Below are 42,026 nucleotides of genomic sequence, written 5' to 3'. Positions count from 1 at the left end.
ACGGCGAAGGGAGTTGCCGAGGGTGTAGCCGAAGCCCGGCTCCAGCGGCTCGATCACGAACCGGGAACGGAACTCGTCGACGACCTCTTCGGTCAGGGAAGGACGCTGAGCGATCAGCACGAGGTGTTGCCTCCAGAGGTTCGGCGCCCGCTATGTGACGCCGTAGACACCACGAAGAGTACGGGCGATACGGCCTGTCGGTTGGGAACCCCGTCCTGTGGGCGTTCCCACTCCGAAGGTTGCGGCTCGTGCGGGGCACTCGGCGGAGGTCCTGCTGAAGATCTACACCAAGGGAGCAGCCATCAGCGCATCCCTCTCAGGCACAGGCCAACGCCGTAGGCCATTACGTCGACATCGCGTGATCACTGTCATGGCGCTGCATCGAGCCGCATCCCCCGGCACAGACAACAAGACCCCGCACCCAGCAAACGCGCTGGCAGCGGGGTCTTTAGGCACCTTACTCAAGGTGCCCCCGGCAGGATTCGAACCTGCGCACACGGCTCCGGAGGCCGTTGCTCTATCCCCTGAGCTACGGGGGCGTCTGGCGTTGAGCTGTTGCTCGCGGCGACGGGTAGAACACTACCAGCTCGGTCGGGGTGATCAGGAACAGGTTTCCGGGGGTGCTCCCCCGCAGGGGGCGGAAGTCGGGAAAACCCGGACGCGGTTGCCGGTCCGGACCTACTCTCGAGTTGTGTCAGGGGCGTCGGGTCGGGTGCTTGTTGTGGACGACAACAAGGTCATCCGGCAGCTGATCAGGGTCAATCTCGAACTGGAGGGTATCGAGGTCGTGACCGCGGCCGATGGTGCCGAGTGTCTGGATGTCGTTCATCGGGTGCGCCCCGACGTGATCACTCTCGACGTCGTGATGCCCCGGCTCGACGGGCTGCGGACCGCCGCTCAGCTGCGCGCCGACCCCCGGACCCATGATCTGCCGCTCGCCATCGTCAGTGCCTGTACGCAGTACGAGGTCGAGACCGGCCTTGACGTCGGCGTCGACGCCTTCCTCGCCAAACCCTTCGAACCTGCCGAACTCGTCCAGCTGGTGCGGGAGTTGATCGAGCGGCGGCGAGGCGGCGCGGTGGGGGAGGAAGAGGGCGTGGGCGACGAGGTCCACTTCTCGGGGGAGCGGGCCGGGGGCAACCCCGCCTATCCGTGACTCCGGCGGATGCGTAGACCCGGCCGGCCGTACATCGCCGCGACCCCCGTAGGCCCGTGGGTCCGTGGGTCCCCGGGGCCGTAGGCCCGTACGCCGGTCCGTCCGCATCCCGGAACTCCGCCCGAACCGGCTCGCCTACCCACCCCCCTCCTCCCCTACGCTTGTCCCGTGACCCCCGTCGAGCTCTCCCGTACCGTGCTGCGCGCGGTGCGTCGTGCCGTGGACGAGGGAGAGCTCAGCGTGAGCGTGCCGGAGCGGGTCGTGGTGACGCCGCCGGGGCCCGGGGGTTGCGGGGACTACGCCACCAACATCGCGCTGCAGCTCGCCCGGCCCGCCGGACAGCCGCCGCTGCGGGTCGCCGAGATCCTGGTGCCCCGTCTCGCGGAGTGCGCCGGCGTCGAGGATGTCGTTGTCACCGGGCCGGGGTTTCTCAATATCTCCCTCAGCTCCGGCTCGTCGCCGACGGCCACCCTGGTCGGGGAAATCTGCGGCCTCGGGGTCGCCTACGGCCACGGCGACGCCCTCGCCGGGCAGGTCGTCGCGCTGCGGGTGCCGTACGACGTCCGGGCCGAGGTCGTCGCCGACGCGGTGGTGAGGATCGTTGCGACCCAGGGTGGGCGTGGTGAGGTCGGTCACGGTGAGCCGGTGAGTCTGCGGCCCGTTCCGGCGCCTGAGGACCCCGCCCCGCTCGGGGCCGACGCCGCCCAGTGGGCGTTGCTGCATCCGGCGGCGCACGACCGGCCGAGGATCACCGCCGACCATCTCGTGCAGCGGGAGAGCAATCCGCTGTTCCGGGTGCGGTACGCGCACGCCCGGGTGCGGGCCGTCGGGCGGGGGGCGGGGCGGCTCGGGTTCGACGCCGTGCCCGGCGACGTTCCCGACGCCCCGAGCGCCCTGGTCACCGCCCTCGCCGACTACCCCCGCATTCTGACCGGCGCGGCCACCCATCGTGCCCCCGACCGGCTCGCCCGGCATCTCGTCACCGTCGCGGATGCCGTCCTGCCGTTCCTGCCGACCGTGCTGCCCCGCGGTGAGGAGAAACCCTCGGCCGCCCACCGTGCCCGGCTCGCCCTCGCCGCAGCCGCCGGGACGGTGCTGGCCGGCGGCCTGTCCCTGCTCGGCATCGACGCACCCGATCACCTCTGAAGAGAGCGCCAGAAGAGCAATGAGCCGTTCCGCACATCCCGCCGGGCCCCGGCACGCCGATGTCCTTCCCGAGGGCCACTACGCCGCTCCGCCCACCGACCTCAACGCCCTCGACGCCAAGGTGTGGGCCCAGACCGTCACCCGGGACGCCGACGGGGTCGTCACCGTCGGCGGTGTCGACGTGAAGACCCTCGCCGAGGAGTTCGGCACGCCCGCCTACGTCCTCGACGAGGCCGACTTCCGGGCCCGGGCGCGCGCCTGGCGCACCGCCTTCGGCCCGGACGCCGACGTGTTCTACGCCGGGAAGGCGTTCCTGTCGCGGGCCGTGGTGCGCTGGCTGCACGAGGAGGGGCTCAATCTGGATGTGTGCTCCGGGGGCGAGCTGGCGACGGCCCTGTCCGCCGGCATGCCCGCCGACCGCATCGCCTTCCACGGCAACAACAAGTCCGAGGCGGAGATCCGCAGGGCCGTCGAGGCCGGCGTGGGGCGGATCGTGCTCGACTCCTTCCAGGAGATCGTGCGGGTCGCGCACATCGCGCAGGAGCTCGGCACGCGGCAGCGGGTGCAGATTCGTATCACCGTGGGTGTCGAGGCGCACACGCACGAGTTCATCGCCACCGCGCACGAGGACCAGAAGTTCGGGATTCCGCTCGCGGGCGGGCAGGCCGCGGAGGCCGTGCGGCGGGCCCTTCAGCTCGACGGTCTCGAACTGATCGGCATTCACTCGCACATCGGGTCGCAGATCTTCGACATGTCGGGCTTCGAGGTCGCCGCGCACCGGGTGGTGGGGCTGCTCAAGGACATCCGGGACGAGCACGGGGTCGAGCTCCCGGAGATCGACCTGGGGGGCGGGCTCGGGATCGCCTACACGAGCGACGACGACCCGCGCGAGCCGCACGAGATCGCCAAGGCGCTCACCGAGATCGTGACGCGGGAGTGCGAGGCCGCCAGGCTGCGGACGCCGCGGATCTCCGTGGAACCGGGCCGGGCCATCGTCGGGCCGACCGCCTTCACGCTCTACGAGGTCGGGACCATCAAGCCCCTCGACGGGTTGCGGACCTATGTGTCGGTCGACGGAGGCATGTCGGACAACATCCGCACCGCGCTGTACGACGCCGAGTACAGCGTCGCTCTCGTGTCACGGACGAGCGATGCCGAGCCGATCCTCGCCCGCGTCGTCGGCAAGCACTGCGAGAGCGGGGACATCGTGGTGAAGGACGCGTTCCTGCCGGGCGACCTGGCACCCGGTGACCTCATCGCCGTACCGGCCACCGGCGCCTACTGCCGCTCCATGGCCAGCAACTACAACCACGTGCTCCGGCCGCCCGTCGTGGCCGTGCGCGAGGGCGAGGCCCGGGTGATCGTCCGCCGGGAGACGGAGGAGGACCTGCTGCGTCTCGACGTCGGGTGACGCGGATGGAAGATCTCCTGTCTGCCATCCTCACAGAATGAAATAGATGTCTCACGATCCGGACGAAGGGTAGAAACTCCCGTCCGGTGAGTGAGACTGGTGCAACCGTAGACGGTATGAGGAAACGAGGTCGGATGATGCGTACGCGTCCGCTGAAGGTGGCGCTGCTGGGCTGTGGGGTTGTCGGCTCAGAGGTGGCGCGCATCATGACGACGCACGCCGACGACCTCGCCCAGCGGATCGGCGCTCCGATCGAGCTGGCCGGCGTCGCCGTACGACGGCCCTCCAAGGTCCGTGAGGGCATCGACCCGGGCCTGGTCACCACCGATGCCACCGCCCTCGTGAAACGCGGCGACATCGACGTGGTGGTGGAGGTCATCGGGGGGATCGAGCCCGCCCGCACCCTCATCACCACCGCCTTCGAGCACGGCGCGTCGGTCGTGTCGGCGAACAAGGCGCTGCTCGCCCAGGACGGCGCCGCCCTGCACGCCGTCGCCGAGCAGCACGGCAAGGACCTCTACTACGAGGCCGCCGTCGCCGGTGCCATCCCGCTGATCCGGCCGCTGCGCGAGTCCCTCGCCGGCGACAAGGTCAACCGGGTGCTCGGGATCGTCAACGGGACCACCAACTTCATCCTCGACAAGATGGACTCGACCGGGGCCGGCTACCAGGAGGCCCTCGACGAGGCCACCGCGCTCGGGTACGCGGAAGCCGACCCGACCGCCGACGTGGAGGGCTTCGACGCCGCCGCCAAGGCCGCCATCCTCGCCGGCATCGCCTTCCACTCGCGGGTCCGCCTCGACGACGTCTACCGCGAGGGCATGACCGAGGTCACCGCCGCCGACTTCGCCTCCGCCAAGAACATGGGCTGCACCATCAAGCTGCTCGCCATCTGCGAGCGCGCCGACGACGGCGGCTCGGTGACGGCACGCGTGCACCCCGCCATGATTCCGCTGACCCACCCGCTCGCCTCCGTGCGCGGTGCGTACAACGCCGTCTTCGTGGAGTCGGACGCCTCCGGTCAGCTGATGTTCTACGGGCCCGGCGCCGGCGGTGCGCCCACGGCCTCCGCGGTCCTCGGCGACCTGGTCGCCGTCTGCCGCAACCGGCTCAGCGGGGCAACGGGGCCCGGCGAGTCGGCGTACGCCGCCCTGCCCGTGTCGCCGATGGGCGACGTCGTCACGCGCTACCACATCAGCCTCGACGTCGCCGACAAACCGGGTGTTCTCGCCCAGGTCGCCACCGTGTTCGCCGAGCACGGGGTTTCCATCGATACGGTGCGGCAGACGGGCAAGGACGGCGAGGCCTCCCTCGTCGTCGTCACCCATCGGGCCTCCGACGCCTCCCTGTCCGGGACCGTCGAGGCGCTGCGCAAACTCGACACCGTGCGGGGTGTCGCCAGCATCATGCGGGTTGAAGGAGAGTAACCAGCAATGACCCACCAGTGGCGCGGAATCATCGAGGAGTACCGGGACCGACTCCCGGTGTCCGACACCACGCCGGTCGTGACGCTCCGCGAGGGCGGCACGCCCCTCGTGCCCGCGCAGGTGCTCTCCGAGCGCACGGGCTGCGAGGTCCACCTGAAGGTGGAGGGCGCCAACCCGACCGGGTCCTTCAAGGACCGCGGGATGACCATGGCCATCAGCAAGGCCAAGGAGGAGGGCGCGCAGGCGGTCATCTGCGCCTCCACCGGCAACACCTCGGCCTCCGCCGCCGCGTACGCCGTGCGCGCCGGGATGGTCTCCGCCGTGCTCGTGCCGCGGGGCAAGATCGCGCTCGGCAAGATGGGCCAGGCCCTCGTGCACGGCGCGAAGATCCTCCAGGTCGACGGCAACTTCGACGACTGCCTCACCCTCGCCCGCAAGCTGAGCGAGAACTACCCGGTGGCGCTGGTCAATTCGGTCAACCCGGTGCGCATCGAGGGCCAGAAGACGGCCTCCTTCGAGATCGTGGACATGCTCGGCGACGCGCCCGACATCCACGTCCTGCCGGTCGGCAACGCGGGCAACATCACCGCGTACTGGAAGGGGTACAAGGAGTACGCCGCGGACGGGATCGCCGCCAGGACCCCCCGGATGTGGGGATTCCAGGCCTCCGGTTCCGCGCCCATCGTGCGCGGCGAGATCGTCAAGGACCCGTCGACCATCGCCACCGCGATCCGCATCGGCAACCCCGCCTCCTGGCAGTTCGCGCTCGCGGCCCGGGACGAGTCCGGCGGCCTCATCGACGAGGTGACGGACCGTGAGATCCTGCGCGCCTACCGGCTGTTGGCCGCGCAGGAGGGTGTCTTCGTGGAGCCCGCCTCCGCCGCCTCCGTCGCCGGTCTGCTGAAGGCCGCCGAGCAGGGCAAGGTGGACCCGGGCCAGCGCATCGTCTGCACGGTCACCGGCAACGGTCTGAAGGACCCCGACTGGGCCGTGGCCGGCGCCCCGCAGCCGGTCACCGTGCCGGTCGACGCGGCCGCCGCGGCCGACCGTCTGGGCCTCGCCTAGAGAGTCACCGGAGGGCGTCCCGGACAGGGAACTCCCTAAGGAGGGGGCACAGGGGGCTTACGACACGCATCGTGCGCCTCCTGTGCGCCCTATGTCGCCACAGAACCTTCCTTCGATAGGCTGTACCGAACCCGCCCGCTGCATATGCCTCCGCATATGGTGCGGTGCCGCGCCGTCTCCACGGCCCGAGGGTCCCTCACGTACCTATCGAATGTCATTCGACCATCACGCAGCTCAAGGAGAGTCATCGAGCGATGGCCGGTCCAGCGTTCCGCGCCGCCGCCGTCCGGGTGCGCGTCCCCGCCACCAGCGCCAATCTCGGTCCGGGCTTCGACGCCCTGGGCCTCGCGCTGGGGCTCTACGACGACGTCGTCGTCCGGGTGGCCGACTCAGGGCTGCACATCGACATCGCGGGGGAGGGCAGCGAGACGCTGCCGCGTGACGAGAGCCATCTCCTCGTCCGCTCCCTGCGTACCGCCTTCGACCTGCTGGGCGGACAGCCCCGCGGTCTGGAGATCGTGTGCGCCAACCGCATCCCGCACGGCCGTGGCCTCGGCTCCTCCTCCGCCGCCATCTGCGCCGGCATCGTCGCCGCCCGTGCGGTGACGATAGGCGGCGAGGGCAGACTCGACGACGCGGCCCTGCTGGAGCTCGCCACCGAGATCGAGGGCCACCCCGACAACGTGGCGGCGTGTCTGCTCGGCGGCTTCACCCTCTCCTGGATGGAGGCCGGCGCCGCCCGGGCGATCAGGATGGAGCCCAAGGATTCCATCGTTCCGGTGGTTTTCGTGCCCGGGAAGCCGGTCCTCACCGAGACCGCGCGCGGACTGCTCCCGCGCACCGTGCCGCACGTCGACGCCGCCGCCAACGCGGGCCGTGCCGCCCTGCTCGTCGAGGCCCTCACCCGGCGCCCCGAGCTGCTGCTGCCCGCCACCGAGGACCGTCTGCACCAGGAGTACCGCGCCCCCGCCATGCCGGAGAGCGCCGCCCTGGTGGAGCGGCTGCGCGCCGACGGCATCCCGGCCGTGATCTCCGGTGCCGGCCCCACCGTGATGGCGCTCGCCGACGCCGGCAGCGCCGACAAGGTGCAGGCCCTGGCCGGTGCGGGCTGGGCCGCCAACCGGCTGAACCTCGATGTCCAGGGAGCGAGTGTGCTTCCGCTCGCGCCCGCCAATGACAATTCCAGCGACATGTGACGCGCACGATTGCCGGATTTGGAGAGGGGGAATGTTTGTTGGATCCGGTAGTGTTAACCTCAAGTCTGCACCCGACCCCACCATGGCGAGGTGCATCGTGTCCCCGTCCGGGACAGACATTCTTCCGGGAGTCTCCCAAGCCACTCAGCGTTCTGTATGACGTACCTGGGCAGTACGCCGTACCCGGGCACTGAGCCGGCCGCTGGGCCGCTCCGGAATTGGTGCTACCACGCCTCGTGACACCGGGTGCCACCGGCTGAGGAAGCGCCGTCATCAGAAATTCTCTCCGCCGCTTAGGCGGACCACCGCCCCGGCACGGTCCACACAGCAAGGACCGAAGCCGGACAGCACAACCGGTCGCCGAGCCAGACAGGCCGACGTCCGCTCCAGGGAAGGACCCTTCGTGAGCGACACCACCGATCTGATGGGCGCACGTGTCGAGGAGACCGCTGCCGCGCCCGCCACGGACGCCTCCGCGCCTGCCTCCGGTGCCGGCTCCCGGCGGCGCCGCGGTACCGGCCTCGAGGGCATGGTGCTGGCCGAGCTTCAGCAGGTCGCATCCGGCCTCGGCATCAGGGGCACCGCGCGCATGCGCAAGAGCCAGCTGATCGAGGTCATCAAGGAGGCGCAGGCCGGTGGGGGAGCCCCCGCCAAGGCCGAGACCGCCACCGAGACCAAGCCGAAGCGCCGGGCCACCTCCAAGGCCCGTACGGGCGAGGAGGCCGCCGAGAAGAAGGCGGAGCAGGCCGCCGAGGCCCCCGCCGAGAAGGCCGTGGCCCAGCAGCAGATCGAGATCCCCGGCCAGCCGGCCGGCGGTACCTCCCGCACGGGCGAGGCCGAGCGCGGCGGGGACGACGCCCCGGCCGAGCGCCGCCGTCGCAGGGCCACCGCCGAGGCCGGCAGCCCCACCGCCACGGGCGCCGAGACCATCGCCGCCGAGGCGAAGACCGAGCCGAAGGCGGAGACGCCCGCGCAGCCCCAGCAGCAGGGCGAGGCCAAGGCCGACGCCGGTGACGACGGCCGTGGCCGCCGTGACCGCCGTGACCGTGGCCGTGACCGGCGCAACAAGGGCGACGAGCAGCAGGGCGGCGGCCAGGGCGGTCAGGGCGGCCGTCAGGACCGCCAGGACCGGCAGGACCGTCAGCCGCAGCAGCCCCAGCAGCAGGGCGGCGGCCGTCAGGACCGCAACGCCGGCCCGCAGGACGACGACGAGTTCGGTGACCGTCGTGGCCGTCGTGGCCGTTACCGGGACCGTCGTGGCCGTCGTGGGCGTGACGAGATCGGCGGCGCCGAGCCGCAGGTCGCCGACGACGACGTCCTGATCCCCGTCGCGGGCATCCTCGACATCCTCGACAACTACGCGTTCATCCGGACCTCCGGCTACCTGCCCGGTCCGAACGACGTGTACGTCTCCCTCGCCCAGGTCCGCAAGAGCGGCCTGCGCAAGGGCGACCACGTCACCGGTGCGGTCCGCCAGCCCAAGGAGGGCGAGCGCCGCGAGAAGTTCAACGCGCTGGTCCGCCTCGACTCCGTCAACGGCATGGCGCCCGAACAGGGCCGTGGCCGCCCGGAGTTCAACAAGCTGACGCCGCTGTACCCGCAGGACCGGCTCCGTCTGGAGACCGACCCGGGCGTGCTGACCACCCGCATCATCGACCTCGTCGCGCCGATCGGTAAGGGCCAGCGCGGTCTGATCGTGGCCCCGCCGAAGACCGGCAAGACCATGATCATGCAGGCGATCGCCAACGCGATCACGCACAACAACCCCGAGTGCCACCTGATGGTCGTCCTTGTCGACGAGCGTCCGGAAGAGGTCACCGACATGCAGCGGTCGGTCAAGGGCGAGGTCATCTCCTCGACCTTCGACCGCCCGGCCGAGGACCACACCACGGTCGCCGAGCTGGCGATCGAGCGCGCCAAGCGCCTGGTGGAGCTGGGCCACGACGTCGTCGTGCTGCTCGACTCGATCACGCGTCTGGGCCGTGCGTACAACCTGGCGGCGCCGGCCTCCGGCCGCATCCTGTCCGGTGGTGTCGACTCGACCGCCCTGTACCCGCCGAAGCGCTTCTTCGGTGCGGCCCGCAACATCGAGGACGGCGGCTCGCTGACCATCCTCGCCACCGCCCTGGTGGACACCGGGTCCCGCATGGACGAGGTGATCTTCGAGGAGTTCAAGGGCACGGGCAACGCCGAGCTGAAGCTCGACCGGAAGCTCGCGGACAAGCGCATCTTCCCGGCGGTGGACGTCGACGCGTCCGGCACCCGTAAGGAAGAGATCCTGCTCGCCCCCGACGAGCTTGCCATCGTCTGGAAGCTGCGCCGGGTGCTGCACGCCCTCGACCAGCAGCAGGCGGTCGAACTGCTCCTCGACAAGATGAAGCAGACGAAGTCGAACGCCGAATTCCTGATGCAGATCCAGAAGACGACGCCGACGCCGGGCAACGGCGACTGAGCGCTGTCGTAGAACAAAGAAAAGGCCGCCCCCTGCAAGCCGCAGGGGGCGGCCTTTTGTGCTGTGATGCCCGGAACATCGCGGGCCCGCCCTGTGTATTTATTCCAGTCGCATCGATCCAGCCCCCTTTACCTCGACTTTGCCGAGGTAAAGGGGTCGGCAGCGGAAGCGGCGAACGTGGATGGGCTCATTTTGATCGGTGCCGGGGACCGCATCCGGCGTGGGCTCCACGCGCGCGAAGCGGTCTCCGGTCCACCAGTGCGGCCGAAAACCGGTCTCGGCGGAAGGCGGGCGATCACGTCCCGTCGGACAACAGCTTCTTGACTGCGAACGATCCGGTGGCGGGAGCCACGCACGGGGTGACATCCGTTTCCTCGCCCGCCGCCGTACCCGCCTCGCAGAGTCGGCCGCCCTTCTCGCGCAGGTCGAGGTAGAAGCGCGTGACCTTGCCGTCCTGCTTGAGGCCGTGGATGCGCTCGTCGATGTAGCCGAGGCTGTTCAGGCTCTTGCGAACCTTGGCGGGGGTGGGTTCCGAGACCGCCTGCAGCGCCTGGATGATGCGCTGTTCGTGCTGGACGCTCGCACACCGGTCTCGCTCGCTCAACTGCGCCTCCGTGGGGGCACCGGGCTCGATCGGTTCTGCCGGGGGAGTCTCGCCGGGTGCGAGGCTCTGCTTCCCTTCCGGGCCGGTCGGGTCCGCGCCGGCAGGTCCGGATGCGGACCCGACGCTCGAAGAGCACGGCTGCGCGACCTTGTCGAGCATCACCGCGAACGCGGCCTGCTCGGGGGTCGACCGGGTGGCGCTCCCACGGCCGTTCGACCCGTTGTTTCCACAGCCGGTGAGCGCCAGCGCGGCGAGGGCGACGGCCGCAAGGGCGCGCCGGGGGCGGGCGAACGCGCTGATGGGGGCAGCGATGGGTGTCATGCGCGCAGTCTCGGGCCACCACCCCGCGCCGCGCATGAGTACGCGTACTCATTTACCCGGGCTGTTCGCTTTCAATAGCCGGTGCTTTACCTGCCCATGGGAAGCGGGATTGTGTATTCCGTTTCTGGTGCTTGTGAAAGTGATCGGAGTTGATCTAGTGTCCGCAGCGGTCATTCAGATCATTCACGCTTTGCTACACGAGGGGGGAACTCGTGCGCAGAATTGTGCTGCCCGTATTCGCGGCGCTGTCCTTGTCCCTGCTGCTCCCACAGGAGATTGCGGGGGCGGCACCTGCGGGCGCATCGCTCGCCCCGGCGGCCACAGTCGTCGATCCGCCGCTGGCGGAGGGCGAGACCGAACAGGTCGGTCCCGGGGTCTACTCGACCGCGGACAAGTCCTTCGAGATCTACGAGACAGACGTGGCAGAAGGCCTCATGAGCCGCAGCCACACGGTCAACGCCCAGGCGGGTGGTGTCGCCAAGCCGGAGTCCGCACCCGCGTCCCGCCCGGAGATGGGCGTCTTCGGTCCGGGCTGGGAAGCCGAGTTCATGGGGGGCCAGCTCAACCGCAAGCTGGAGCAGAAGGCCGACTCCGTCGTCGTCACCGACCTCGACGCGAACGTCCCGATCACCTACGCACTGACGAGCAGTGTCGACTTCCCGAGCGGTGGCGGAGTCCAGAAGTACGCGACCGCCGCGGGCAGCAAGCTGACCGTGACCACCAAGTTCGACGAGGCGACCGGCACCCTGGTGTCCACCGCCGCCGAGGTCATCAGCGCGCCCGCGTCGGCTGTGGACGCGGATCAGTCCGCCGACACCGACGGCAGCGCTCCCGTCGGCATCGCCACGCTGACCCCCACCTACACCTGGAAGCAGGTCGCCGGGGGTACCGACACCTGGCGCGTCACCGGCGTCGGCAACGTTGCCGACGGCAGCCTCTCCACCGCCGCCTACGACGCTCAGGGCCGGATCTCCACCGTCAAGGAGGCCGCCGCCGGGGACACCCCGGAGCAGTCGCTGTCGGTCAAGTACTCGGCCGCCACCACGGCCACGGGCACGACTCCCGGTGAGTTCGCGGGGCGTGCCAAGGAGATCAACCTCACCGTCGGTACCACAACGCAGACGCTCGCGCGGTACTCCTACGACGCCTCGGGTCTGCTGCGCTCGGTGGTCAACCCGGTCGAGGCCGCCGAGCCGGTCGCCTCGTACGCCTACGACTCCACCGGCCGTGTCTCCGACGTCACTTCGACGTCCAACGGTGCCTGGGAGCTGACGTTCCCGGGCGATTCGGCCGCCCCGAACGTCGAGTCCGACGGCCCCGCGCGACCGACCGCCGAGTCGACCTTCCACGGCGCGGCCGACATCACCAACGCCGCCGCCACCGCCCCGCCGGCGACGGACTTCACCGGCGGGGAGATCTCCGACCCGGAGGCCTACCCCCGCCACTGCAACCGCGCGACGGACTGGCTGTGGTACCTCGAGGACGGCTGCGCCGCGTGGGCCGCGCACTACGGCTGGCACAAGCCGCTCTGGAAGCAGACGCCGACCGGCAACTGGGTCGTGGGCATCAACAACGACGGTTGCAGCACCCCGGGTCCCAACATCAGCAAGCCGGGCGGCTTCAACTTCCGGAGCGCGTGCGACATGCACGACTACGGCTACGGCCTGATCGGCAACACGTACAAGGGCTACAAGTACTACCTCGACCGCAGCAAGAAGTCGAACGTCGACAACGCCTTCTACACCACGATGAAGACATACAGCTGCAAGGCCTACTTCATCCTGGCCAGGCCTGATTGCTACGGCTACGCGTATGTCTACTACAAGGCCGTGGGCCTGAAGGGCAACCCGAAGAACGGCGCCAACGCCACCTGATCCGCGGCACCGCCTTCTGACCGATCTCGCCCACGAGCGGTCTGGCCGGACGGCGGAACCCTTCGCCGTCCGGCCATTTCGCGCTCGGCTCTTCCCCACATACGCGTCAGCGGGCTCAGCCATGCCCGCTTCCCACCGGAGTTTCAGTGAAAAGACCCCTATGGATCACGGTCGTCACCGTGGTGACGGCCGTGACGCTCGGCGCCGTGCCGGCCCAGGCCGCTGTGCCGCACAGTGCCGCCGCGGCGGCCGCGGCGACCGGTGATCCGATCGATCCGCCGTTGTACGACGCGACCTCGTCCGGCGGCATCGCCCGCGTCAACGTCGTCACCGGGAACCGCACGGACCTCTCCGCCGCGGCGTCGGCCGGTGAGACGGTGCAGTCGTTCAAGACCCTGCCGGTCGTCACCCTCAAGGTCGACCGCGGCGGGCTGGACCAGCTGGCCGCCCAGCCGGGCGTGGTCAGTGTCACTCAGGACGTCCCGGCGCGGCCGTCGCTGGACGAGAGCGTCCCGATCATCGGCGCCGACCAGGCCTACGCACAGGGCCTGACCGGTGCGGGCAGCGTGGTGGCCGTCCTGGACACCGGGATCGCCACCCATCACCCGTTCCTCAAGGACCGGGTCATCTCCGAGGCGTGCTTCTCGACGACCGACCCCGACCTCGGCGCCACCAGCCTGTGTCCTGACGGGACCGATCACCAGGAGGGGTCGGGCTCGGCCGACTCCGGGACCGGCCCCTGCGCGACCATCGCCGAGTGCGACCACGGGACGCACGTGGCGGGCATCATCGCCGGCAACGGCGAGGGCATCACCGGAGCTCCCCAGCGCGGTGTCGCCCCCGGTGCGAACATCATCGCCCTCCAGGTGTTCAGCAAGTTCGACTCCGAGGACTACTGCGGCCCCGGTGCCGCACCGTGCGTGGGCAGCTTCACCAGTTCCCAACTGGCCGCCCTGGAGAAGGTGCTGCAACTGCGGCAGTCCGGGACACCGCTGGTGGCGGCGAACCTGAGCCTGGGCGCCGGCCGGTACGCCTCCGCCTGCGAGAACGACGCGCGCAAGGCGGCCATCGACAGCCTGCTCGCCGCCGGGGTCGCCACCGTGGTCGCGGCCGGCAACAGCGGGTACACCGACGCGGTGAGCGCACCCGGCTGCGTTCCCTCCGCGATCACGGTCGGTGCCACCACCGACGACGACCAGCTGTCCGCGTTCACCGACCGCGGCCCGCTGCTGGACCTGCTCGCCCCCGGTACCAGCATCGTCTCCTCGGTTCCGGGTGACGGGTACGCCTCGAAGAGCGGCACCTCCATGGCCGCGCCGCATGTGGCCGGTGCCCTCGCGATCCTGCGGCAGGCGTTCCCGAACGACAGCGTCGCGAACCTGGAGTCGCGGCTCGAGAGCAGCGGAAAGACCGTTTCCTACACGGGCGCCGACACGCCCCGCATCGACGTCGCCCAGGCGCTCGGCGCCACCGTTCAGCCGGCGACCACCGGCAGCGACTTCAACTGCGACAAGAAGGAGGACATGGCCGTCGCCGACCCCGAGGCGACCGTCGGCGGTGACGCCAAGGCCGGCCTCGTACGGGTCGTGTACGGCGGTGGCAAGGGCATGTCCGAGCTGAACCAGGACCTCGCCTCGGTGCCCGGCGACGCCGAGCCGAACGACTACTTCGGCGACTCCCTCGCCACCGTCGACTACAACAAGGACGGCTGCACCGACCTGGTCGTCGGCACCTCCCGCGAGGACGTCGGCAGCGCGACGGACGCCGGCACCGTGGACGTGCTCTACGGAGCCTCCGGCGGCCTCGGTACCGGCAAGGCGGCACTCCACCTCGAACAGGGCACGGGCGCCGAGGGCATCCTCGCCGCGTCCTCGGAATCCGGGGACCGCATGGGTGCCGCCGTTGCCGCGGGCCTCACGCTCGACCAGGAGCCGTACCTGGTCATCGGAGTCCCCGGTGAGGACATCGACGGCAAGACGGACGCGGGTGCCGTCTTCTATCTGCGCGGCAGCGTCAACCGGACACTGGTCCAGGGCAGTTCGGGGGTGGCGGGAACGCTGGAGGCGGGCGACAAGTTCGGCTCTTCCGTGGCCGCGAGCCCTGAGTACGTGGTGGTCGGCATACCGGGCGAGGGTGTCGTGCCCGGCCCCGGCCCGAACGCAACCGAGGTGGTGGCGGGTCAAGTCGACGTGATGACCCATGAACTGAACGACAGCGGCGTCCCGGCCCATGTGGGATCCATCGACGAGGCCAGCCCGTCCGTGAGCGATCAGGCCGAGGCGGGGGACCAGTTCGGTGCGTCGGTCGCGGCCACCCAGGCTCTGGTCTACCGGGGCTTGCCGTGGCCCCTGCGGACCACGTACATCGCCATCGGTGTCCCGGGGGAGGACCTCACCTACGGCGGGGCGGCCAAGGCCGACGCCGGACGTGCCGTCGTCGTCAGGGTGACGAAGAGTTTCGGGATCTCGGAAGTCAACACGGGCTACGACCAGTCGCCGGACGACGTCACCGGAGCACCCGAGGCCGGTGACCGCATGGGCGCCCAGGTCGCCCTCGTCAACCGGGATCCGGGGACGGTCGCGACCGACGCGAGTCTGGTGATGGCCGTCGGCGTGCCGGGCGAGGACATCGGCACGGTCGCCGACGCGGGCGCCGTGATGGTCTTCGGTCTGTACAGCGCGCCGGGTGCCACCGACCGATGGATCGAGGCCGGCAACGCCTCCGGCATGCCGGGATCCCCGACCGCCGCGCAGGCGGCGGGCACCAGTCTGTACGGCACGCGGGCCAACCTCTACATCGGTATGCCCTTCGGGCCGGGCGCCTACGGCTCCCTCTACTCGATGCCGTGGGCGAACGTGACCGGAGGCACCGCACAGCCGGTCACCACCTACGCACCGGGCACAGGTGGCCTGCCGGCTGCCGGGCTGCGGTTCGGCACGTCGGCTCGGTGAGCGACGGCTCCGCGGACGCGTAGCCTCGACCGTCTCGGAACAGAGCAAAGCGCCGCCCCCGCGTCCTGCGGGGGCGGCCCTTTGCGTTTCCTTCTCCGATGTACGATCACGCCCTTCGGTCGGTTGACCGAATCACGAACTTCTGTTCCCAAGGGGGGGACTTAGGTGGGTACAGCCACGTCCGGGACCGGTCGCCACAGACGCCGGATACGTTTCGCCCTGCCGGTTGCCGCGGCCGGAATCGCCGCCGCGGTCACGGCCGCACTGATCTCGAACTCCGCCAGTGCGGCCACCCAGCCGGTGCCGACGGTCAAGCCGGCCGTCAGCACCACGTCGCAGGCCACGCTGAGACAGGGCGTCGCCGACGCCGCCGCCGCCGTCGAGAGCAAGGCCACCACGACGAAGGCGTCGAGCAGCGCTTCCGCCGTCTCGCCGAAGATCATCGGTGGCGGAACGACCACCATCTCCTCGGCGCCCTGGATGGCCCAGCTCTGGTACGACGGCACCGACATCAGCTTCTTCTGCGGCGGCACGGTCGTCTCGCCGACGAAGATCCTCACCGCCGCGCACTGCGTCAGGGACGAGAACGGCAAGGCCTACAACTGGGCGGCCAACGGTTACATCGTCACCGGCACCGCCAGCCTGCCCGACGGCACCGATCTGCACGGCGGTACCGTCACCCGCGTAGCGCGCCAGTGGAACCACCCGTCGTTCAGCCCGACGACCATCAACAACGACATCGCCGTGCTCACCCTGACCAAACCGGTCAAGGCCACGCCGATCAGGCTGACGACCAGCACCGACACGACCTCCTACAAGGCCGGCACCAGCGCCAAGGTCTACGGCTGGGGCCGCACCAGCTCCACCTCGGACGACATCTCCGAGACGCTGAAGACCGCCACCCTGCCGATGCAGTCCGACGGCACCTGCTCGGGCTACTTCGGCAGCCTGTACACCAAGACCCACATGGTCTGCGCCGGCAAGCCCGCCACCGGCTCCGACACCGGCTCCACCGCCACATGCAACGGTGACTCCGGCGGCCCGCTGGTCGTCGGCGGCCGGATCGTCGGCGTGGTCTCCTGGGGTGTCACGGATGGCACCACGGAGTGCGTCGTGACAGGCTCCTACAGCGTCTTCACGAAGGTCAGCACCTATGTCGGTGCCGCCTACGCACAGATCACCGACACCAACCTGAGCCAGTTCAACAACCTCAACGACGGCAAGGCCGACCTGTTCGCCCGCAAGTCGTCGACCAAGGTCGGTTACGAGCTGGACTCCAAGGGCACCTCGCTCGCCTCCCGCTTCTCCTGGGGCGACTTCAGCGGCGTCAACACGATCCTGCAGGCCGACCTCGACCGCGACGGCTACCAGGACCTCGTCTACCGGTTGGCCTCCAGCGGTGACGTCTACTGGGATCACGTCGTGCTGAACAGCGACCAGACCAGCGGCTCCTGGGTCAAGACGAAGATCTTCACCAACTGGAAGACCCGCAAGGCCATCGTCATCCCCGGTGACCTCACCGGCGACTACCTGCCCGACGTGCTCTCCGAGGACTCCAGCGGCGTGCTGTGGCTGTACCCGGGCAAGGGCGACGGCACCTTCGCCGCCCGCGTCCGCATCGGCGGCGGCTGGAGCCAGTACAACCAGCTGCGCGGCGTCGGCGACTTCAACGGCGACGGCAAGGCCGACCTGCTGGCCCGCAAGAGCAGCGGCGGCGACCTCTACCTGTACAAGGGCACCGGCAAGTCCGGTACCGGCCTCTTCTCGGCCCGCGTGAAGGTCCGCTCCGGCTGGACCGGCTTCAACACCCTCGCCGCGGTCGGCGACCTGACCGGCGACGGCAAGGCCGACCTCGTGGCCCGGACGACCGGCGGCACGCTGTACCTCTACCCGGGCACCGGCAAGGCGACCAGTGAGATCTTCGGCACAAGGAAGTCGCTCGGTACCGGTTTCCAGCAGTACGACATCTTCGGCTGACATACCTGGTGAGCGGGGGTTCGCCCGCACTTGCCCGATGACGTCCGATCACTCAGCGTGCCCATCGCTCCACGCGGTGGGCACGCTGCGTTGTGCAACCCTTTCCCGAGTTTCGCCGTCTGACCATGCGGAGCGACGATGGTCCGGATACGTGCCGATGATCCCGGTACGCCGGGCCTGACCCTGAAAGCTGGGGGTAACCGAGCAGTCGTACGAGAACAGAGGAGCGCATGTCCGCCGAGAGCACGCCGGAGCCTGGCATACCCGAGGCCGGCCCGAAGGGTCCGGGCCGCCGGAGCCGGGGCCGCCGCCGCAAGGCCCCCAGCCGGGGCCGCAGGGCGCTGCTCGTCACGGCCTGGACGGCGGCCGGCATCCTCGTGCTCGGCGGCACCGGTGTCGGCTACCTGTACTTCAAGCTCAACGGCAACCTCAAGACCGTCGACATCAACCAGGCGCTCGGCACCGACCGGCCCACCAAGGTCGACAACGGCTCCGAGAACATCCTGGTCCTCGGCTCCGACTCGCGCTCCGGCTCCAACAAGAAGCTGGGCGGCGGCACCGACGACGGCAGCGCCCGTTCCGACACGGCGATGATCATCCACGTCTACGAGGGACACAGGAAGGCCGCCGTGGTCTCCGTCCCCCGGGACACCCTGATCGACCGCCCCTCCTGCACCGACGCGCAGGGCACCACCCACTCCGCCGCGACCGGCGTGATGTTCAACTCCGCGTACTCCACGGGCGGCGCGGCCTGTGCGGTCAAGACCGTCGAATCGATCACCGGCATCCGCATGGACCACTACCTGGAGGTCGACTTCTCGGGCTTCCAGAAGCTCGTCGACGAGCTCGGCGGGGTCACGGTGACCACGACGAAGACCATCGACGACCGGGAGAGCCACCTCGACCTCAAGGCCGGCACCCACACGCTGGACGGCAAGCAGGCCCTCGGCCTGGTCCGCACCCGGCACGGCGTCGGCGACGGCTCCGACCTGGGCCGCATCCAGCTCCAGCAGGCGTTCGTCAAGGCCCTGATCGACCAAGTCAAGCAGGTGGGCGTGTTCACCAGCCCCAAGAAGCTGTACGACCTGGCCGACACCGCGACGAAGACGGTCACCACCGACTCCGACATCGGCTCGGTGAACTCCCTGATCGGCTTCGCGAACGGCCTGAAGTCCATCAGCTCCAAGAACATGCACATGGTGACGATGCCGGTCGAGTACGACCCGGCGAACCCGAACCGGGTGATAGTGGCCGAGGCGAAGGCGAAGCTGGTCTGGAAGGCCCTGAAGAACGACACGCCGATCCCGGCGAGCGCCACGAAGGGCACGGCGACGGGACAGGCCAAGGGGGTCGTGACGTCGTAGTCCGGCTGCGGGTGAGTGGGGGCTGATCGCGCAGTTCCCCGCGGCTGACGCCCCTGAAAGGGGCGCGGGGAACTGCGCGAACAACCCACGACGACCCGCACCCGCGTACGGCGAAAGCGTGGCACCCCCTTCGGCGCGACCATCCCCCCGCACCCTTGGGAATACCTCGCCGCTCCCCCCGGTTTTGGGCTATGCGGCCAGCCCTGGCAGACTGGTACGTCGGCCCCGGTTCACGCCCCGCAAGCCCGCGAAGGCGACCCGGTGCCCTCCCGATATCTAGGAGACACCTTGAAGCGCGAGATCCACCCCGAGTACGTCGAGACGCAGGTCAGCTGTACCTGTGGCGCGTCGTTCACCACCCGTAGCACGATCACCAGCGGCACCATCCGCGCCGAGGTCTGCTCCGAGTGCCACCCGTTCTACACGGGCAAGCAGAAGATCCTCGACACCGGTGGCCGTGTGGCCCGCTTCGAGGCCCGCTTCGGCAAGGCTGCCGCCGGCTCCAAGAAGTAGCGAGCCCCATTTCGCCGGTCCACGGCCACGCCCCGACGAGGGCGTGCCCGGGACCGGCGTTTTTGGTCGCCCGCCTTCCCTTCCGTACGCAGTATCAGGAGCCCAAAATGTTCGAGGCCGTCGAGGAACTCGTCGTCGAGCACGCAGACCTGGAGAAGAAGCTCGCCGACCCGTCGGTCCACGCCGACCAGGCCAACGCGCGCAAGCTGAACAAGCGCTACGCCGAACTCACCCCGATCGTCGCCACGTTCCGCTCCTGGAAGCAGACCGGCGACGACATCGAGACCGCGCGTGAACTGGCCGCCGACGACCCCGACTTCGCCGCCGAGGTCAAGGAGCTGGACAAGCAGCGCGACGAGCTCACCGAGAAGCTGCGCCTGCTGCTCGTACCCAGGGACCCGTCCGACGACAAGGACGTCATCCTGGAGATCAAGGCCGGCGCCGGCGGCGACGAGTCCGCCCTGTTCGCCGGTGATCTCCTGCGCATGTATCTCCGGTACGCGGAGCGCGTCGGCTGGAAGACCGAGATCATCGACTCCACCGAGTCCGAGCTCGGCGGCTACAAGGACGTCCAGGTCGCCGTGAAGACCAAGGGCGGCCAGGGCGCCACCGAGCCCGGGCAGGGCGTCTGGGCTCGGCTGAAGTACGAGGGCGGCGTGCACCGTGTGCAGCGCGTCCCGGCGACCGAGTCGCAGGGCCGTATCCACACCTCGGCGGCCGGTGTGCTCGTCACGCCCGAGGCCGAGGAGGTCGACGTCGAGATCAACCCGAACGACCTCCGGATCGACGTCTACCGGTCCTCCGGGCCCGGCGGGCAGTCCGTCAACACCACCGACTCCGCCGTGCGCATCACGCACCTCCCCACCGGAGTCGTCGCCTCCTGCCAGAACGAGAAGAGCCAGCTGCAGAACAAGGAGCAGGCCTTGCGTATCCTGCGCTCCAGGCTGCTCGCCGCGGCACAGGAGGAAGCGGAGAAGGAGGCCGCCGACGCCCGCCGCAGCCAGGTCCGCACCGTCGACCGCTCCGAGAAGATCCGCACGTACAACTTCCCGGAGAATCGTCTCTCGGACCACCGCGTCGGCTTCAAGGCGTACAACCTGGACCAGGTCCTGGACGGCGACCTCGACGCGGTGATCCAGGCCTGCGTCGACGCGGACTCGGCCGCGAAGCTGGCGGCCGCCTAGGGGGTGTCTCATGGGTCGGGCCGGAGGAAAGATGCGGAACCTGCTTAGCTGAGCGGAGCGTCGGAGACCGACGACAACGCGGCAGATGTGCGTGCCAGGGCCCGCGACCCCGGCACGACCCATGAGACACCCCTGAGGCACGTACGCACGACGACCCAGTACGACACGGAGGACCAGCGTGAACCTGCTGCTCGCCGAGGTGGCCCAGGCCACCCAGCGGCTGGCCGACGCCGGCGTGCCCTCGCCGCGCAACGACGCGGAGGAGCTCGCCGCGTTCGTGCACGGCGTGAAGCGGGGCGCGCTGCACTCCGTCAAGGACTCGGACTTCGACGCCCGCTACTGGGAGGTCATCGCCCGCCGGGAGCAGCGCGAGCCGCTCCAGCACATCACCGGGCGGGCGTATTTCCGGTATCTCGAACTCCAGGTGGGTCCTGGCGTGTTCGTGCCGCGCCCCGAGACGGAGTCCGTGGTCGGCTGGGCCATAGACGCGGTGCGCGCCATGGACGTGGTCGAGCCCCGCATCGTCGACCTGTGCACCGGTTCCGGCGCCATCGCGCTCGCCCTCGCCCAGGAGGTCCCGCGCTCGCGTGTGCACGCCGTGGAGCTGTCCGAGGAGGCGCTCCAGTGGACCCGCAAGAACATGGCGGGCTCCAGGGTCGACCTGCGCCAGGGAAACGCCCTGGACGCCTTCCACGACCTCGACGGCCATGTCGACCTGGTCATCTCCAACCCTCCGTACATCCCGCTCACCGAGTGGGAGTACGTCGCCCCCGAGGCCCGCGACTACGACCCGGAGCTGGCCCTGTTCTCCGGCGAGGACGGCCTGGACCTGATCCGGGGCATCGAACGCACCGCGCACCGGCTGCTGCGCCCGGGCGGAGTCGTCGTCATCGAGCACGCCGACACCCAGGGCGGCCAGGTGCCGTGGATCTTCACCGAGGAGCGGGGCTGGGCCGACGCGGCCGACCACCCGGACCTCAACAACCGCCCCCGCTTCGCGACCGCCCGCAAGGCGCTGCCGTGAGCACCGCGCAGGCAGTGTTTTCCGACGTCCAGATGTACGTGTACGAGGAGGCCCGCTAGACATGGCACGGCGATACGACACCAACGACGCGACCGACCGCGTGACGGGTCTGCGCGAGGCCGCGTCCGCCGTCCGCCGGGGCGAACTGGTGGTGCTGCCGACCGACACGGTGTACGGCATCGGCGCCGACGCGTTCACCTCGGAGGCGGTCGCCGACCTCCTCGACGCCAAGGGCCGGGGCCGCAACATGCCCACCCCGGTGCTGATCGGGTCCCCGAACACGCTCCACGGTCTCGTCACCGACTTCTCCGAGCTGGCCTGGGAGCTGGTCGACGCGTTCTGGCCGGGCGCCCTCACGCTGGTCGCCAGGCACCAGCCGTCCCTGCAGTGGGACCTGGGCGACACCAGGGGCACGGTCGCCGTCCGGATGCCCCTGCACCCCGTCGCCATCGAGCTGCTCACCGAGGTCGGCCCGATGGCCGTCTCCTCCGCCAACCTCACCGGCCACCCGTCCCCGGAGACCTGTGACGCCGCGCAGGAGATGCTCGGCGACTCCGTCTCCGTGTACCTCGACGGCGGCCCGACCCCCGGCAACGTCCCCTCGTCGATCGTCGACGTCACCCGCGAAGTTCCGTTGCTGCTGCGCGCGGGCGCGATCTCGGCGGAGGAGCTGCGGAAGGTCGTACCCGACCTTGAGGTGGCGAATTGACAGCCCCTGACGCGGGGCGTGGCATAGGCAACGGGGAAAGCGCGGCGGAGATCACGACGACGTTCGTGGGGCTGCCACGCGACAGCTTCCGCATCCTCCACGTCAGCACCGGCAACGTGTGCCGCTCGCCGATCACCGAGCGGCTGACCCGCCATCTCGTGACGGACCGGCTCGGCGCCTTCCTCGGCGGCGGGCTCGTCGTGGAGAGCGCGGGCACCTGGGGCCATGAGGGCGCGCCCATGGAGGCCAACGCGGAGGCAGTCCTCGCCGACTTCGGGGCGGACGCCTCCGGCTTCGTGGGCCGCGAACTGCTCGACGAGCACGTGATCCGGGCCGACCTGGTCCTGACCGCCACCCGGGACCACCGCGCCCAGGTCATCTCCATGGGCCATTCGGCGGGCCTGCGCACCTTCACGCTGAAGGAGTTCACCCGGCTGGTCCGTGCCATCGACCCGGCGACCCTGCCGCCGACGTCGGAAGGCGTGGTCGTCCGGGCACGTGCGCTGGTCCGTGCGGCGGCGGCCCTCCGCGGTTGGCTCCTGGCACCCACGGCGGAGGCGGACGAGGTCTACGACCCGTACGGTGCCCCGCTGCCCTTCTTCCAGTCCATCGGCGACGAGATACACGAGGCACTGGACCCGGTGGTCACGGCGCTGACCGGTGTTCCGGCGCGGATGTAAGTCAACGTCTCTGACATCGGCACCCGGCGCTGCAGGCCGTGCCCACCCTCCCCCACGCTCGGCTTCGCTCGCGCGGGGGGACCCCCATCGCCCTGCGGAACGCCTGCCCACGGCGGTGGCGGAAGCGGATGCCCGGGAGCGAAGCGCCCGGTAAGGGGCGCGGGGAACTGCGCGAGCAAGCCCCACGCACCCGCAGTCGCGCGACCGGCCGCAATCACCCCTCCGGCAGCGTGGCGGCCCTCCACAGCCCTACGCACAAACCGCGCGTCCGCCCCATACCGGGCCTACATTGGTCATACGTCACCGTCGACCGCCCGGAGCCTGTCATGGCGGTCACCTCTGCCCTCGTAGAGGGCGATCTGCTGCGGCGGCAGGATCCGGAGCTGGCCGAGATCCTGCTGGGGGAGCTGGCGCGGCAGTCGACGTCGTTGCAGCTGATCGCCGCCGAGAACTTCACCTCCCCGGCCGTGCTGGCCGCGCTGGGGTCGCCGCTGGCCAACAAGTACGCCGAGGGGTATCCGGGCGCCCGGCACCACGGCGGCTGCGAGATCGTGGACGTCGCCGAGCGGCTCGCCGTCGACCGGGCCAAGGCCCTGTTCGGTGCCGCGCACGCCAACGTGCAGTCCCACTCGGGGTCGTCGGCCGTGCTGGCCGCGTACGCCGCCCTGCTGCGCCCCGGTGACACCGTGCTCGCCCTGGGGCTGCCCTACGGCGGTCATCTCACGCACGGCTCGCCCGCCAACTTCTCCGGCCGCTGGTTCGACTTCGTCGGGTACGGGGTGGACGCCGAGAGCGGGCTCGTCGACTACGACCAGGTGCGGGCGCTGGCGCGCAGCCATCGGCCCAAGGCGATCGTGTGCGGGTCCATCGCCTATCCCCGGCACATCGACTACGCCTTCTTCCGCGAGGTCGCCGACGAGGTGGGCGCGTACCTCATCGCCGACGCCGCCCATCCCATCGGGCTCGTCGCCGGGGGAGCGGCACCGAACCCGGTGCCGTACGCCGACGTGGTGTGCGCGACCACACACAAGGTGCTGCGCGGGCCGCGCGGCGGGATGCTGCTGTGCGGTTCGCCGGAGCTGGCCGAGCGGCTCGACCGGGCGGTGTTCCCGTTCACGCAGGGCGGCGCCCAGATGCACACCATCGCCGCGAAGGCGGTCGCGTTCGGGGAGGCGGCAACACCGGCGTTCGCCGCGTACGCCCATCAGGTGGTCGCCAATGCGAGGGTTCTCGCGGCCGGGCTTGAGGAGGCGGGGTACGTCGTCACCACGGGCGGCACGGACACCCATCTGATCACCGTCGACCCGGCGCCGCTCGGGGCCGAGGGGAAGGCCGCCCGGGGACGGCTCGCGGCCGCCGGGATCGTCCTCGACTGCTGTGCCCTGCCGCACGGTGACGCGCGGGGGCTGCGGCTGGGCACCGCCGCCGTGACCACGCAGGGCATGGGGGAGGCGGAGATGGCCCGGATCGCGGTGCTGCTGGCGGGCGTGGTGAGCGGTGTCACGGAGGCGGGGAGGGTGCGTGACGAGGTGCGCGAGCTCACCGGTAGATTTCCGCCGTACCCCGGGTGAGAGGGGGTGGGCGCAGCGTCGTACACCCGTTGTACGCCCGGCTCACAGCCATCCGTGCAACCATCGTCGCTACCCGGAAGTCCCCACACATATGCGTCCCTCGCTAGGGTGTGGGGCTGTGATGGCCAGCGAGACATGTGGGGAAGCCTGTGCGTGAATACCTGCTGACGCTCTGCATCACGGCCGCGGTGACGTACCTGCTGACAGGGCCGGTACGGAAGTTCGCGATCGTGGCAGGGGCCATGCCGGAGATCCGGGCGCGTGACGTGCACCGGGAGCCCACTCCGCGGCTCGGCGGGATCGCGATGTTCTTCGGCCTGTGCGCGGGGCTGCTGGTCGCCGACCACATGTCCAACCTCAACGAGGTCTTCGAGAACTCGAACGAGCCGCGGGCGCTGCTCTCCGGCGCGGCCCTGATCTGGCTGATCGGTGTGCTCGACGACAAGTTCGAGATCGACGCGCTGATCAAGCTGGGCGGTCAGATGATCGCCGCGGGCGTCATGGTCATGCAGGGTCTGACGATCCTGTGGCTGCCGGTGCCGCTCGTCGGCACGGTGGCGCTGACCCCGTGGCAGGGCACCCTGCTGACGGTGGCCCTGGTGGTCATCACCATCAACGCGGTGAACTTCGTCGACGGCCTGGACGGCCTGGCCTCCGGCATGGTGTGCATCGCGGCCGCGGCGTTCTTCATGTACGCCTACCGGATCTGGTACTCGTACGGCATCGAGGCCGCCGCCCCGGCCACGCTGTTCTCGGCGATCCTGATGGGCATGTGCCTGGGCTTCCTGCCGCACAACATGCACCCCGCCCGGATCTTCATGGGCGACTCCGGGTCGATGCTGATCGGCCTGGTGCTGGCCGCCGGTGCGATCTCGGTCACGGGCCAGGTCGACCCGGACGCGATGAAGCTGTTCGCCGGGTCCGAGCGCAACACCGTCCACCAGATGGTCCCGGTCTACATCCCGCTGCTGCTGCCGCTGACCATCATCGCGGTGCCGGCCGCCGACCTGGTGCTGGCGATCGTGCGGCGCACCTGGCGCGGCCAGTCGCCGTTCGCGGCGGACCGCGGGCACCTGCACCACCGGCTGCTGGAAGTCGGTCACTCGCACAGCAGGGCCGTGCTGATCATGTACTTCTGGGCGGCCCTGATCGCCTTCGGGGCGCTGGCCTACTCCGTGAACTCCGCGTCCATGTGGATCGTGCTCGGTGTGGTGTTCCTCAGCGCGATCGGCCTGGGCCTGCTCCTGCTGCCGCGGTTCACGCCGCGGGCCCCGATGTGGGCGCAGGCCTTCGTGCCGCCCCGCTACCGGCGCCGCGGGACCGTCCAGCCGGCCACCGAGCCGGCCGCTGAGCCGGAGGCGGCAACTGTCCAGGCGGCGGCGTCCGTTGAGCCGGAGGAGCCGGAGAAGCCGAGCGACGAGCACCGCTCCCCGGTGACCGCCGGAGCGGCATCGGCGAACGGCGCGACCGCGCCCTCGGTCAACGGCGCGACCGCCATCGGCGGCCGTTCGCGCTTCCTGGATCGGCGCACTTCCGGGACGTCCCGCTGACGCCGCCAAGGTAAGAATCTGACTAGAGCATTGCCAAGTCGTGGGGGACCAAAGTCCCCCAATACCAGACACAATGGCTCGGTTTTCGCTCAGACGCGCAGGTTCACTCTCATGTGTGACAGCGAGCACACCTACCAGGTAAAGACCTCATCAAATAGTTTGTGATACGGTTCACGAGAACCCCGGACAGAGTCGAAGGACCCGACTGCGACGGTCCGTCAGCGTGAGGTCTTCGACCCTCCGACCGGGACTACGCTCGTCCATGACGACACCTGCCCCCCTGTGAAAGCGGAGTTGCCGCCATGCCGTCCAATGACGCCCGGATCCTGGCCCAGGCCGCCGTACCCACGGCTGCCGTCGGCGTTCTCGCCGCCGTCGTCAGCGGCGTGGTCGCGGGCGGCAAGGGGGCGATCGGGGCGATCGTTGCGACGCTGGTGGTGATCCTCTTCATGGGGATCGGCCTCTACGTTCTGCAGCGCACCGCCAAGTCGTTCCCCCACCTGTTCCAGGCCATGGGGCTGATGCTCTACACGGCGCAGTTGCTGTTGCTCTTCGTCTTCGTCGCCGCTTTCAAGAACACCACGCTGTTCAACCCCCGGGCCTTCGCCGTCACGCTGGTGGTCTGCACCCTGGCGTGGATCGCCGCCCAGGCGCGTGCCCACATGACTGCCAAGGTCCTCTACGTCGAGCCCGAGAAGTCCGAGAAGTCCGGACAATCGTCGTGAGAGGTAGGGCCGGGATAAAGGCGCACGAGAGATGCTGCTATCGTCCGGTGCCAACTGCGGCATCGCGGGCGCGGGCATCTGAGCTGACGCCTGCTCAATCGCGAGGCGAGATGCCCCCCAGCCGCCCCCACATCCGTAACACCAGTCCCGTGCCGAACCGCGGCCCTGCGCCGCGCCGACACAACGAGGTTGCCGTACCTATGCGCCACGCTGAAGGAGCCCGCGGTGAGTGCTGACCCGACGCAGGTGCTCGCCTTCGAGACCGACTGCCACATTTTCGCCAACTGTGGCTTCCCCGCTCCGGGCCTGCACTCGTTCCTGTTTGAGCCCCTCTGGGGCAACGGCGACAGCAACCTGTATTTCAACAAGACGATGCTGCTGGCGCTGCTCGGCTCGATCGTGGTCGTCGGCTTCTTCCTGGCCGCCTTCCGTAAGCCGAAGGTCGTCCCCGGCAAGCTGCAGATGGTGGCCGAGTCGGGTTACGACTTCATCCGTCGCGGCGTCGTCTACGAGACGATCGGCAAGAAGGAAGGCGAGAAGTACGTACCGCTGGTCGTCTCGCTGTTCTTCTTCATCTGGATGATGAACCTCTGGTCGATCATTCCGCTCGCCCAGTTCCCGGTGACGGCGATCATCTCCTATCCGGCCGTCCTGGCGGCCATCGTCTACTTCCTGTGGGTCTCGCTGACCTTCAAGCGGCATGGATTCGTCGGTGCGTTCAAGAACTTCACCGGCTATGACAAGTCGCTCGGCCCGGTTCTCCCGCTGGCCATGTTCATCGAGTTCCTCTCGAACCTGATCGTCCGGCCCTTCACGCACGCGGTGCGACTGTTCGCGAACATGTTCGCGGGCCACACGCTGCTGCTGCTGTTCACGATCGCCAGCTGGTACCTGCTCAACGGCATCGGGATCGCCTACGCGGGTGTCTCGTTCATCATGGTGATCGTCATGACGGCCTTCGAGCTGTTCATCCAGGCCCTGCAGGCGTACGTGTTCGTACTCCTGACCTGCAGCTTCATCCAGGGCGCGCTCGCCGAGCAGCACTGAGCGCCTCGTACCCCACCCCCTAGTCGCCCGGTGGCCAACCCCCGCCGGCATCAGAAAAAGAAGGAAGAATCATGGCTGCCACTGAGACCCTTGCCGCTGTCTCCGGCTCGCTCGGCTCCGTCGGTTACGGCCTCGCTGCCATCGGCCCCGGCGTCGGCGTCGGCATCATCTTCGGCAACGGCACCCAGGCGCTGGCCCGTCAGCCCGAGGCCGCCGGCCTGATCCGTGCCAACCAGATCCTCGGCTTCGCCTTCTGTGAGGCGCTTGCCCTCATCGGCCTGGTCATGCCGTTCGTCTACGGCACCTGATCAGCCGATCAGCGACAGCCCCCTAGACGAAAGGCACTGACATGAGCCAGCTGCTCATTCTGGCGGCCGAGGAGACGGAGAATCCCCTCGTCCCGCCGATCCCCGAGCTCGTCATCGGCCTGCTCGCCTTCGTCATCGTCTTCGGCTTCCTCGCCTGGAAGCTCCTTCCGAACATCAACAAGGTTCTGGAGCAGCGCCGCGAGGCGATCGAGGGCGGTATCGAGAAGGCCGAGGCCGCGCAGACCGAGGCCCAGAGCGTCCTTGAGCAGTACAAGGCGCAGCTGGCCGAGGCCCGGCACGAGGCCGCGCGCCTGCGCCAGGAGGCTCAGGAGCAGGGCGCCACGCTCATCGCCGAGATGCGCGCCGAGGGCCAGCGGCAGCGTGAGGAGATCGTCGCCGCCGGTCACGCGCAGATCGAGGCCGACCGCAAGTCCGCCGCGCAGGCGCTCCGTCAGGACGTCGGCCACCTGGCCACCGACCTGGCCGGCAAGCTCGTCGGCGAGTCCCTCGAGGACCACGCCCGGCAGAGCCGCGTGATCGACCGCTTCCTCGACGAGCTTGAGGAGAAGGCCGAGGCGGCTCGATGACAGCGCACGGAGCGAGCCGTGAAGCCGCGGCAGCCGCACGTGAGCGTCTCGACGCGCTGACGGACTCCACGTCCGTGGACGCGACGCGGCTCGCCGACGAGCTGGCGGCCGTCACCGCGCTGCTCGACCGCGAGGGAGGCCTGCGCCGGGTTCTCACCGACCCGGCACAGGCCGGCGAGGCGAAGGCCGAGCTGGTCCGGCGCCTGATCGGCGGCCAGGTCTCCGAGACCACCGCCGACCTGGTGAGCGGCCTGGTCCGCTCCCGCTGGTCGCAGCCCCGCGACCTGGTGGACGCGCTGGAGGAGCTGGCGAGCACCGCCGACCTCACGGCCGCGGAGAAGTCCGGCACGCTGGACGACGCCGAGGACGAGCTGTTCCGGTTCGGCCGGATCGTCTCCTCCAGCACCGGCCTGCGCGCCGCGCTGACCGACCGCAAGGCCACCGTCGCCGCGAAGACCGAGCTGCTGCACCGGCTGCTCGGCGGCCGCGCCAAGCCGGTCACCGAGCGTCTGGTCACGCGCCTTGTGACCGTGCCGCGGGGACGTAGCCTGGAAGCGGGCCTGGAGGCCCTGTCGAAGCTGGCCGCGGACCGTCGCAGCCGTGTCGTCGCCGTCGTCACCTCGGCGGTTGCGCTGAGCGAGCCGCAGAAGCAGCGCCTGGGCGCCGCCCTCGCGAAGCTCTACGGCCGCACGATGCACCTCAACCTCGACGTCGACCCCGAGGTCGTCGGCGGGATCCGGGTGCAGGTCGGTGACGAGGTCATCAACGGTTCCATCGCGGACCGGCTGGAGGACGCGGCCCGCCGCATGGCGAGCTAGCACCTCGGTAGTCGAGAACAAGCAGTACGTACTTACGACGGCCCGGGTTGGGCCGTACATGAAGAATCCTGGGGGTCGCCCCCAGACCCCCCAAGTGAAACTTCGGGCCCAACAAGGAGAGCAGGGAACCCAGATGGCGGAGCTCACGATCCGGCCGGAGGAGATCCGGGACGCGCTGGAGAACTTCGTCCAGTCGTACAAGCCGGACGCGGCCTCGCGCGAGGAGGTCGGTACGGTCACCCTTGCCGGCGACGGCATCGCGAAGGTCGAGGGCCTCCCCTCGGCCATGGCCAACGAACTGCTGAAGTTCGAGGACGGCACCCTCGGCCTCGCGCTCAACCTGGAAGAGCGCGAGATCGGCGCCATCGTCCTCGGTGAGTTCAGCGGCATCGAGGAGGGGCAGCCGGTGCAGCGCACCGGTGAGGTCCTCTCCGTCGCGGTGGGCGAGGGCTACCTCGGCCGCGTCGTCGACCCGCTCGGCAACCCGATCGACGGCCTCGGCGAGATCGAGACGTCCGGCCGCCGCGCCCTGGAGCTGCAGGCTCCGGGCGTCATGGCCCGTAAGTCGGTGCACGAGCCGATGGAGACCGGCTACAAGGCCGTCGACGCGATGACCCCGGTCGGCCGCGGCCAGCGCCAGCTGATCATCGGTGACCGCCAGACCGGCAAGACCGCCCTGGCCGTCGACACGATCATCAACCAGCGTGACAACTGGCGCTCGGGCGACCCGAAGAAGCAGGTCCGCTGCGTCTACGTCGCCATCGGCCAGAAGGGCTCGACCATCGCCTCCGTGCGTGGTGCGCTCGAAGAGGCCGGCGCCCTTGAGTACACGACCATCGTCGCCGCCCCGGCGTCCGACCCGGCCGGCTTCAAGTACCTGGCGCCGTACACCGGCTCGGCCATCGGCCAGCACTGGATGTACGACGGCAAGCACGTCCTCATCATCTTCGACGACCTCTCGAAGCAGGCCGACGCCTACCGCGCCGTCTCCCTGCTGCTGCGCCGCCCGCCGGGCCGTGAGGCCTACCCGGGTGACGTCTTCTACCTGCACTCCCGTCTCCTGGAGCGCTGCGCCAAGCTCTCCGACGACATGGGCGCCGGCTCGATGACCGGCCTGCCGATCGTCGAGACCAAGGCCAACGACGTCTCGGCGTTCATCCCGACCAACGTCATCTCCATCACCGACGGCCAGTGCTTCCTGGAGTCGGACCTGTTCAACGCCGGTCAGCGCCCCGCGCTGAACGTCGGTATCTCCGTCTCCCGAGTCGGCGGTTCCGCGCAGCACAAGGCGATGAAGCAGGTCTCCGGCCGTCTGCGTCTGGACCTCGCCCAGTACCGCGAGCTGGAGGCGTTCGCCGCCTTCGGTTCCGACCTGGACGCCGCGTCGAAGTCGCAGCTGGAGCGTGGTCAGCGACTGGTCGAGCTGCTCAAGCAGGCTCAGTACCAGCCGATGTCCACCGAGGACCAGGTCGTCTCCGTGTGGGCCGGCACCACCGGCCGGATGGACGACGTCCCGGTCACCGACATCCGCCGCTTCGAGAAGGAGCTCCTGGAGTACCTGCACCGCAAGGAGCAGGGCCTCATGACCTCCATCAAGGAGGGCGGCAAGATGTCGGACGACACCCTCACCGCTGTTGCCGACGCCATCGTCGAGTTCAAGAAGCAGTTCGAGACCTCGGACGGCAAGCTTCTCGGCGAGGACGCCCCGGCCGCGGCCAAGTGACGTAAGGAAGGGACCTGACTCATGGGAGCCCAGCTCCGGGTCTACAAGCGTCGCATCCGATCCGTCACCGCGACCAAGAAGATCACCAAGGCGATGGAGATGATCGCCGCCTCGCGTGTCGTCAAGGCGCAGCGCAAGGTGCGGGCCTCCGCGCCGTACGCGACCGAGCTCACCCGCGCGGTCACGGCGGTCGGTACCGGGTCGAACACCAAGCACCCCCTGACCACCGAGGCGGAGACCCCGACCCGTTCCGCGGTGCTGCTCCTCACGAGCGACCGCGGTCTGGCCGGTGCCTTCAACTCCAACGCCATCAAGTCCGCCGAGCAGCTGACGGCGCGCCTTGAGGCGGAGGGCAAGGAGGTCGACACCTACATCGTCGGCCGCCGCGGTCTGGCCCACTACAACTTCCGCGAGCGCAAGGTCGTGGAGTCGTGGTCGGGCTTCACCGACGAGCCCTCGTACGCGGACGCCAAGAAGGTCGCGGCGCCGCTGATCGAGGCCATCGAGACGGAGACGGCGGACGGCGGGGTGGATGAACTCCACATCGTCTACACCGAGTTCGTGTCGATGATGACGCAGACGGCGCTCGACGACCGGCTGCTGCCGCTCAGCCTCGACGAGGTCGCGGAGGAGGGCGCCGCCAAGGGCGACGAGATCCTTCCGCTGTACGACTTCGAGCCCTCGGCGGAGGACGTCCTCGACGCCCTGCTGCCGCGCTACGTGGAGAGCCGTATCTACAACGCGCTGCTCCAGTCGGCGGCTTCGAAGCACGCTGCCACGCGGCGTGCGATGAAGTCGGCCACCGACAACGCGGGCGAGCTGATCAACACGCTCTCCCGGCTTGCCAACGCGGCCCGCCAGGCCGAAATCACCCAGGAAATCAGCGAGATCGTCGGTGGCGCCAGCGCCCTGGCCGACGCGACCGCGGGGAGTGACCGCTAATGACCACCACTGTTGAGACCGCGACGGCCACGGGCCGCGTCGCCCGGGTCATCGGCCCGGTCGTCGACGTGGAGTTCCCCGTCGACGCGATGCCGGACATCTACAACGCCCTGCACGTCGAGGTGGCCGACCCGGCCAACGCCGGCGAGAAGAAGACGCTGACCCTGGAGGTCGCCCAGCACCTGGGTGACGGCCTGGTCCGCACCATCTCCATGCAGCCCACCGACGGTCTGGTCCGCCAGGCCCCGGTCACCGACACCGGCGACGGCATCACCGTCCCGGTCGGCGACTTCACCAAGGGCAAGGTGTTCAACACCCTCGGTGAGGTGCTGAACGTCGACGAGCAGTACGAGGGCGAGCGCTGGTCCATCCACCGCAAGGCCCCGAACTTCGACGAGCTCGAGTCGAAGACCGAGATGTTCGAGACCGGCGTCAAGGTCATCGACCTGCTCACCCCGTACGTCAAGGGTGGCAAGATCGGTCTGTTCGGCGGTGCCGGTGTCGGCAAGACGGTGCTCATCCAGGAGATGATCTACCGCGTCGCCAACAACCACGACGGTGTCTCCGTGTTCGCCGGTGTCGGCGAGCGCACCCGTGAGGGCAACGACCTCATCGAGGAGATGGCCGACTCGGGCGTCATCGACAAGACCGCGCTTGTCTTCGGCCAGATGGACGAGCCCCCGGGCACCCGTCTGCGCGTGGCCCTCGCCGGTCTGACCATGGCGGAGTACTTCCGCGATGTGCAGAAGCAGGACGTGCTGTTCTTCATCGACAACATCTTCCGCTTCACGCAGGCCGGTTCCGAGGTGTCGACCCTGCTCGGCCGGATGCCCTCCGCGGTGGGCTACCAGCCGAACCTGGCCGACGAGATGGGTCTCCTCCAGGAGCGCATCACCTCGACCCGTGGTCACTCGATCACCTCGATGCAGGCGATCTACGTCCCCGCGGACGACCTGACCGACCCGGCCCCGGCCACCACCTTCGCCCACCTCGACGCGACGACGGTGCTCTCCCGTCCGATCTCGGAGAAGGGCATCTACCCGGCCGTGGACCCGCTGGACTCCACGTCCCGGATCCTGGACCCGCGCTACATCGCGGCGGACCACTACAACACCGCCATGCGGGTGAAGACGGTCCTCCAGAAGTACAAGGACCTCCAGGACATCATCGCGATCCTCGGTATCGACGAGCTGGGCGAGGAGGACAAGCTCACCGTCCACCGCGCCCGTCGCGTGGAGCGCTTCCTGTCCCAGAACACCCACGTCGCCAAGCAGTTCACCGGCGTCGACGGGTCGGACGTCCCGCTGGAGGAGTCGATCGCCGCGTTCAACGCGATCATCGACGGCGAGTACGACCACTTCCCGGAGCAGGCGTTCTTCCTGTGCGGTGGCATCGAGGACCTCAAGGCCAACGCCAAGGAGCTGGGCGTCTCCTGAACACCCTGAGTTCTTCCGAACTCATTGCGTTCTTCGGGTGAGGGGGCGGGCGCGTCCCGCCCCCTCACTCACGCCTACTAGAATTGACCCCAACACCCGGCACCCCTGCCGGGTGGTGACCCGAGGAGCCACCCTTGGCTGCTGAGCTGCACGTCGAGCTCGTCGCCGCGGACCGCCAGGTCTGGTCCGGCGAGGCCACCCTGGTCGTCGCGCGCACCACGTCCGGCGACATCGGCGTCATGCCCGGTCACCAGCCGCTGCTCGGTGTGCTGGAGTCGGGCCCGGTGACCATCCGTACGAGTGATGGTGGAACGGTCGTCGCCGCGGTGCACGGCGGTTTCATCTCGTTCGCGGACAACAAGCTCTCGCTGCTGGCCGAGACCGCCGAGCTGTCGGACGAGATCGATGTCCAGCGCGAGGAGCGTGAGCTGGAGCGCGCGAAGGCGGCGGGCGACGCCACCGCAGAGCGGCGCGCCGACGTCCGTCTGCGGGCGGCGACAGCGCGCTGACACACTGCGCGTATGCGTTGACGTAACTCAGCCGCGGCTGGGGCCGGAGCCATTCCGGACCCAGCCGCGGCTGAGGTAGATCTGGGTCTTTTTACGTTCCATTACCTAGGAGACGAGGAGGTCGGTGCCGATGGTCCTCGCTCTGACTGTGGCCGGAATCGTGGTCGCGCTGGTGGTGGTGGGACTCTTCCTGTTCGGCCTGCGCCGCAGACTGATCCAGCGCTCCGGCGGCACCTTCGACTGTTCCCTGCGCTGGGAGGTCCCCGAGAAGACGGACACCAGCGGCAAGGGCTGGAGCTACGGCGTCGCCCGCTACAACGGCGACAGCGTCGAGTGGTACCGCGTCTTCTCCTACGCCTACCGCCCCCGCCGGGTCCTGGAACGCGACCGGATCGAGGTGGCCGGCCGCCGTCTCCCCGAGGGCGAGGAGGAGCTGGCCCTGCTCTCCGACGCCGTCATCCTCGCCTGCACCCATCGCGGCACCCGTCTCGAACTCGCCATGAGCGAGGACGCGTTGACGGGCTTCCTCGCCTGGCTGGAGGCGGCCCCGCCGGGGCAGAGGGTCAACGTCGCCTGAGACGCACCGTCGCGGGGCGGCGGGGGGGGCGCGCCGCCCGGAGGCCGCCCGCGACGGGGTGGGGGGTGGGGGGTGGAGCGAAGGGGTCAGCTCAGCCCGGAGTTGATGGCGCTCACCAGCTCACCGTTGCTGGTGTCACCGCTGAACTCCCAGAAGAACGCGCCGCCGAGACCCTGGGTCTTGGCCCAGCTCATCTTCCCGGCGATCGTCGACGGGGTGTCGTACGACCACCAGTTGGTGCCGCAGTGGGCGTACGCCGTGCCCGCGACGGTGCCGGTGACCGGGCAGGACGTCTTGAGGACCTTGTAGTCCTCGATGCCCTGTTCGTACGTTCCGGTCGCCGCACCCGTGGCCGTGCCGCCCGGGGCGTCCTGGGTGACACCTGTCCAGCCTCTGCCGTAGAACCCGATGCCGATCAGCAGCTTGCTCGCCGGCACGCCCTGCGCCTTGAACTTGGCCATCGCGTCGGCGGTGTCGAAGCCGGCGGTCGGGATGCCCGTGTACGAGGTGAGCGGGGAGTGCGGGGCGGTCGGGCCGGTGGTCGCCCAGGCGCCGAAGAAGTCGTACGACATCACGTTGTACCAGTCGACGTACTGCGAGGCGCCCGCGTAGTCGGTGGCGTCGATCTTGCCGCCGGAGGAACCGTCGGCCGTGGTGGCCGCGGTGACCAGGTTGCTGGAGCCGAACTTGGCGCGCAGCGCGGACATCAGGTTCTTGAAGGCCGCCGAGCCGCTGGTGTCGCAGCTCAGACCGCAGGCGTTCGGGTACTCCCAGTCGATGTCGATGCCGTCGAAGACATCGGCCCAGCGCGGGTCCTCGACCAGGTTGTAGCAGGAGTCCGCGAACGCGGTCGGGTTGGCCGCCGCCTGCGCGAAGCCGCCGGACCAGGTCCAGCCGCCGAAGGACCACAGGATCTTGATGTTCGGGTACTTGGCCTTCAGCTCGCGCAGCTGGTTGAAGTTGCCCGCCAGCGGCTGGTCCCAGGTGTCGGCGACACCGCTGACCGACGTGTCGGCGGTGAACGTCTTCTGGTAGTCGGCGTAGGCGTCACCGATCGCGCACTGGCCGTTGGTGACGTTGCCGAAGGCGTAGTTGATGTGCGTGATCTTCGCCGCGGACCCGGACGTCACCAGGTTCTTGACCTGGTAGTTGCGGCCGTAGATGCCCCACTCGGTGAAGTAGCCGAGCTTGACCTTGGAGCCGGTGGTCGGGGGAGTGGTGGTACCGCCCGTGGTGTGCACCGCGACCGCGCCGCTGACCGGTCCCGTCTGGCTGGCGGTGTCGCGGGCCTGGACGGTGTACGAGTAGTCGGTGCCGGCCGTCAGACCCGTGTCGGAGTACGAGGTGGTGGTCACCGTGGAGACCACCTTGCCGTCGCGCAGGACGTCGTAGTTCTTGATGCCCTTGTCGTCGGTGGCGGCGGACCAGTTCAACTGCACCGAGGTGTTGGTGATGTTGGACGAGGTCGGGGTGCCGGGCGCGGAGGGCGCCGCGTCACCGGGGACGGTGGTACCGCCGTCACAACTGGCGCCGTTGAGCAGACAGTTGCTCGGCGATCCCGAACCGGCGCCGTTGAAGCCGAAGGAGACGGAGGCGCCGGGGGCGATGGAGCCGTTGTAGGACTTGTTCTTGGCGGTCCAGTGGGTGCCGGAGGAGGTGACGTCCGCGTCCCACGCGGAGGTGACCGAGGTTCCGGAGGGGTAGTCCCACTCGACGGTCCACGAACTGATGGTGGTGGTACCGGTGTTCTTGACGGTCCACTGGCCGCCGAAGCCGGTACCCCAGTCCGAGGTCTTGGCATAGGTCGCGGTGGCGGACGTCGCGGCCTGGGCGGGGCTCGCGATGCCGACCAGACCGGCCAGGGGGAGCACCAGCGTCGCAAGCCCTGCCGCGACTCTGTGTCTGAAGCGCATGCTGCGCCTCCCTCTTGATCGGGGTGACGTGGGCATGACTGAGCCTTCATGCCCATGGTGCCGCGAGAATAGAAAGGTCTGGACCACCGGTCAATAGGTCTGGACCACTCTTGTATACGGCCGTCGGATCCCCAACTCCCGCCCCGGCAGCGAAGTTACCGCTCCCCGCCCGGGACCCAGAGCACGTCCCCGACGTCCTTGTTGGCCGTGCGGGCGAGAATGAACAGCAGGTCCGACAGGCGGTTGAGATAGGTCGCGGTCAGCGGGTTCATCGCCTCGCCGTGCGCCTCCAGTGCGGCCCACGTCGACCGCTCGGCCCGCCGTACGACCGTGCAGGCCTGGTGGAGCAGGGCCGCGCCCGGGGTGCCGCCCGGGAGGATGAAGGAACGGAGCTTCTCCAGCCGCTCGTTGAAGCGGTCGCAGTCCGCCTCCAGCTTGTCGACGTAGAACTGCTCGACCCGCAGGGGCGGATACTGCGGGTTCTCCACCACCGGCGTCGACAGGTCCGCGCCGACGTCGAAGAGGTCGTTCTGCACCCGGGTGAGCACCTTGACGACCTCCTCCGCCAGCCCGCCCAGCGCGATCGCCGTCCCGATCACCGCGTTCGCCTCGTTGGCGTCCGCGTACGCCGAGATCCGCAGATCCGTCTTGGCGACCCGGCTCATGTCCCCGAGAGCGGTGGTGCCCCGGTCGCCGGTCCTGGTGTAGATGCGCGTCAGATTGACCATGCGGCCAGCGTAAAGGTGTCCCGGGGAAGCCGGACCGCGCCCTGGGTGGCGCGAAACGGACCATGCCGCCGGGGGTGCCTGACGGGACGTGACGGTTGTCTCACGTCCTGAGACCGTGACACGCGTTACTTACCGGGTTTCCGGGCCCCCGACGAGCGCTAGGGTCCCGCCCAAGAGGCATACCTCAACAGCGTGTAAGGGGAGCGGAGTGGCACGGAAGCTTGCCGTCATCGGTGCCGGCCTGATGGGTTCCGGCATCGCCCAGGTCGCCGCACAGGGCGGCTGGGACGTGGTCCTGCGGGACGTCACCGACGAGGCGCTGGAGCGTGCGGTCGGGGGCATCCAGGCCTCTTACGACAAGTTCGTGAGCAAGGGCCGGCTGGAGGCGCACGACGCCGACGCCGCCCTGGCCCGCATCACCACGACCACCGACCTGGACGCGGTCGCCGACGCGGACATCGTGGTCGAGGCGGTCTTCGAGAAGCTGGAAGTCAAGCACGAGATCTTCCGCGCCCTCGACAAGATCGTGCGCCCGGACACCGTGCTCGCCTCCAACACCTCCGCCATCCCGATCACCAAGATCGCGGCTGCCACCGAGCACCCCGAGCGGGTCGTCGGCGTCCACTTCTTCTCACCGGTGCCGATGATGCAGCTCGTGGAGCTGGTGCGCGGCTACAAGACCAGTGACGAAACCCTGGCCACCGCGCGGGAGTTCGCCGAGTCCACCGGCAAGACCTGCATCGTCGTCAACCGGGACGTCGCCGGCTTCGTGACGACCCGGCTGATCTCGGCGCTCGTCGTCGAGGCCACCAAACTGTACGAGTCGGGCGTCGCCACCGCCGAGGACATCGACCTCGCCTGCAAGCTGGGCTTCGGTCACGCCATGGGCCCGCTGGCCACGGCCGACCTCACCGGCGTCGACATCCTGCTGCACGCCACCAGCAACATCTACACCGAGTCGCAGGACGAGAAGTTCGCCCCGCCGGAGCTGATGCGCCGGATGGTTGACGCCGGTGACATCGGACGCAAGAGCGGGCAGGGCTTCTACACGTACTGAAACATCAGTACGTAGGCCCTCTGATCACCTCTCAAAACGCACAAACCCCGGGGTTTTCACCCTCGGGGGTGAATTCGGTATCGGTTCGCTTACAGATGGCAACCTCTGACCGGCGAACGCAGTCAGAGGTTGCATTACCGGACATCACTTTCACGGAGTAGGACACGCACTCTCGGGGAGCGCATATGTACATCAGGGGCGACCACGCCGAGCTGGTCGTCGGGGGCCGCCTCGACGTACGCAGCGCGGCGGACGCCCGTACGGTCCTGCACTCGGCCGTCGACGACGGAGTCGGCGATCTGGTGCTGGACCTGTCCGAGCTGGATTCCTGGGACGCCACCGGACTCGGGGTGATCATGGGGGCCCACCGGCGGGCCGGCCGCTGCGGCCGCCGCCTGGTGCTGCGCGGCGTACCGCCGCAGATGCAGCGCCTGCTGGTGGCCACCCGGCTGCACCGGATCCTGGCGATCGAGGGGGGCATCGGGGTGGAGTCGCTGCCCCGCGTGTGACACCGGGACCGGCGACGGGCTGTGCGGCGGCGAACCGCCGGGACACGGCAAACCATGGAGACACGGCGATCCGGTGTGAACCGGGCGACGGGGGTGACCCGGTCGGACGGCGCGCAAGCGCACGTCAGACGCAATCCTCACGAGACTGTGATGTCTCGGACGGCGCGGTACCCCGGACTGTCGTAGATACTGTGCGAAGGTTTAGGGTTCGGTCGCCCGCCGCCTAGTCACCCTTCGAGCGCGGGCCCGGACCAGAAGCGACAGCGCGGTGTGCAACAGGCCGGGGAGGGCCGGTTTTCACGGCACACGACGCTTTTGGGGGGCTAGGAACCTATGGACCCGATCAACCCGGGACCCGAGGGGTACGGCCAGGACGGCGACGGCAGCTCGCCGCGCCAGCGCCCGCCCAGGGAATCCCTCACCAACGACTTCGGTCAGAGCACGCCGACGACGGCCCGCACCACGCGGCTGGTCACCGGCGACTTCCTGCTGACCGTCAACCCCGTCGACGGCAGCGAGATAGAACCCTGCCCGCCGACCGAACGCCCCGCCAGACCCGAGAAGCGCACCGCCGCCGAACGCGCCGAGTACGAGCGCGCCGCCCGGCCGCCGGTTCCGCCCGGTCCCGCCCAGCCCGAGTTGCCGCTCCTGGAGCGCCAGGACGACCGCGAGCGGCTCGTCCGGCTCCTCGCCCGCGGCCGCTCCGTGCGCCTCACCGGCCCCTCGGGCTCCGGCCGCACCGCTCTCCTCGACCTGGTCGCCGACGACTGCTCCGACCTCGCCCCCGACGGCGTGGTCCGCCTCAACGGCTTCCACCGCACACCCGAGGACCTGGTCCACGACCTCTTCTACGCCGTCTACAAGGCGCCCGCGCACCGCCCCGGACCCGACGAACTCCTCGAACTGGTCCGTGACATCGGCGCGGTCGTCGTCCTCGACGACATCGAGTTCGGCGGCGCCGGGCTCGACGAGCTGATCGACGCCACCCCCGAGTGCGCCTTCCTGATCGGCGCCACCCCGGACGTGCCGGCGCCCGCCGCCGACTCCGCGGTCGAGGAGGTCTTCCTCAGCGGCCTGGAGCGGGCCGGCGGCGTCGACATCCTGGAACGCACGGTCGGCCGGGTGCTCACCGAGGAGGAGGCCAACTGGGCCGGCGACCTCTGGTTCGAGTCCGAGGGCCTGCCGCTGCGGTTCGTCCAGGCAGGCGCGCTGCTGCGCCAGCGCGACCAGGTGCGCGCCAGCGCGGGCGCCGTCGACGAGTTCGGCGTCTTCGCATCCAACCTGTCGGACCTCTCCGACCTCTCCGATCTGCCGGTCGACGCGCCCTTGGACGCCGAGGCGACCGAAGAGGTCCCGCTCCCGTCCCTCGGCGAGGCCGCCGCGCCCGCCCCGCTGCTCGCCTCCCGGCTCAGCAGCTCCGCCCGGGCCACCCTGCGCTTCGCGGTCGCCCTCGGCGGCGAGGTGCCGCACCAGGCGCATCTGCCCGCCCTCGTCGGCGACACCCACGCGGACGCCGCCCTCGGCGAACTGGCGGGCTGCGGACTGGTCTCCCCGGTGGGTTCCCGCTACCGGCTCGCCGCGGGCGTCCTGCAGCAGCTGGAGGCCGCCGGATACGCCGACGACGCGGCGGCCCAGGCCCTCACCGCCGCCCAGCACTACAACTGGTGGACCGGGCATCCCTCGGTCTCCCCCGAGCGGGTCTGCGCGGAGGCCGACGCGGTGCTCGCCGCGCTGACGCTGCTGGTGCCGGAGACGGTCCCGCCGGCGGAGGACGAGGACAGCACGCCGGTACGACTGGCCCGTACGGCCGCGCCCGCGTTCGCGGCGGGGCTGCACTGGAGCGCCTGGGAACGGGTGCTGCGGGCCGGTGCGGAGGCCTCCCGGCTCGCCGGTGAGGTCGGCGACCAGGCCTACTTCCACCACGAGCTCGGCATCCTCGCGCTCTGCGGCGACCAGCTGGACCGGGCGCGGGCCGAGCTGGAGGCCTCGATCGGCCTGCGCGGGGCGCTCTCCGACAAGCGGGGCACGACGGCCGGCCGACGGGCCCTCGCCCTGGTGGCGGACCGCTCGGGCGAGGTCATCCCGGCCGTCACCGCGATGGCGGGGGACGAGATTCCGGACGCCCGCCACGAGGAGTCCATATCCCCGGCGGGCGGCGTCACGACGCCCTTCCCGGCGGTCCACTCGCCGGTTTCGGACACTCTGGTGACCCACAGGGTCCCGGGGCAGCCGACGCCGGCCCAGGGCGGCGGGGGCGGCCTCGTCCGCATGGCCCGCCGCAACCTGGTGGCGGTGGGTGCGGGGGTGCTTCTGACGGCCGTCCTGGGCACCGTGGTCACCCTCGGGATGACCTCCCACGACGACGCCGACAACCCGTCCAACAACGTCAGCGTCAACCCGTCGGCGAGCGAGGACACGGGCGACGGCAGCCTCGGCGCCGACCCCGGGCAGACGTCGGGCACGGGCGACACCGGTACGGCGACGACCAAGCCGACGGACCCGGGCCCCGACGGCACCCTGGGCACCTCGGACGACCCGACGCCGCCCTCGGACACGAAGACGCCTTCGGCTTCGGCCACGGGAACGAAGGGTTCGTCGAGCGGCGGTACGACGAGCTCGCCGTCGAAGTCGCCGTCATCGTCGCCATCGCCCTCGAAGTCGGCATCGCCGAGCCCGTCGAAGTCCGAGTCCCAGTCGGCGAGCCCGTCGCCGTCACCCTCGTCATCGGCCCCGAGCGAGACCCCGTCCACCAGCAACTCGGCGAGCGGTCCCGCGTCCAGCGCCCCGGCTGCGTCGAGCAGTTCGGCGGCATCGGAGAGCAGCAGCACGGGAACGTCGACCGGCACGGTCATCTGAGCCACGGCTGAGGGCCGGTCTCCCCCAATGGGTCCCGCCCACCACCGTTCCATGTGTGAAACCGCCCCCCCGGCGGGAGAACAGCCCCAGCTTGTAGTACAAGATTGCGCGGAGGG

34 protein-coding genes, 1 tRNA gene and 1 pseudogene are annotated in these 42,026 nt (G+C 69.7%); 31 read left to right on the top strand and 5 right to left on the bottom strand.

Going from position 1 to position 42,026, the window contains the following annotated elements:
• A pseudogene (locus ACFWPS_RS45720) lies at window positions 1–120 on the bottom strand (DNA-directed RNA polymerase subunit alpha); the annotation flags it as partial.
• Between the two features lie 347 nt (window positions 121–467).
• Window positions 468–539 (bottom strand) — tRNA-Arg (locus ACFWPS_RS45715).
• Window positions 540–721: 182 nt separating this feature from the next.
• Between ACFWPS_RS45715 and ACFWPS_RS45710 the strand changes: the two genes are divergently transcribed.
• The 7 genes from ACFWPS_RS45710 to rho all read left to right on the top strand — a co-directional run bounded on the left by ACFWPS_RS45710 (window position 722) and on the right by rho (window position 9,853).
• Window positions 722–1,156 carry a response regulator gene (locus tag ACFWPS_RS45710; RefSeq protein ID WP_383717895.1) on the top strand — a complete coding sequence of 145 codons (435 nt, stop codon included), beginning with the start codon at window positions 722–724 and terminating at the stop codon, window positions 1,154–1,156.
• A 168-nt stretch (window positions 1,157–1,324) separates the two neighbouring features.
• A complete protein-coding gene (gene nrtL, locus ACFWPS_RS45705; protein WP_383717893.1) occupies window positions 1,325–2,302 on the top strand; it encodes an ArgS-related anticodon-binding protein NrtL in 978 nt (325 codons plus the stop codon).
• A 19-nt stretch (window positions 2,303–2,321) separates the two neighbouring features.
• On the top strand, window positions 2,322–3,713 hold the full coding sequence (lysA, locus tag ACFWPS_RS45700) for a diaminopimelate decarboxylase (protein ID WP_383717890.1): 1,392 nt from the start codon (window positions 2,322–2,324) through the stop codon (window positions 3,711–3,713).
• A gap of 134 nt (window positions 3,714–3,847) precedes the next feature.
• Window positions 3,848–5,140 carry a homoserine dehydrogenase gene (locus tag ACFWPS_RS45695; RefSeq protein WP_383717887.1) on the top strand — a complete coding sequence of 431 codons (1,293 nt, stop codon included), beginning with the start codon at window positions 3,848–3,850 and terminating at the stop codon, window positions 5,138–5,140.
• A gap of 6 nt (window positions 5,141–5,146) precedes the next feature.
• Complete coding sequence (thrC, locus tag ACFWPS_RS45690) at window positions 5,147–6,205, top strand: threonine synthase (protein ID WP_383717885.1); 1,059 nt, start codon at window positions 5,147–5,149, stop codon at window positions 6,203–6,205.
• A 254-nt stretch (window positions 6,206–6,459) separates the two neighbouring features.
• Window positions 6,460–7,401, top strand: coding sequence for a homoserine kinase (gene thrB / locus ACFWPS_RS45685; protein WP_383717883.1), 942 nt, complete (start codon window positions 6,460–6,462; stop codon window positions 7,399–7,401).
• Window positions 7,402–7,804: 403 nt separating this feature from the next.
• A complete protein-coding gene (gene rho, locus ACFWPS_RS45680; RefSeq protein ID WP_383717880.1) occupies window positions 7,805–9,853 on the top strand; it encodes a transcription termination factor Rho in 2,049 nt (682 codons plus the stop codon).
• A gap of 295 nt (window positions 9,854–10,148) precedes the next feature.
• Here rho and ACFWPS_RS45675 read toward each other — a convergent pair whose 3' ends face one another.
• Window positions 10,149–10,778 (bottom strand): hypothetical protein, encoded by a 630-nt coding sequence (locus ACFWPS_RS45675; RefSeq protein WP_383717878.1) that lies wholly within the window; start codon window positions 10,776–10,778, stop codon window positions 10,149–10,151.
• 212 nt (window positions 10,779–10,990) lie between these two features.
• On the opposite strand from ACFWPS_RS45675, the gene ACFWPS_RS45670 reads away from it, so the two are divergent.
• From ACFWPS_RS45670 to ACFWPS_RS45570, 21 genes are all read left to right on the top strand, one after another.
• Window positions 10,991–12,652, top strand: coding sequence for a phospholipase A2 (locus tag ACFWPS_RS45670; RefSeq protein ID WP_383717875.1), 1,662 nt, complete (start codon window positions 10,991–10,993; stop codon window positions 12,650–12,652).
• A 146-nt stretch (window positions 12,653–12,798) separates the two neighbouring features.
• On the top strand, window positions 12,799–15,603 hold the full coding sequence (locus ACFWPS_RS45665; protein ID WP_383717873.1) for a S8 family serine peptidase: 2,805 nt from the start codon (window positions 12,799–12,801) through the stop codon (window positions 15,601–15,603).
• Window positions 15,604–15,768: 165 nt separating this feature from the next.
• Complete coding sequence (locus ACFWPS_RS45660) at window positions 15,769–17,580, top strand: trypsin-like serine protease (protein WP_383717870.1); 1,812 nt, start codon at window positions 15,769–15,771, stop codon at window positions 17,578–17,580.
• A 230-nt stretch (window positions 17,581–17,810) separates the two neighbouring features.
• Window positions 17,811–18,944, top strand: coding sequence for an LCP family protein (locus tag ACFWPS_RS45655; protein WP_383717867.1), 1,134 nt, complete (start codon window positions 17,811–17,813; stop codon window positions 18,942–18,944).
• Between the two features lie 288 nt (window positions 18,945–19,232).
• Entirely contained in the window at window positions 19,233–19,457 is a 225-nt protein-coding gene (gene rpmE / locus ACFWPS_RS45650; protein ID WP_030049623.1) for a 50S ribosomal protein L31, read from the top strand.
• A 107-nt stretch (window positions 19,458–19,564) separates the two neighbouring features.
• Window positions 19,565–20,641 (top strand): peptide chain release factor 1, encoded by a 1,077-nt coding sequence (prfA, locus tag ACFWPS_RS45645; protein ID WP_359220722.1) that lies wholly within the window; start codon window positions 19,565–19,567, stop codon window positions 20,639–20,641.
• Between the two features lie 178 nt (window positions 20,642–20,819).
• Window positions 20,820–21,665, top strand: coding sequence for a peptide chain release factor N(5)-glutamine methyltransferase (gene prmC, locus ACFWPS_RS45640; protein ID WP_089098764.1), 846 nt, complete (start codon window positions 20,820–20,822; stop codon window positions 21,663–21,665).
• Between the two features lie 61 nt (window positions 21,666–21,726).
• Window positions 21,727–22,374, top strand: coding sequence for an L-threonylcarbamoyladenylate synthase (locus tag ACFWPS_RS45635; protein ID WP_189268510.1), 648 nt, complete (start codon window positions 21,727–21,729; stop codon window positions 22,372–22,374).
• A complete protein-coding gene (locus ACFWPS_RS45630; protein WP_093499065.1) occupies window positions 22,371–23,054 on the top strand; it encodes a protein-tyrosine-phosphatase in 684 nt (227 codons plus the stop codon). The genes ACFWPS_RS45635 and ACFWPS_RS45630 overlap by 4 nt, the downstream gene beginning before the upstream one ends.
• Before the next feature lie 326 nt (window positions 23,055–23,380).
• Window positions 23,381–24,625, top strand: a complete 1,245-nt coding sequence (gene glyA / locus ACFWPS_RS45625; protein WP_383717863.1) for a serine hydroxymethyltransferase — start codon at window positions 23,381–23,383, stop codon at window positions 24,623–24,625.
• Between the two features lie 149 nt (window positions 24,626–24,774).
• Window positions 24,775–26,175, top strand: coding sequence for an MraY family glycosyltransferase (locus ACFWPS_RS45620; RefSeq protein ID WP_383717860.1), 1,401 nt, complete (start codon window positions 24,775–24,777; stop codon window positions 26,173–26,175).
• 302 nt (window positions 26,176–26,477) lie between these two features.
• Entirely contained in the window at window positions 26,478–26,900 is a 423-nt protein-coding gene (locus tag ACFWPS_RS45615) for a hypothetical protein (RefSeq protein ID WP_383717858.1), read from the top strand.
• A 210-nt stretch (window positions 26,901–27,110) separates the two neighbouring features.
• Window positions 27,111–27,947, top strand: coding sequence for a F0F1 ATP synthase subunit A (gene atpB, locus ACFWPS_RS45610; protein ID WP_383717898.1), 837 nt, complete (start codon window positions 27,111–27,113; stop codon window positions 27,945–27,947).
• A 71-nt stretch (window positions 27,948–28,018) separates the two neighbouring features.
• Window positions 28,019–28,255: a F0F1 ATP synthase subunit C gene (locus ACFWPS_RS45605; protein ID WP_383717855.1), complete on the top strand. Its 237-nt coding sequence runs from the start codon at window positions 28,019–28,021 to the stop codon at window positions 28,253–28,255.
• 41 nt (window positions 28,256–28,296) lie between these two features.
• Window positions 28,297–28,842, top strand: a complete 546-nt coding sequence (locus tag ACFWPS_RS45600) for a F0F1 ATP synthase subunit B (RefSeq protein ID WP_383717852.1) — start codon at window positions 28,297–28,299, stop codon at window positions 28,840–28,842.
• Window positions 28,839–29,660, top strand: a complete 822-nt coding sequence (locus tag ACFWPS_RS45595) for a F0F1 ATP synthase subunit delta (RefSeq protein ID WP_383717849.1) — start codon at window positions 28,839–28,841, stop codon at window positions 29,658–29,660. Before ACFWPS_RS45600 ends, ACFWPS_RS45595 begins: the two co-directional genes overlap by 4 nt.
• A 133-nt stretch (window positions 29,661–29,793) precedes the next feature.
• The gene (gene atpA, locus ACFWPS_RS45590) at window positions 29,794–31,383 is read left to right on the top strand and encodes a F0F1 ATP synthase subunit alpha (RefSeq protein ID WP_383717846.1); all 1,590 of its coding nucleotides are present in this window, start codon (window positions 29,794–29,796) and stop codon (window positions 31,381–31,383) included.
• A 21-nt stretch (window positions 31,384–31,404) separates the two neighbouring features.
• Window positions 31,405–32,325, top strand: a complete 921-nt coding sequence (locus ACFWPS_RS45585) for a F0F1 ATP synthase subunit gamma (protein ID WP_383717842.1) — start codon at window positions 31,405–31,407, stop codon at window positions 32,323–32,325.
• Window positions 32,325–33,761: a F0F1 ATP synthase subunit beta gene (gene atpD, locus ACFWPS_RS45580; RefSeq protein WP_359220708.1), complete on the top strand. Its 1,437-nt coding sequence runs from the start codon at window positions 32,325–32,327 to the stop codon at window positions 33,759–33,761. The genes ACFWPS_RS45585 and atpD overlap by 1 nt, the downstream gene beginning before the upstream one ends.
• A gap of 134 nt (window positions 33,762–33,895) precedes the next feature.
• Complete coding sequence (locus ACFWPS_RS45575; RefSeq protein ID WP_189268499.1) at window positions 33,896–34,270, top strand: F0F1 ATP synthase subunit epsilon; 375 nt, start codon at window positions 33,896–33,898, stop codon at window positions 34,268–34,270.
• A 130-nt stretch (window positions 34,271–34,400) separates the two neighbouring features.
• Entirely contained in the window at window positions 34,401–34,847 is a 447-nt protein-coding gene (locus ACFWPS_RS45570; protein ID WP_089098752.1) for a DUF2550 domain-containing protein, read from the top strand.
• 86 nt (window positions 34,848–34,933) lie between these two features.
• Here ACFWPS_RS45570 and ACFWPS_RS45565 read toward each other — a convergent pair whose 3' ends face one another.
• Window positions 34,934–36,760, bottom strand: a complete 1,827-nt coding sequence (locus ACFWPS_RS45565) for a glycosyl hydrolase family 18 protein (protein WP_383717840.1) — start codon at window positions 36,758–36,760, stop codon at window positions 34,934–34,936.
• A 155-nt stretch (window positions 36,761–36,915) separates the two neighbouring features.
• Window positions 36,916–37,488 (bottom strand): cob(I)yrinic acid a,c-diamide adenosyltransferase, encoded by a 573-nt coding sequence (locus tag ACFWPS_RS45560; protein WP_383717837.1) that lies wholly within the window; start codon window positions 37,486–37,488, stop codon window positions 36,916–36,918.
• Between the two features lie 208 nt (window positions 37,489–37,696).
• On the opposite strand from ACFWPS_RS45560, the gene ACFWPS_RS45555 reads away from it, so the two are divergent.
• The 3 genes from ACFWPS_RS45555 to ACFWPS_RS45545 all read left to right on the top strand — a co-directional run bounded on the left by ACFWPS_RS45555 (window position 37,697) and on the right by ACFWPS_RS45545 (window position 41,910).
• Window positions 37,697–38,545: a 3-hydroxyacyl-CoA dehydrogenase family protein gene (locus ACFWPS_RS45555; RefSeq protein ID WP_383717834.1), complete on the top strand. Its 849-nt coding sequence runs from the start codon at window positions 37,697–37,699 to the stop codon at window positions 38,543–38,545.
• 185 nt (window positions 38,546–38,730) lie between these two features.
• Complete coding sequence (locus ACFWPS_RS45550; RefSeq protein WP_030672301.1) at window positions 38,731–39,054, top strand: STAS domain-containing protein; 324 nt, start codon at window positions 38,731–38,733, stop codon at window positions 39,052–39,054.
• A 333-nt stretch (window positions 39,055–39,387) separates the two neighbouring features.
• Window positions 39,388–41,910, top strand: a complete 2,523-nt coding sequence (locus tag ACFWPS_RS45545; RefSeq protein WP_383717831.1) for an ATP-binding protein — start codon at window positions 39,388–39,390, stop codon at window positions 41,908–41,910.
• The last annotated feature ends 116 nt before the right edge of the window (window positions 41,911–42,026 follow it).

Source organism: Streptomyces sp. NPDC058457 (assembly GCF_042720695.1).
GTDB lineage: Bacteria > Actinomycetota > Actinomycetes > Streptomycetales > Streptomycetaceae > Streptomyces.
The sequence above is the reverse complement of the archived record's forward strand: the minus strand, read 5'-3'. Positions and strand labels throughout refer to the sequence as shown.

Coding starts and splice junctions, on each gene's coding strand:
- lysA (WP_383717890.1), top strand. CDS start 2,322: ATGAGCCGTTCCGCACATCCCGCCGGGCCCCGGCACGCCGATGTCCTT.
- ACFWPS_RS45695 (WP_383717887.1), top strand. CDS start 3,848: ATGATGCGTACGCGTCCGCTGAAGGTGGCGCTGCTGGGCTGTGGGGTT.
- thrC (WP_383717885.1), top strand. CDS start 5,147: ATGACCCACCAGTGGCGCGGAATCATCGAGGAGTACCGGGACCGACTC.
- thrB (WP_383717883.1), top strand. CDS start 6,460: ATGGCCGGTCCAGCGTTCCGCGCCGCCGCCGTCCGGGTGCGCGTCCCC.
- ACFWPS_RS45675 (WP_383717878.1), bottom strand. CDS start 10,778: ATGACACCCATCGCTGCCCCCATCAGCGCGTTCGCCCGCCCCCGGCGC.
- ACFWPS_RS45655 (WP_383717867.1), top strand. CDS start 17,811: ATGTCCGCCGAGAGCACGCCGGAGCCTGGCATACCCGAGGCCGGCCCG.
- prfA (WP_359220722.1), top strand. CDS start 19,565: ATGTTCGAGGCCGTCGAGGAACTCGTCGTCGAGCACGCAGACCTGGAG.
- ACFWPS_RS45635 (WP_189268510.1), top strand. CDS start 21,727: ATGGCACGGCGATACGACACCAACGACGCGACCGACCGCGTGACGGGT.
- glyA (WP_383717863.1), top strand. CDS start 23,381: ATGGCGGTCACCTCTGCCCTCGTAGAGGGCGATCTGCTGCGGCGGCAG.
- ACFWPS_RS45615 (WP_383717858.1), top strand. CDS start 26,478: ATGCCGTCCAATGACGCCCGGATCCTGGCCCAGGCCGCCGTACCCACG.
- ACFWPS_RS45605 (WP_383717855.1), top strand. CDS start 28,019: ATGGCTGCCACTGAGACCCTTGCCGCTGTCTCCGGCTCGCTCGGCTCC.
- ACFWPS_RS45600 (WP_383717852.1), top strand. CDS start 28,297: ATGAGCCAGCTGCTCATTCTGGCGGCCGAGGAGACGGAGAATCCCCTC.
- ACFWPS_RS45595 (WP_383717849.1), top strand. CDS start 28,839: ATGACAGCGCACGGAGCGAGCCGTGAAGCCGCGGCAGCCGCACGTGAG.
- atpA (WP_383717846.1), top strand. CDS start 29,794: ATGGCGGAGCTCACGATCCGGCCGGAGGAGATCCGGGACGCGCTGGAG.
- ACFWPS_RS45585 (WP_383717842.1), top strand. CDS start 31,405: ATGGGAGCCCAGCTCCGGGTCTACAAGCGTCGCATCCGATCCGTCACC.
- atpD (WP_359220708.1), top strand. CDS start 32,325: ATGACCACCACTGTTGAGACCGCGACGGCCACGGGCCGCGTCGCCCGG.
- ACFWPS_RS45570 (WP_089098752.1), top strand. CDS start 34,401: ATGGTCCTCGCTCTGACTGTGGCCGGAATCGTGGTCGCGCTGGTGGTG.
- ACFWPS_RS45565 (WP_383717840.1), bottom strand. CDS start 36,760: ATGCGCTTCAGACACAGAGTCGCGGCAGGGCTTGCGACGCTGGTGCTC.
- ACFWPS_RS45560 (WP_383717837.1), bottom strand. CDS start 37,488: ATGGTCAATCTGACGCGCATCTACACCAGGACCGGCGACCGGGGCACC.
- ACFWPS_RS45550 (WP_030672301.1), top strand. CDS start 38,731: ATGTACATCAGGGGCGACCACGCCGAGCTGGTCGTCGGGGGCCGCCTC.
- ACFWPS_RS45545 (WP_383717831.1), top strand. CDS start 39,388: ATGGACCCGATCAACCCGGGACCCGAGGGGTACGGCCAGGACGGCGAC.